This is a genomic window from Salegentibacter maritimus, from assembly GCF_016236915.1.
In the GTDB taxonomy this organism is placed as follows: Bacteria; Bacteroidota; Bacteroidia; order Flavobacteriales; family Flavobacteriaceae; genus Salegentibacter; species Salegentibacter maritimus.
In genome coordinates, this window is the sequence record NZ_JAEHOK010000017.1 from 31457 (window position 1) to 75415 (window position 43959).

General features: G+C 36.8%; 38 protein-coding genes and 1 tRNA gene. 19 read left to right on the forward strand and 20 right to left on the reverse strand.

Going from position 1 to position 43959, the window contains the following annotated elements:
• Window positions 1-154: 154 nt before the first annotated feature.
• The 4 genes from I6U49_RS12755 (at window position 155) to I6U49_RS12770 (ending at window position 3258) form a co-directional block, all read left to right on the forward strand.
• A complete protein-coding gene (locus I6U49_RS12755) occupies window positions 155-391 on the forward strand; it encodes a BfmA/BtgA family mobilization protein (RefSeq protein ID WP_198629101.1) in 237 nt (78 codons plus the stop codon).
• A 627-nt stretch (window positions 392-1018) separates the two neighbouring features.
• Window positions 1019-1297, forward strand: coding sequence for a helix-turn-helix domain-containing protein (locus tag I6U49_RS12760; protein ID WP_198629102.1), 279 nt, complete (start codon window positions 1019-1021; stop codon window positions 1295-1297).
• Between the two features lie 19 nt (window positions 1298-1316).
• A complete protein-coding gene (locus tag I6U49_RS12765) occupies window positions 1317-2066 on the forward strand; it encodes a hypothetical protein (RefSeq protein WP_198629103.1) in 750 nt (249 codons plus the stop codon).
• A 430-nt stretch (window positions 2067-2496) separates the two neighbouring features.
• Window positions 2497-3258 carry a VIT1/CCC1 transporter family protein gene (locus I6U49_RS12770; RefSeq protein WP_198629104.1) on the forward strand — a complete coding sequence of 254 codons (762 nt, stop codon included), beginning with the start codon at window positions 2497-2499 and terminating at the stop codon, window positions 3256-3258.
• 62 nt (window positions 3259-3320) lie between these two features.
• On the opposite strand, the gene I6U49_RS12775 is transcribed toward I6U49_RS12770, so the two are convergent.
• From I6U49_RS12775 to I6U49_RS12800, 6 genes are all read right to left on the reverse strand, one after another.
• Window positions 3321-4571 (reverse strand): site-specific integrase, encoded by a 1251-nt coding sequence (locus I6U49_RS12775; RefSeq protein WP_198629105.1) that lies wholly within the window; start codon window positions 4569-4571, stop codon window positions 3321-3323.
• 241 nt (window positions 4572-4812) lie between these two features.
• Window positions 4813-4886 (reverse strand) — tRNA-Asp (locus I6U49_RS12780).
• 87 nt (window positions 4887-4973) lie between these two features.
• Entirely contained in the window at window positions 4974-5906 is a 933-nt protein-coding gene (locus tag I6U49_RS12785; protein ID WP_193710223.1) for a DUF58 domain-containing protein, read from the reverse strand.
• Between the two features lie 192 nt (window positions 5907-6098).
• Window positions 6099-6416: a thioredoxin gene (trxA, locus tag I6U49_RS12790; RefSeq protein ID WP_057482647.1), complete on the reverse strand. Its 318-nt coding sequence runs from the start codon at window positions 6414-6416 to the stop codon at window positions 6099-6101.
• A 362-nt stretch (window positions 6417-6778) separates the two neighbouring features.
• Window positions 6779-11170, reverse strand: coding sequence for a DNA polymerase III subunit alpha (gene dnaE, locus I6U49_RS12795; RefSeq protein WP_198629106.1), 4392 nt, complete (start codon window positions 11168-11170; stop codon window positions 6779-6781).
• Window positions 11171-11449: 279 nt separating this feature from the next.
• Complete coding sequence (locus I6U49_RS12800; protein WP_198629107.1) at window positions 11450-11896, reverse strand: ferritin-like domain-containing protein; 447 nt, start codon at window positions 11894-11896, stop codon at window positions 11450-11452.
• A gap of 265 nt (window positions 11897-12161) precedes the next feature.
• On the opposite strand from I6U49_RS12800, the gene I6U49_RS12805 reads away from it, so the two are divergent.
• The 6 genes from I6U49_RS12805 (at window position 12162) to I6U49_RS12830 (ending at window position 17823) form a co-directional block, all read left to right on the forward strand.
• Window positions 12162-12728, forward strand: coding sequence for a 30S ribosomal protein S16 (locus I6U49_RS12805; RefSeq protein ID WP_193710218.1), 567 nt, complete (start codon window positions 12162-12164; stop codon window positions 12726-12728).
• Window positions 12729-12742: 14 nt separating this feature from the next.
• The gene (gene rimM / locus I6U49_RS12810) at window positions 12743-13270 is read left to right on the forward strand and encodes a ribosome maturation factor RimM (protein ID WP_198629108.1); all 528 of its coding nucleotides are present in this window, start codon (window positions 12743-12745) and stop codon (window positions 13268-13270) included.
• 600 nt (window positions 13271-13870) lie between these two features.
• Entirely contained in the window at window positions 13871-15103 is a 1233-nt protein-coding gene (locus I6U49_RS12815) for a PAS domain-containing sensor histidine kinase (RefSeq protein ID WP_198629109.1), read from the forward strand.
• 34 nt (window positions 15104-15137) lie between these two features.
• Window positions 15138-16169 (forward strand): response regulator, encoded by a 1032-nt coding sequence (locus tag I6U49_RS12820; protein WP_193710215.1) that lies wholly within the window; start codon window positions 15138-15140, stop codon window positions 16167-16169.
• Window positions 16170-16254: 85 nt separating this feature from the next.
• The gene (locus I6U49_RS12825; RefSeq protein WP_198629110.1) at window positions 16255-16998 is read left to right on the forward strand and encodes a universal stress protein; all 744 of its coding nucleotides are present in this window, start codon (window positions 16255-16257) and stop codon (window positions 16996-16998) included.
• A 195-nt stretch (window positions 16999-17193) separates the two neighbouring features.
• Complete coding sequence (locus I6U49_RS12830; RefSeq protein ID WP_198629111.1) at window positions 17194-17823, forward strand: carbonic anhydrase; 630 nt, start codon at window positions 17194-17196, stop codon at window positions 17821-17823.
• A gap of 115 nt (window positions 17824-17938) precedes the next feature.
• Here I6U49_RS12830 and I6U49_RS12835 read toward each other — a convergent pair whose 3' ends face one another.
• From I6U49_RS12835 to I6U49_RS12865, 7 genes are all read right to left on the reverse strand, one after another.
• Complete coding sequence (locus tag I6U49_RS12835; protein WP_198629112.1) at window positions 17939-18331, reverse strand: group III truncated hemoglobin; 393 nt, start codon at window positions 18329-18331, stop codon at window positions 17939-17941.
• 9 nt (window positions 18332-18340) lie between these two features.
• Window positions 18341-18622 (reverse strand): hypothetical protein, encoded by a 282-nt coding sequence (locus I6U49_RS12840; protein ID WP_193710211.1) that lies wholly within the window; start codon window positions 18620-18622, stop codon window positions 18341-18343.
• Window positions 18623-18748: 126 nt separating this feature from the next.
• Complete coding sequence (locus tag I6U49_RS12845; protein ID WP_193710210.1) at window positions 18749-20023, reverse strand: acetyl-CoA hydrolase/transferase family protein; 1275 nt, start codon at window positions 20021-20023, stop codon at window positions 18749-18751.
• Window positions 20024-20027: 4 nt separating this feature from the next.
• A complete protein-coding gene (locus I6U49_RS12850) occupies window positions 20028-20606 on the reverse strand; it encodes a YceI family protein (RefSeq protein WP_193710209.1) in 579 nt (192 codons plus the stop codon).
• A 126-nt stretch (window positions 20607-20732) separates the two neighbouring features.
• The gene (locus tag I6U49_RS12855; protein ID WP_198629113.1) at window positions 20733-22019 is read right to left on the reverse strand and encodes a hypothetical protein; all 1287 of its coding nucleotides are present in this window, start codon (window positions 22017-22019) and stop codon (window positions 20733-20735) included.
• A gap of 24 nt (window positions 22020-22043) precedes the next feature.
• Window positions 22044-22631: a YceI family protein gene (locus tag I6U49_RS12860; RefSeq protein ID WP_198629114.1), complete on the reverse strand. Its 588-nt coding sequence runs from the start codon at window positions 22629-22631 to the stop codon at window positions 22044-22046.
• Window positions 22632-22886: 255 nt separating this feature from the next.
• Window positions 22887-23765: a cell division protein FtsX gene (locus I6U49_RS12865; protein ID WP_198629115.1), complete on the reverse strand. Its 879-nt coding sequence runs from the start codon at window positions 23763-23765 to the stop codon at window positions 22887-22889.
• A gap of 279 nt (window positions 23766-24044) precedes the next feature.
• Between I6U49_RS12865 and I6U49_RS12870 the strand changes: the two genes are divergently transcribed.
• From I6U49_RS12870 to I6U49_RS12880, 3 genes are all read left to right on the forward strand, one after another.
• A complete protein-coding gene (locus I6U49_RS12870; RefSeq protein ID WP_198629116.1) occupies window positions 24045-24971 on the forward strand; it encodes a ketopantoate reductase family protein in 927 nt (308 codons plus the stop codon).
• Window positions 24972-25155: 184 nt separating this feature from the next.
• Complete coding sequence (gene leuS, locus I6U49_RS12875; protein WP_198629117.1) at window positions 25156-27972, forward strand: leucine--tRNA ligase; 2817 nt, start codon at window positions 25156-25158, stop codon at window positions 27970-27972.
• Between the two features lie 279 nt (window positions 27973-28251).
• On the forward strand, window positions 28252-29472 hold the full coding sequence (locus tag I6U49_RS12880) for a M24 family metallopeptidase (protein ID WP_198629118.1): 1221 nt from the start codon (window positions 28252-28254) through the stop codon (window positions 29470-29472).
• A 190-nt stretch (window positions 29473-29662) separates the two neighbouring features.
• Here I6U49_RS12880 and I6U49_RS12885 read toward each other — a convergent pair whose 3' ends face one another.
• The 3 genes from I6U49_RS12885 to I6U49_RS12895 form a co-directional block, all read right to left on the reverse strand.
• Window positions 29663-31669, reverse strand: coding sequence for a TonB-dependent receptor plug domain-containing protein (locus tag I6U49_RS12885; RefSeq protein WP_198629119.1), 2007 nt, complete (start codon window positions 31667-31669; stop codon window positions 29663-29665).
• 188 nt (window positions 31670-31857) lie between these two features.
• Complete coding sequence (locus I6U49_RS12890) at window positions 31858-32694, reverse strand: hypothetical protein (RefSeq protein ID WP_198629120.1); 837 nt, start codon at window positions 32692-32694, stop codon at window positions 31858-31860.
• 83 nt (window positions 32695-32777) lie between these two features.
• A complete protein-coding gene (locus tag I6U49_RS12895) occupies window positions 32778-33077 on the reverse strand; it encodes a hypothetical protein (RefSeq protein ID WP_198629121.1) in 300 nt (99 codons plus the stop codon).
• 605 nt (window positions 33078-33682) lie between these two features.
• Here I6U49_RS12895 and I6U49_RS12900 point away from each other — a divergent pair.
• Window positions 33683-33859 (forward strand): histone H1, encoded by a 177-nt coding sequence (locus I6U49_RS12900; RefSeq protein WP_193710199.1) that lies wholly within the window; start codon window positions 33683-33685, stop codon window positions 33857-33859.
• Window positions 33860-34054: 195 nt separating this feature from the next.
• On the opposite strand, the gene I6U49_RS12905 is transcribed toward I6U49_RS12900, so the two are convergent.
• Window positions 34055-34432 carry a PH domain-containing protein gene (locus I6U49_RS12905; RefSeq protein WP_193710198.1) on the reverse strand — a complete coding sequence of 126 codons (378 nt, stop codon included), beginning with the start codon at window positions 34430-34432 and terminating at the stop codon, window positions 34055-34057.
• Window positions 34433-34610: 178 nt separating this feature from the next.
• On the opposite strand from I6U49_RS12905, the gene I6U49_RS12910 reads away from it, so the two are divergent.
• From I6U49_RS12910 to I6U49_RS12925, 4 genes are all read left to right on the forward strand, one after another.
• Window positions 34611-35189 carry a Crp/Fnr family transcriptional regulator gene (locus I6U49_RS12910; RefSeq protein WP_198629122.1) on the forward strand — a complete coding sequence of 193 codons (579 nt, stop codon included), beginning with the start codon at window positions 34611-34613 and terminating at the stop codon, window positions 35187-35189.
• Window positions 35190-35270: 81 nt separating this feature from the next.
• Window positions 35271-36635 carry a TolC family protein gene (locus I6U49_RS12915; RefSeq protein WP_232804717.1) on the forward strand — a complete coding sequence of 455 codons (1365 nt, stop codon included), beginning with the start codon at window positions 35271-35273 and terminating at the stop codon, window positions 36633-36635.
• Window positions 36636-36654: 19 nt separating this feature from the next.
• Window positions 36655-37617, forward strand: a complete 963-nt coding sequence (locus I6U49_RS12920; RefSeq protein ID WP_198629124.1) for an HlyD family secretion protein — start codon at window positions 36655-36657, stop codon at window positions 37615-37617.
• A 1-nt stretch (window position 37618) separates the two neighbouring features.
• Window positions 37619-38782 (forward strand): ABC transporter permease, encoded by a 1164-nt coding sequence (locus I6U49_RS12925; RefSeq protein WP_198629125.1) that lies wholly within the window; start codon window positions 37619-37621, stop codon window positions 38780-38782.
• 1302 nt (window positions 38783-40084) lie between these two features.
• Here I6U49_RS12925 and I6U49_RS12930 read toward each other — a convergent pair.
• Together I6U49_RS12930 and I6U49_RS12935 are read right to left on the reverse strand one after the other, a co-directional pair.
• Window positions 40085-40423, reverse strand: a complete 339-nt coding sequence (locus I6U49_RS12930) for a hypothetical protein (protein ID WP_198629126.1) — start codon at window positions 40421-40423, stop codon at window positions 40085-40087.
• 2 nt (window positions 40424-40425) lie between these two features.
• Window positions 40426-42027, reverse strand: a complete 1602-nt coding sequence (locus I6U49_RS12935; RefSeq protein ID WP_198629127.1) for a DUF6973 domain-containing protein — start codon at window positions 42025-42027, stop codon at window positions 40426-40428.
• Between the two features lie 669 nt (window positions 42028-42696).
• Between I6U49_RS12935 and I6U49_RS12940 the strand changes: the two genes are divergently transcribed.
• Window positions 42697-43113: a hypothetical protein gene (locus I6U49_RS12940; protein ID WP_198629128.1), complete on the forward strand. Its 417-nt coding sequence runs from the start codon at window positions 42697-42699 to the stop codon at window positions 43111-43113.
• A 333-nt stretch (window positions 43114-43446) separates the two neighbouring features.
• Here the strand turns inward: I6U49_RS12940 and tnpA are convergent, their stop codons facing one another.
• Window positions 43447-43878, reverse strand: a complete 432-nt coding sequence (gene tnpA, locus I6U49_RS12945; RefSeq protein ID WP_150314237.1) for an IS200/IS605 family transposase — start codon at window positions 43876-43878, stop codon at window positions 43447-43449.
• Window positions 43879-43959: the final 81 nt, after the last annotated feature.

The following is a 43959-nucleotide window of genomic DNA, read 5'->3' on the forward strand; positions in this document are numbered from 1 at the left end:
TATAAAACTCCTTATGAAGTAGAACAAAAATTTTATCAATTTAAAAATGTAGCATAGGTCTTAGAAAAAATGTCCGACTTTTTCTTGCAAGTCCACACAAAACGAACCGAAACAACTGGCACAAAACGATCCGAGATATCCAGATTTTTTTGAAATGAATAATATCTCTCCCAATGAATTAATGGGGCCAAAAATGCAAACTCTGGAAAACCTTATTAAAAAAAGAATAAATGCAGTGATCGCAATCTTGAAGGATATGGAGAAAAACAAAGTAAACCCAACTTTAGGAATCCTGGAGTCTTTGATGGAAGCTGCAGATCCTAAAAATAATTACGAGAATCGAAAAAGGGATTATGAGGAAGATGACAGCGATCCCGACTTTTATAAATAATTCTCCGATCTTACCCCTCGAATTTCTTAATAAAAACCTCCTTCCCTACGCCTTCCCTTTTGATGTTAAAGGAACAAGCTTTAAAATTCCCCGGAGCGCATAAACCGGCGGGCTATTTATAGCTCCTTTATAATTTTAAAGCCTAATAATAAATCACATCAAAAGGGAATGCGATGGCGCTGAAAGAAGTAAATGAAATGAAGGGTAGAAAATGATCTTTCTTCGCTACTTTTTGCTTGTTTTCGACATCAAAAAGGAAAATGCTCCAGATGAAAAAAGTAAATGGTTTTAAAGTCAGCATTTTAATTAGTGCGTTTTGGGATATTTTGTGATCCTAAAAGCTAATTTCTAAGTTTTGTATTATCAAAATACATCAAATAGTATCAAATTTATTTTCCTAAAAAAAATAGCTCTTAACTTACTTAATATCAGAATATTATTTAATTTTAAAGAGCAAAGTACTTACTTGCCCACCTTTTGATTTGACTTCGCCGGTAAGAGTACCTATCTAAAACATCATTTTTAGAATTTATTGACTCTAAATCAGTATTGGTTTGAGGCAAACTACTATGATTTTTTAATCCGTGAAGGCTTTGAAAGATTAATAACCATTAAACTGAAAAAACTATGAAAGAAAACACGCATCCATTTTTAGTAAGTATGCATTCCCTGGAAACTAAAATAGAACAGCTCACCAGGGAATTCAGGATACGGCAAATCAAAGACCCAACACTTATTCTTCTGGATAATGCCGATTTTATACAATTATTTAAAATTAGCGCTAAGACCGCACAAAATTGGCGGGAAGAGAGCCTTATTGAATTCGCCCAGGTAAAAGGTAAGATCTATTACAGTCTAAAGGATATTAAAGATTTTATCAATCGGCATAGAAAAAAACAGACTTAGCCTTATAATTCTTAACAAAATGATTTCGGAAATCTCTGTTCCCATTCAGCTATTTATAGATGCACAGCAACAAGGCTATGCGAAAAAGCTCCAATTCTTTTTAGCTTTAAAATTGCTTTATAAATGCGGAAAAACAGAACTGGATGATGGCGAGCTTTTATTTTTAGAACTCACTGAAGAGATCGGCTCCCGGAAGACCACGCTCAAATACATTGAATTCCTTTTGAGAAAAGGATGGTTAACTTATAATACAAAAACCGGGTATTATATCATAAAATCTTTTGACAGAATACGAAGTGAGAATAACTGGAGGGTTCGGCTTTCCTATCCGGTAGATTTTAATTCTTACCGAAACATTAAAGCAATTACCGGGGCAATTATTTATGGATATCTTCATAAAGACTTCTGGAGAGAAGTAAGGAGAAAGAAAAGCGTACAGATAAAAGGCAGTACCTATCATTTTCTATCTCCTCACTTTAATTATAAAGAAGCTCCTGCGCCCCTTTCTGTTTTGGGTATTGGTAGTATTTTCAAAATTTCAGCAACCACAGCTTCCCGACTTAAAAATTACGCCTTAAAGCAAAAGCTTTTGGAGGTCAAAAAGAACTATGGGGCAATAATTCCAAACAAAAAAGCGATGGAACTATGTTTAGACTACAATGATAAGCCAAACAATATTGTGTTTGTAGAAGGAAACTACCGTTTTCAGCTAATTGATACTATTTTACCTCTTTTTCTTTTTAAAAAACGGAAAAAGCTGAAAACATAAAGAAAAGGTTTATGGAGAAAATTAAAATTAAACAAACTTGTTGGCCAAAGTTTGATTTGTTTAAGCGCGATAGCGCCTTTGTTCCTCTTTGGGGCAAAACCGTAACAAAGCTAGTTTACAACTAGTTTGTGGCTTGTATACTACTTGTTTCTTACTTGTCCATTTTTTGGACTAGTTGAATTTATTCGTACTATATTATTTAGAAGAGTACCAAATGGAAGCGTAACAATAGATCTTGACAGCAAAAAACAATAATCACAATTTATCAGCTGTTGCCTATGAGAAGAAGATAAACAAAACGGAAAAAAAGCTTTGCTAATCTGTTTTAACCTTTCAATAGCCAGATTTTTTTAATTTTTTTCTGTTAACTTTAATAATCAGTAAACTACCTCGGGGTATTACACCATTTGGCGGTGCCAATAAAGTCATTATGCTAAAAAACAAACAACCAGAACAATCTCCAAAAAATGAAGCGGTACTTCATTCGGGTGGGAAAACATTATTTTTCAATAAGGAGTATATAAGTGAATTTGTTTACGGAGGTATAGATGGAGCCATAACAACCTTCGCTGTCGTAGCCGGTGCCGAAGGTGCCAGCCTCGGGATCTCTGTGGTGATTATTTTGGGATTAGCTAATTTAATAGCAGATGGATTTTCGATGTCGGTAGGTAATTTTTTTTCTACTAAAGCCGAAAAAGACAATTTTGATAAACACAGGCAGGTAGAATATTGGGAAATTGAAAATTTAAGGGAAAAGGAAGTTCAGGAAATAAGAGAAATTTATAGCGCGAAAGGTTTTAGTGGAGAATTACTGGAGCAGGTAGTAGAAGTAATAACAGCCAATAAAGATGTTTGGGTAGATACTATGATGAAAGAGGAACTCGAAATGGTTAGGGGTGAAAAAACGCCCTATAAAACAGCCGGAGTCACCTTTATAAGTTTTATAGCAGTTGGCGCCGTTCCCTTGCTTTCCTATGTATTTATGAGTAATGATACCACCAACCTAAATTCTCAACTTTTTCTTTACTCCTGTATTCTTACCGCAGTGGCACTTTCAATTGTGGGAGCACTAAAAAGTTTGGTAACTGAAAAAAATGTAATAATAGGAATTCTAGAAACGCTATTATTAGGTGGAATTGCAGCTTTTCTTGCTTATTTTGTAGGAGATGTACTGGAAAAAATGTTTTTATAAGTGTTTTAATGAATACGGTTTGATTAGCAGAGTATTACTTAATTTGAATATTTAAATTCATTTTAGGCCAGGCCATCCTCTTTTTTCTGGCTTTTTTGTTCCATCCAAAGTTGTTCCTGCAACTTTTCCATATCCCTTTCTACCTTCTCATCTAAAACCTTAGCATAAATTTGAGTTGTTTTAAGTGACCTATGTCCTAACATCTTGCTTACAGACTCAATAGGAACCCCTTTAGATAGCGTTACAGTGGTTGCAAAGGTGTGCCGGGCTAAGTGAGTTGTAAGATTCTTTTTAATGCCACAGGCATTTGCTATTTCTTTTAAATATGAGTTATACTTCTGGTTTGATAAAATAGGTATTACCCCCTTACCTGTCTTTACCCGAGGGTGATCTTTATACTTATCCAGGATCGCTTGTGCAACATCCAAAACAGGTATACTACTAAGCGATTTTGTTTTTTGTCGTTTTGTTTTAATCCAATTTTTACCATTTATATCAGGTATAATTTCATCTTCCGATAGTTTTTCTACATCGGCAAAGGCCAGCCCGGTATAGCAACAAAACACAAAGGCATCCCGAACCATATCCAGGCGCGGTAAGTCAAATTCCTTTTCCACCACGCACTGAAGTTCTGCATCTGTTAAATATTCGCGTTCTGAAGATTTCCATTTTCCTTTCCAATGGAAAAAAGGATCTTTTTCTATCCATTGGTTCGCGTAGGCAATTCGGATAATCTTTTTAAAATTTACAATATACTTTTGCGCTGTATTATGAGCACAGTCCTTTTCTGATTTTAAAAAATGATCAAAACCGGTAATGAATTGATGATCTACATCTTCTACTGGAATATCTTTAGACCTATACCTAAATGCCAGATAATCTTCAATGTGCTTCTTGCAGGCATTATATCGTTGCAAGGTTCCTTTGGTATAGCCTTTTCCAATTAGTTTTTCCATTTCATCATTATGATCCTGGAAAATTTCAACCAACATATATTGTTTTTCCTCCTTGCCCAAATAGATATCTTTAATAATCCTGGCAGAAATCTTTTTACCTTCTCTTACCAAACGATCGTGAATCTCATATAAGGAAGCTCGCATATCATCAAGGTATCTTTTTAATGCTCTTGCTTGCACGGAATTCCCCCGGGCGCTATTGGTTTGACTATTCCATTTACTCGCATCAATTTTTCTGGATGTTGTAAAATCTGTACGCTTACTATTGTAGGTAAGACGAGCGTAAATAACAGCTTCTGTACTTTGTTTAGAAGTCGTTTTCTTTGGATAAAAAGTAATAAATAGTGCATTGATCATCGGTGCTTGTTTTAAATATGCACCTCAAGGTATAAAATTAAAGTGTTAAGAAAACGACGCAACTAATTTATTAACAGGTCATTAGGAGTTTCGAGGTGCATATAAATTTGTAAAAAAATATGCACCGAATTCAGCACCAATAACTTAGGTGTTTTTGTGTTATTTTGACATTTCTGGGAATAAAAAAAGCCTCTAAATGACTGATTTAGAGGCTTTTGAGTGATTTTTGGTGCTTTAAAAGCGGTCTGGACGAGACTCGAACTCGCGACCCCCTGCGTGACAGGCAGGTATTCTAACCAACTGAACTACCAGACCGTTGCGTTATTGCGAGTGCAAATATACACCTGTTTTATAATTACACAAACCTTTTTTAAAAGTTTTTTTAAGTTTTTTTTCGGCGAATTAGGCAAACTTTTGTCTTTCAACAAAATAAGCCATCAAAATTTTATCGAAGTTTTTATTGATGTCGGCTTCTACATAAGTAATTTTATATTTAGCACATTCCAATTTAAGGTCTTCAACATATTCTTTCACCGCTTTTTGATAACTTTTCTTAATATTATCCGAATAGAGATCTATTTCTGCTCCGGTTTCCACATCGGTAAATCGTTTCGGTATATTTTCAAAATCAAATTCCAATTCACGCTTTTTATCCATAACATGAAACAACACCACTTCGTGCCTATTATACTTTAGGTGTCTTAACGCTTCAAAAAGGGCCGCTTCTTCGGTATCGGCCTGGAACATATCGGTAAATAAAAAAACCAGGGAACGTCGTTTTAATTTTTCAGCAATCTGGTGAAGAAACGTATAAGTTTTGGTCTCTTTGTGCCCGGTTTTCACCTCCAGGCTTTTGTTTAAGGCATCTAGCAGCCTATATTGTTGCCGGTCACTGCCTTTTTCAGGGGAATAAAACTCAAATTCATCGCTATAAATACTAAGGCCCATAGCGTCTCGCTGGCGCTTTAGCATTTGCATAATACTGGCAATAGATAGCACAGAAAACCCAATCTTATTAAGTGAATTTATAGAGAATTTATTCACCTGGGGATAGTGCATGGAAGCCGAATTGTCCAAAATAAAATGGCAACGTAAATTGGTTTCCTCTTCGTAGCGTTTTGTATAAAGCTTATCGGTTTTGGCAAAAAGCTTCCAGTCTATATGCTTGGTGCTTTCACCATTATTGTAAATCTTATGTTCAGCAAATTCAGCCGAAAACCCGTGAAACGGACTTTTATGAATTCCCGAGATATAACCTTCTACAATTTGTCTTGCCAAAAGCTCTAACTGCATAAAACCCCCAGCCGAACTATATATTTCTTCCTTTAAATTCATAAGCCTCTAATATAAGAAAAGCCCGGGTTAAAGCACTGCAGTTAAAACCAAATAAACTACCTCGAGGCAAGCCCACAACACATTCGCTGAAAAAAAATTAATTTTTAGGCAAGCTTCGGGGTATTACACCCTTTGGCGGCACCAATAAAAAACCCGGCACAAGACCGGGTTTATCATTATAAATGCTAAAACTTATAGCAATTCATCTAAAGCTTCAGCATACGTGTTTTTTGGCGCAACGCCTACCTGGCGGCCTACTACTTCACCATTTTGAAAAATAAGTACGGTAGGAATATTTCTTACTCCATATTTCGCAGCAAATTCCTGGTTGGCATCAACATCTAGTTTTCCTACAACAGCTTTCCCGTCATATTCAGTACTAATCTCGTCAATGATTGGGCCTACCATTCTACAAGGTCCACACCAGGCAGCCCAAAAATCTACCATAACAGGTTTTTCGCTCTTTAGCACCTGTTCTTCAAAATTCGCATCAGTTATTTCAATAGCCATAATTGTTTATTTTTTTCTGTTATACTTAAATCACAAAATTAGTCAATTATTTTTGCTTTCCTTACACAAGTGATATTGTATTTGGTTATATACTTATTCAAGGGATTTATTTGGCGGTTACCCCAGGCTTGTAGCCCGGGGTCGGGCTTTCAGCGCTACATGGTAGCCGGCTTCAATCCCTAACCGGAAAAATCAGTGAGCAGTTGGCTGGTTGGCAGTAAGCAGTTACAGTAAAAATAATTATTATTGAATACGTGACCTATATAGACGACTGCAAGTTCCCAAAGAAATTAAAATAACAGAGAACAAAAGATTGCCACACCCACAACTCACAACTCACAATTCACAACTGAGAACTGAAATCAATTCAACTTATACATAACCTGTTCTTCTTCCAGCGTATGTAATAGCTCTTGCGATATTTTCACCTTTTGCTTTTTACTGGGCATATGCAGTTTCACCTGTTCTTTCATCTCATACACCACAAAATTCAATTTATGATCTCCCCTATGGGTTCTAAAAACATCTTTAAACCAATCGATTTTTTCTTCCTGAAGATCGGCAATATCCAGCTGTATAGTAAGCTTTTTAGCAAACTGGTCCATCACATCATGTAACAAGTAAATATTGTTAAATTGAATACGTGGCTCTCCTTTTTTGCCTGTTTCCTTATTAGTCCAGCCTTCTTTCACAAAAATCTTGATATGCACAAAAGAATTTGGAACCAAGAAATGCCTAAATTTGAGATATTCTTCTCCAAACATCCTAAATTCATATGTATCGGTATAATCTTCTACCGTAAACATAGCCCAACCTTTCCCCATTTTTGAAACACGGTGCTGCACATCGCTTATCACGCCTCCAAAAGTAAGGTCTCGATTTACGCATTTTTCAAGATCCTGGAATTCTCCCAGCTTAGAATTGCAAAAATAATTCATCTCATACTTGAAATCGTCCAACGGATGGCCCGAAATATAAATCCCTACCACTTCGCGTTCTTTTCTAAGCTTCTCCATAGTACCCCATTCTTCACAAGGCGGCACTACCGGTTCTGGGATTTGCACCTCACTGGCTTCCCCAAACAAACTTACCTGGGAAGAATTTTCATTCTCCTGAAATTTGGCCGCATATTTTATCGCCTTTTCAAGAAAGGTGATTCCATCGCCATCGTCGTGAAAATATTGTGCACGATGGGTATCTCCAAATCCGTCAAAACCACCCGCGAGCGCCAGGTTTTCAAAAGCTTTCTTGTTGGCCGCCCGTAAATCTATACGTTTTGCCATATCAAAAATAGATTTGTACGGTCCGGCTGCGGTTTTTCTGTTTTCTACAATAGTTGCCACAGCGCCAGAGCCTACTCCTTTAATAGCTCCCATCCCAAACCTAACCGCGTTATCTTTATTCACCGAAAACTTATAAAAAGACTCGTTAACATCGGGGCCAAGTACCTCTAGTTTCATGCGTTTGCATTCTTCCATAAAAAAGGTCACCTGCTTAATGTCATTCATATTGTTTGAAAGCACCGCAGCCATATATTCTGCCGGATAATGTGCTTTTAAATAAGCTGTCTGATAGGCTATCCAGGCATAACAGGTAGAGTGCGATTTGTTAAATGCATAGGCAGCAAATGCTTCCCAGTCTTTCCAAATCTTTTCCAAGACCTCTCTTGGGTGGCCCTTAGATTCTCCACCGTCCAAAAATTTTGGTTTTAGTTGCTCGAGTAAGGCAAAGATTTTCTTACCCATGGCTTTACGTAAAACATCGGCTTCACCTTTACTAAATCCCGCCAGTTTTTGCGAGAGCAACATCACCTGCTCCTGGTAAACGGTAATCCCGTAAGTTTCTTGCAGGTATTCTTCCATTTCGGGTAAATCGTAGGAAATCTCTTCGTCTCCATGCTTACGTGCAATAAAACTCGGAATATATTCCATAGGTCCCGGACGGTAAAGAGCATTCATGGCAATAAGGTCATCAAAAACCGTAGGCTTAAGATCCTTCATGTGTTTCTGCATTCCCGGCGATTCATATTGAAAAATCCCTACCGTTTCCCCACGTTGGAAGAGCTTATAGGTTTCTTCATCATCTAACGGGAATTCATCGGGTACCAAATCAATATTATGCCTGCCTTTTACTATTTGAACGGTATCTTTAATTAGGGTTAATGTTTTTAAACCCAGGAAATCCATTTTTAGCAGTCCGGCATTTTCCACCACCGAGTTGTCAAACTGGGTTACATAAAGATCAGAGTCTTTAGCGACCGAAACAGGTACATAATTGGTGATATCACCCGGGGTAATAATCACCCCACAGGCGTGAATACCGGTGTTCCTAACCGAACCTTCCAGGATTCGGGCCTGATTTACCGTTTGCGCTTCCAGGTCGTCTCCTTCCGCAATATTTAAAAGTTCATTTACTTTTTCTAAATCCTCGCTCCTAAATTTCTTTTTAAGGTCTTTGTCGTCCAATCCAAAGATCTTTCCCAGCTTGGACATAGTAGGGATCAATTTAGAAATCCTGTCGGCATCACCTAACGGAAGGTCAAGTACCCTGGCAGTATCCCTAATGGAAGATTTTGCGGCCATGGTACCGTAGGTGATAATCTGTGCAACCTGGTTAGCACCGTATTTCTCAATTACATAGTCCATAACCCTGCTTCGACCTTCATCATCAAAGTCAATATCAATATCGGGCATACTCACACGATCTGGGTTCAGGAACCGCTCAAAAAGCAAATCGTACTTAATAGGATCTATATTAGTAATTCCCAAACAATAGGCCACTGCACTTCCCGCAGCCGACCCACGACCGGGACCTACCGAAACATCCAGGTTTCGGGCCTCCCTAATAAAATCTTCCACAATAAGGAAGTAACCGGGATACCCGGTATTTTCAATTACCGAAAGCTCAAAATTTAGTCGTTCTTCAATATCTGGTGTGATTTCCCCGTAACGCTCTTTGGCACCAACAAAGGTAATGTGCTTTAAATAAGCATTCTCTCCACGTTTACCACCGTCTATTTTATCTTCTTCTACTAAAAACTCCTCAGGAATGGTAAAAGCAGGTAAGAGAACATCTCGTGCCAACTCAAAAGGCTCAATTTTATCTACAACTTCCTGCACATTACTAATAGCCTGGGGCAGATCTTTAAAGAGATTTTTCATCTCTTCGTCACTCTTAAAATAGTATTCCTGGTTGGGTAAACCATACCTATAACCACGTCCGCGGCCAATTGGCGTTGCCTGTTTTTCACCGTCTTTTATACAGAGCAAAATATCGTGGGCATTGGCATCTTCTTTTGCGCAATAATAGGTGTTATTAGTAGCTACCAGTTTTACGTTATGCTTTTTGGCAAAATCTACCAGCACTGTATTTACGCGATTTTCATCTTCCTGGTCGTGGCGCATAATTTCAATATAGAGATCGTCGCCAAACTCTTCTTTCCACCATAACAAAGCTTCCTCTGCTTGTTTTTCACCTACATTCAATACCTTGCTGGGAACTTCCCCGTAAAGGTTTCCGGTAAGCACAATAACATCTTCTTTGTATTGCTTTACAATCTCTTTATCTATTCGGGGCACATAATAAAACCCGTCGGTATAGGCTTTAGAAGACATTTTGGCCAGGTTGTGGTAGCCTTTTTTATTTTTGGCCAGCATCACCACCTGGTAACCATTATCTTTTCTGGATTTATCGGCGTGATTCTCACAAATAAAGAATTCACAACCTATAATAGCTTTTAATTCCCGGGCGTCTGCAGGTTCGTTATTGGCCAGGGCAGCTTCGTTTTTTGCTTTTACGGCTTTGTTATAATCTCCTACTTCTTTTACAAAGTGAAAAGCCCCCATCATATTCCCATGGTCGGTAAGGGCTACAGCAGGCATGTTTTCTTTTCCTGCAACGCTTACCAAATCTTTTATACTTATGGTTGACTGTAATACGGAAAACTGGGAATGGTTATGTAAATGTGAAAAAAGGACCTCATCAAGTTTTTCGAGGTTTTCTTCAATTTCTTCGGTAGTAATTTCCTCGGAAGGCTCCTGTTTCTGAAGCTTTTTCCTTATTTTATCGGAAGCTTTTTTAAGATTGATATGCTTTAAGCCAATAAGCTTTATAGGCTGCGGATTGGCCTCTGAAAAATTTTCAAAATAATCATCAGCAACATCAAGCTGCTCGCTGGTATAGGCTCTTTGGCGCACCAACTCTAAAAAACATCGGGTAGTAGCCTCTACATCGGCAGTAGCGTTATGCGCTTCTCCAAAAGGCTCTCCAAACAAATATTCGTGTAATTCGGTTAGGGTGGGTAATTTAAACTTACCGCCACGTCCGCCGGGAATTTTACACATTTGGGCGGTCACCTCGGTACAGGTGTCTAAAACCGGTAATTCCTGCAGGTTATTTTCCATGGTTTCCCTATAGAATTCGGCACCCATTATATTAATATCGAACCCCACATTTTGACCAACAACAAACTTTGTTTTACTCAAAGCTTCCTGAAACTTCTCCAACATTTCGCTAAGCGGAATACCTTCTTCGGCGGCAAGCTCGGTTGAAATCCCGTGTACCTTTTCGGCATCATAAGGAATATTAAATCCCTCGGGCTTCACCAGGTAATCCTGACTTTCTATAAGCCTACCCATATCATCGTGCAATTGCCAGGCAATTTGAATACATCTTGGCCAGTTGTCAGAATCGGTTAAAGGGGCGTCCCAACGTTTGGGAAGACCGGTAGTTTCAGTATCAAATATGAGGTACATGTATGGTAAATATTAGGAATTAATCTGAATATCAGTCGATTGACCCAGGAATTCAAACCAATTGATTTGAGGCTAAAATTACATATAATTTAGCGCAGCTTCAAGCTTATCTTTCAGGATTTATTAACGACTTCCATAACATTAGTTTTTAGTTGCTTTTAGAATTTAGCACAAAAAAACCTCACAGAAACCGTTGAACGATATACTGTGAGGCTCATACGAACACTAAAAACTACTACTTCAATCAAACATCTGTTCGCATAATTTTTATTTTTCTTATCAGGTCTGTAATTTTATTCCTTTTAATTTATTGAGGGCTGCAACAATTCCGTTTTTTTGCTTCAGCAATAAATTTGCTGTAGTTGGTGGTATCTCCGGGTTTTTTAAAACTTCTTCATATTCATTTGCCGCCACCTGCTCGCCCCTAACCGCCTCTTCCAGGGCAGCTTCATCTTTATTAGAAGATAGGCTGCTCTTAAGGTTCATCCAGGTACGATGGGCGTCTCCGGCCAAACTGCTGCCCCTTTCAGGGTTTTCACCAAAATCGCGAATCTCAGTTTCAAGTTCGTGCCCAAAATCGTAACGTTCCTGGGCCCGTTCAGAGAAAAATGCTTTCAGTTGCGAATCTTGTGCGTTTTCAGCGGCATATTGATAACCTTTTTCGGCGTCCTTGTTCTTTTTCAATAATGTATTTAGCTCGCCGGCAACTTTTTCAGAATAGTTCATAGGCAATCTTTTTAACGTAAAATTGAACCCTAAAGATAAAACGCAATTCTTACAGCAAAAAGCTGTTTAACAGGCTTTAGCACTAATTAACTGCTTTTAACAACTATGTTACTTTTGTAGAAAAAGTATTTCTTGATTTTTCTGGTTCTATGCCAATTTCAAGACTATAAATTTATTTACGGCCAACCTCTTGTGTGTTAGAAAAATATAGTATCTTTGCGGCCTTATTAATAACCGGGGTCGGGAACCCCACAATTTAATTTTTATGCCAGTAAAATTAAGATTACAAAGACACGGTAAAAAAGGAAAACCTTTTTATTGGATCGTAGCCGCAGATGCGCGTGCTAAAAGAGATGGTAAATTTTTAGATAAAATAGGAATTTACAATCCAAATACCAATCCTGCAACTATTGAGTTAGATGTAGACAGTGCGGTAAAGTGGTTAGAAAATGGTGCACAACCAACCGATACGGCTCGTGCTATCCTTTCTTACAAAGGAGCTTTACTTAAAAAGCACCTTGCTGGTGGCGTTAAAAAAGGCGCTTTAACTGAAGAAGAAGCTGAGAAGAAATTCGAAGCCTGGTTGGAAGAAAAAGAAGCTAAAATCGCCGCTAAAAAAGATAACCTAACTAAAGAAGAGCAAGAAGCTAGAAAGAAAGCTCTTGCAGCTGAAAAAGAGGTTAGCGACAAGCGTGAAGCTGAGGCTAAAGAAGCGGCAGCTGAAGCTGAAGCAGCAGCAGTAACCGAAGAAGGTGAACCAGAGGCAAATGCTGATAAGGAAGTTGATCAAGAGACTGCCGAAGAAGCAAAAACCGAAGAGAAAAAAGGCTAAAACCTTAACTGGCGATGACTAAAGACGAGTGTTTCTTTTTAGGTAAAATCGTTGGTAAATTTAGCTTTAAGGGCGAGGTGCTTATTAAATTAGACACCGATGTTCCCGAAATGTATTTAGAAATGGAATCAGTACTCATTGAATATAATGAGAACCTGGTTCCATTTTTTATTGAACGTAGTAACCTGCAGAAAAGTAGCTTACTGCGTGTTAAATTTGAAGATATTGAAACTGAGGAGGATGCCGAAGACCTGGTAGGCGCCCTCACGTATCTTCCGCTTACTATGCTTCCGGAACTGGAAGACGATCAATTTTACTTTCACGAAATTATAGGCTTTGACGTAATAGATGCCACTCACGGCAATATTGGAAAAGTCACTTCTGTAAACGACAGTACAGCACAAGCTCTCTTTGAAATAGAAAAGGATGGCAAGCAAATCCTTATTCCTATAAACGATGAGTTTATAGACAAAATAGACAAAGAAAATAAAGCTATTTATGTAAGTACCCCTGAGGGTCTCGTGGAATTGTATTTGAATTAATTTTTTGCTTGCTACAAACTAATAATTATTTAGCTGGTTAGTAAGTATTCGAGGTATCCTGCTTTTACTATAATAGGTATGCATAATTCTAAAATGCATTATAAAGCCATTTTAACTTTAATACTAAACCCTATTTTAATTGAGAACTCCTGAACCGCAGGATCTCCTTGTCCGGTTTTCTTATTGCCCCACCTGGAAAACAAGAGGCCTTTTTATTCGCACCACCACAGGGTATAATACCCCGGGGCCTGCCTCGAAATTAAAATTTGTTTCCAACGAATACCTCGAGAGGCTCACCCCGTGATAATTTGCTTTTAGAAAGTTTACTACACAAATCTGCTATATTAAAGCACTTATCCATCTGTTAAAGAATAAGCAAAAAGAACCACAAAACCAGCTTAAACTATAAACTTTAATTGTGTTTAAGGGTGAAAATCAGCAGTTGTATAAAAAATCAGGTTATTTGAAGGAATAATTTATAGTTAGAACCCATTGCCACTGATTTTTTTGCTTGCTTTTCTTTGAAATTAAAGCCCCGTTTTCTTAATAATTTGTTCAACACTTTGTAATTTAGTTTCCTTAAATCTAAAGTAATAAAATGTGCCTCTAGAATTTTTCAAAGAAAACGAGCAAGTATTTAATACCTTATTTGAAGCGGCCTCTGAAGGTGTTGTGGTTGTAAATGCAAAGCAAATAATAGTCACGGTAAATACAGCGGCCTTAGAAATGTTTGGCTACAGTAAAGATGAACTTTTAGGAGCGCACCTCAACATTCTTATTCCAGAAAAGTATAAGGCTAATCACTACGAACATTTTGATAGTTTCATGGAACATAGCGAAAAGCGAAGAATGGGCCATGGCAGGGAATTGTTCGGAGTGAAAAAAGGTGGAGAACAATTTCCGGTAGAAGCAGGATTAAATCCGTTTAAAGTTGATGGAGAATGTTTTGTAATGTCTTTAATAGTAGATATTACAATTAGAAAAGAGAATCAGCGTCAGATTAGAGAATTAAACACTGAACTGGAAGGCAAGATAAAAATTAGAACCCAGGAGCTTAGCAACACAGTTGATAACCTTGAAAAAGAAATCGCCAAAAGAAAAGAGGCAGAAAAGCGTATTAAACTAGCTTTAAAACAGGAAAAGGAACTCAACGAGTTGAAAACAAAGTTTCTCTCCCTGGTTTCGCATGAATTTAAGACTCCGCTTAGCGGGATACTTACGTCTGCTCTTTTAGCTGAAAAATACACCCAAACCGAGCAACAGACAAAACGAACCAAGCACCTTACCACAATAAAAAACAAGGTGCATTATCTAAATAATATTCTTAATGATTTTCTTTCACTGGAACGCCTGGAATCAGGAAATGTAAATTATAAATACACAGCCTTTAGTCTCAACAAATTAGTGAATGAGGTAATTTACAATGCCAATGTTACGCTCAAGTATGGGCAGGAAATAGATTATAACATTGATATGGAGGATATAACCCTGTATCAGGATGAAAAAATATTAGAGCTTATCTTATCAAATTTAATTGGAAATTCTATAAAATACTCACCAGAGGATTCTACTATCTATTTTAGGATCTATTCAAAGGATAAAAAAATTATTTTTGAGGTAGAAGATGAAGGCATGGGAATTCCCCAAAAAGATCAAAAACATATTTTTGAGCGTTATTTTAGAGCCGAAAATGCCTTATTAAATCAGGGTACGGGTATTGGGCTTAATATCGTTAAAGTACATGTTGAAAATATGGGGGGAACCATATTTTTTGAAAGTGAAGAAAATAAAGGTTCTAAATTTACCGTAATACTACCCAACCAAAACAGATAAATATCGTCTGGGTGTTAATTGAAAATAGCTTAAAATGAAAAAAATACTTTTAATTGAAGATGATGTAACTGTAAGAGAGAACACTGCAGAATTATTGGAGTTGTCAAATTATGAAGTAGTAACTGCCCCCGATGGAAAAAAAGGGGTAGAAAAGGCTAAAAAAGAGATCCCCGATATTATTGTTTGCGATATTATGATGCCAGAACTTGATGGCTACGGAGTACTCAACAAACTGTCTGAAGATCCGGAGACGAAAGGCATTCCCTTTATTTTTCTTTCGGCAAAAACAGAGCATAAAGATGTAAGGAAAGGGATGGACCTTGGCGCAGACGATTATCTCACCAAACCTTTTGAAGAGGAAGACCTGGTAAGCGCTATTGAGAGCCGGTTGGCTAAAATAGCAATTATAAAAGCACAGAAGAATACTAATGAGAAGGAAGCTATCCAGAATTTATCGGCATTTCGAAGCATGATGAAAACCAGGGAGCAGGTACATTTCAAAGCCGGAGAAAATATTTATGAAGAAGGAAAATCTTCACTTCATTTTTATATGGTGGGCCGCGGAGTGGTAAAAGCTCATAAGTTTGATAGTCGTGGAAAAGAAATGATTACCGAATTATATAAAGAAGATGATTTCTTTGGAAACCTAAGCTTTAATAAGAATTCGGCTTATGGAGAATATGCTACCGCGATGGAAGATAGTTTGCTATATGTGGTTTCTAAAGATGATTTACGCGATATATTAAAAAACAACAGTACTATTAGCATAGAATTGCTACAGGAAATGGGAGACCATCTAATGGGGGTAAAAGAACAATTAATGGAAGTTGCTTATGCTTCGGTAAGAAGAAAAACAGCACGCACCATTTTATTATTTGCACATAAAATAAAGAAAAACCCGTTGCATAGTATTAGGATTTCCCGGGCCGATCTGGCGGGGGTAGCGGGTATTGCTTCAGAAACTTTAATAAGAACACTTTCCGATTTTAAAAAAGAAGGACTTATAGAAATTGAAGGAAGAAATGTAAAACTACTGGACGCTGAAAAACTGGAGCATATTAGTTAATTTCATAAAGACCTGACGGCAATCATATTTGGGATTGATCTTTCACGCTATTTTTGGCCAAAATTTAGTGCTGAATTTCAAGCTCATGAACGTTTTAATACTTACAGATTTTTCTACTCAGGCATTTCATGCTGCCAATTATGCCCTGAACTTAAGTTCTGGGAACTCCCATTTTTACGTGCTTCATGCATCTAATGGGGAAGGTACACAGGTAGAGGAATCACTTTTAGCATTAGTAGATAAACTTAAAGAGCAACCTGAATCTGAAAAGCATCGTTTTTCGGCACTTCCTTTTTCAGACAACCTTATTTATGCAACCCGTAAGGCTGTTATAGAAAATCACATAGACCTTATTGTTATGGGGGCCTCAGGGAAAAATACGTCTAATTTTCAAGGGCTTGGCGGTAATACCTGTAGTGTGGCCAAAAAAGTGAAATGCCCGGTTTTGGTAGTCCCTAATTGCGATTTTAAAGAATGGGAAAAACTATACCTTCCATTAGACTTACGCTTCCCGGTGAATATCGAAGCTTTGCAATTACTTGAAAAACTGCCGGTGGTAAAAGATGCTGCACTAAACGTATGGGGCTTTGATTTAAAAGATTCTGGTATAGAGATAGATGATTTTAATTTGATTGACTACAAAATAAACCAGCAAATTTTAAAACATGAATCAGATTTTCTGGAAAGTTTTTGGCCCGAAGCCACTTCAAAAGCCAATTTAATCTTATTTTTTGCCCGTCAACTCCATATAACAGAGAAGCTTTTAAATAGGCTTTCTACGGTAGAAACAAGAAAACAAGACCTTCCCGTGCTTATACTTCATGAGTAGACTTTTAAAGTTTGGTTAAAGTTTCTCACTAGCTTATTAAAATATAGCTTTTAGATAATTGTGCTTTTGCAATTTATCAGAGAAAAACCTAAGTTTATGCGCGTTTCCTAAAAAGAAATATTGCTTTTATTTGGAAGAAAAAAATGAAAGCTGATACTTTTGGGTACAGGATGTTAACTTTATATAACCAAAACAATGAAGATTAAACAAATTTTTGAAAACAATAAGGAATGGATTCAGGAAAAACTAAAGAAAGATTCAGATTACTTTAGCAACCTTTCTAAAGGTCAGGATCCAGATATTCTCTATATAGGATGTTCAGATAGCAGGGTTACGGCTGAAGAATTAATGGGTGTAGCACCAGGCGATGTTTTTGTACATAGAAATATTGCCAATATGGTACCGAATACCGACTTAAGTGCTATGTCTGTAATAGATTATGCTGTTGCACACCTTAAGGTGAAACACGTTGTAGTATGTGGTCATTATTATTGCGGAGGCGTAAAAGCCGCTATGCAATCTCAGGATTTAGGTATTTTAAATCCCTGGTTAAGAAATATTAGGGATGTATACCGTATTCACCAGGCCGAGCTGGACGCTATTAAAGACGAAGAAGCAAGATATAAAAGACTTGTAGAATTAAATGTACAGGAGCAGTGTATTAATGTTATAAAAACTGCAGAAGTACAGAAAGCGGTTTTAGATAGAGGTATAGCCGTACACGGTTGGGTTTTTGACATTCATTCTGGTAAGCTGATTGACTTGAAAATTGACTTTTCAGAAATCCTGAAAGATGTAATGAAAATCTATCATTTAGATAGTTAGATATTTTAATTATCCGCTTTTCTTTAGAAAATAATTATTTAGATTAAATTCTAGGGGAAACAAACATTTCTAAAAAGCTGTCTGGGAAAAGTTTAAAATTTTTCCAGACTGTCTTTTATGCTTTACTTTCCCTTGCCTGAAATATCTTTAAATATAAATGTGAAGACATTTTTCGGGCATTATTTTTAGCCCGGTTTGCCAGTTCTCCACTAAATAATTGGTCTATAGTTTCAAACCACAGGTTTAACCATATTCCAAAGTGATAAGAAGCAATTTCCTGATTGTTTTCCTTATCTACCTTTACATGGACTTTTTGCGGATTTCCCTTGTACAGGGCCTTAAAAAAAAGGTTGCTTTCCCAGAAATCGGTTAATTTTTCAATATGTGCATCCCAATCTCGTATAACTTCATTAAAGAAGTGACCAATCTCAGGGTCTTTTCTTACTTTTTTATAGAAATTGCAAACAAGTAAATAAACATCTTCCCGGGTTTTGATATCGGCTGGCATAAAAAGCTTTTAAAAAATATTAATAATGATAAAGATAGCAGATGTTGCCAGACTTATTAATAAGGAATTGAATATGATTTTTGGTTTAAATTGAGCTAAAACCAAAGCGTTATAGCCCATACAAACACTTACAACAATAAATAGTTGAAACATATCAAAAAGCGTATGTCCCTTCATTAAAATTAACATAGCAGCTACAGATCCCAGGCAACTGGAGGCAATAATCCCCAAGGCATAATGGGCTAAGCTCAATTCTTTAAAATCTCTCAGTAAATTATTGTAAAGTTTCATAATTTTTTGATTTGAGATCAAATTTACGGCATGAGCAAAACCCGGCTTATGAGTGAAATCATAAGCCAAAAAAAGGCCTGAAAGAATATATATTCTTTCAGGCTTTAAATTCATTAAAAAAATGCTTTAGTTAAATTGAGTAAACGACTCCCTTTCTAGTTGCTCCCTATGATCGGGATGCGCTATAGAGATTAGCTCTTTAGCCCTTTGCTTTAGGTTTTTTCCATAGAGGTTAACAACACCATATTCGGTTGCTATATAATGCACATGAGCTCTTGTGGTGGTTACACCGGCACCCTCTTTTAGCACAGGTACTATTTTAGAGATTCCATTTTTGGTAGTTGAGGGCATCGCAATAATAGGTTTTCCACCTTCAGAAAGAGCAGCACCTCTTATAAAATCCATTTGCCCTCCAACTCCAGAATATTGATATTTACCAATGGTATCGGCACAAACCTGCCCGGTTAGATCTATCTCTATAGCCGAATTAATAGCGGTCATTTTTGGGTTTCGCCTAATAATAGCAGTATCGTTGGTATACGCTGCTTCTTTAAAATGAACTATGGGATTATCATCTATAAAATCATATAAATTAGGCGATCCCAACGCAAAGCAAGTCACCAGTTTTCCGGTTTTTATTTCTTTATTGGCACCTGTGATTACACCCGATTCAACAAGAGGTAAAATTCCGTCAGAAAACATTTCAGTATGTATACCCAGGTTTTTATGATTTTGGAGATTACTTAAAACCACATTGGGAATACCTCCTATTCCCATTTGTAGGGTAGCACCATCTTCAATTAATTCAGCTACGTGTTTACCAATTTGCCTTTCAATTTCGGTGGGCTCTGTAATGCTTTTAGCAAGAATAGGTTTATTAACTTCAATGGCAGCATCAATTTTGCTACAGTGAATAATGCCGTCGCCGTGCGTTCTTGGAACTTTTGGGTTAATTTGGGCAATAACTTTTTTTGCTGTTTGAATGGCCGGAAGCGTAATGTCTAGAGAAGCGCCAAGTGAGCAATAACCATGTTTATCGGGTGGGGAAACCTGTATAAATGCAACATCCAGCGGAAGTAGATTTCTTCTGAAGAGATTATGAATTTCACTTAAGAAAATAGGAATGTAGGCACCTTTATTAGAATTAACAGCATTTCTAACATTTCCGGCAACAAAACAGCTGTTAATATTAAAAGCCTGTGAATACGGAGCTTCAGTGTATTTCGCCTTTCCTTCAGTATGAATATGAAAAATTTCTACTTCTGTTAACTCCTTATAACGTTCGCACAAGGCATCAATTAGCGTTACAGGGGTCATTGCAGCACCCTGAAAAAATATACGATTGCCAGACTCTACCATGGCAACCGCTTGCTGAGCTGACAATATCTTAAGGTTCTTCACGAATTTAGATTTGAATATTCAGGTTAAAATTGATCTCAATTTCTTCGTGTATTACAATTAAGCCAAAAATTTTACTGGGGGCTTCCAAATTAAAATCTTCTATATTTAACTGCAATTTCCCGTCAAAACAAAGTTGTTTATCCCGGGTAATCTCAACCGGAAATTCATAATCCCTATCTATTCCTGCTATATTGAAAGTTAATGTAACCATGGCATCTTTCCCACGGCTCATGTCTATTTCTTTCAGCTTTAATAAAATTTTCGGATGTTTTTCAGTCTTAAGCAGGTCATGAAAATCTTTGTTTATTTTTCTATTTCCACAATCAAAATTGATGTTCTCTAAAGGTAGAACGCTATTTTTAAAGTAGAGAATATTGTCGTTTTCTGAATAATGCACTTTAAAACTGTCATTTTTAAAGCAAAGTGTATTAAAAGCACATTCAAAATCGGTGATATTTGTAGTTCCGGTAATGCTTAAATTACTATTAGGAAGAATTGATATTTCTTTGGTTTCAAAATTGGCCTGTGCTATACCAGGGATAGCAAAAATTAGAGTGAAGAAAAGTATGAAGTAAGTTTTCATCCTGATTAAATTAAGGCATTTGTATAAAGATACGCAATAGATTCTGTATTGAAAACTTGCTAAAAACAGAAAATAAAAAGCCCCGGGGAATCTCTTAGAGATAACACCCGGGGCTCAACATTCAACTTAAAAACTAATCGCTGCTTCTAGCGTAATTCCGTTGAATTGACCTCCATTGTTTAAGTTACCTGCAGGGTAGTCGTTGTACTCCTGGTTAACATACTCCAATTTTGCAAGGATGTTTTTGGTTAAGAACCAACCAGCACCTAATTGGAAGCGGTTTACGCTAATATCAGTACTGTTGTCAAGTTCACCATCTACAGTGCTGTAACGACCTCCTAGGTAGAAATCTTCGTTTGAACCAAATCTGTAGATAAGCTCTCCTGCATAGTGATTGTATGTTCTTGTATCAGTATCACCTTTGTCCTGTCCGCTTATGGTTTCAATAACTCCAAAGAACTCAAGTCCGCCATACTTAATAAATGGGTTGATCATTACAGAAGTCATCTCGTTTTTGAAAGATGGGTTAATACGTCCGGCTCTAAATCCAGGGCCATTTCCGTCAACATCAGTCATTACGTTGTAGTAACGAGTACCTGCACGGTCTCCTGTGTATAGGTAGTTACCACGCCCGTAGTTATGCCCACTGTGTAAAAGAGATCCTGTTAATCTAAATCTAAAATCTTCATTAAATTGTTTGTCATATCCTAATTTAGCAAGGAAAGAAGGATCTGTTTCACCATCACCGGCAGTAGATTGGTTTAATTTACCGTTTGTAAATCCTACCATCCCTAACCATGGGCCACTAAAATAGTATACTTCGGCACCTACTTCGGTAGTAAAGCTATCCATTAAATAGTTTCCTACAAATGGGTTGTGAAGTGAGTGAGCGTTGTCTGTTCTTCTAAAGTGAGCATCACCATAGTTGTTTTCCATGTGACCTATTTTAATTCTTAGGTTATCCATAAGTCCCTGGGCAAAACCTTCGCTTATAAAGTCTAATTTATCAATCTGGATATAACCTCCCTTTACATAAGCTTCAGTATGGTGCTGTGAAGAAAGATAAGTTCTTAAGTGCATTCTCACACCATCATAAAGCAATACATCAAGATCCAGGTTGGCAGTAGCCAAGTTAAAGTTTGCTTCCAGGTTTTGAAGTTCAGCAGCATCAGATTCATGATCTAAAGACTGGAACTGGATAGTAGATGCTCCACCTAATCTTACCTGTACCCCATCAAACTCAGTGTCGGTATCTTTTTTAGCTTCAAAATCATTGATGCCTCGTTGATCGTTCTCTCTAAAATTAGGAAGGTCTCTGTCCCATATAGTTTTTCCTTCTACTTCTTGTGCTTGTGCCTGAAAGCCTGCGGCCATCATTAAAGCAATTCCAAAATATTTGATTGAATTTCTCATTGTAGTAATTTTTAAATTGAATAGTTATTTAGTAAATGTTGATTTGAATTTAATAGTTAGTTCTTCTCCTGTTGTAATTGTTCCAAACATAGCCGTAGGGGGATCTACTTTGAAATGCGTCATATTAATTTGTTGTTTACCATTAATTTGTAATTTATTTCCACTTAATTTTACCGTAAATTCTACCGGAACCTGCTTGGTTACTCCTGAAATTTTTAAGGAAGCAAGCCCTTTTACCTGATAGGAATCGGCAGCTTTATCTTCAATATTTTTAACTTCGTCTAACTGGAACTCTATATTTTTATACTTGTTAGTATTAAGTGCCTTGTAAGCATTTTTGTCCATCCCACCTTTTCCGCTATCTAAACTTTCTGCAGGAACTGTAACTTTTAAGCTAGGCATGCCGGTAAGTTTGCCTTCCTCGGTAGTAATTGTGGCACTACCATTTTTAGAATTAGCTTTCATTTCCCAGTCATGGATATTTGAAGTTCCTTCAACGATAATTTCTGATGAACTATCCATTTTAAAACTTTGGCCAACCATACTTCCTGCGGTTAACAACATAAAAAACACTCCTGTGAGCAGCAACTGATATGATTTTAAAACTTTCATGATATTAGGTTTTTAAGTTGATACAAAGTTGGGGCAGAAATTCAGCAATAATTATGACGAGAGTCAGGTTTTTGCAGTTTTGATTTAAGACTTGTCTAAACCATAAGAAATTTTAAAAGACTTATAATCAAATTTTTACACAAGCTAAAACGTTTGCGATTAGCCTATTTTAACATTTGTTCACGCACAAAACTAATAAAAATGATGTAGGAATTATGTAGGAATTCTGTGAATTTTAGAGCTGGTTAAAACCGCTTAATAATAAAGCTCGTCAGTTTTTAGGTTTAAAAACCGTGAAGTGGCAAAAAATGTACTTATCCAGGTAATCAAGATCCCCATCGCAAACACCCCAATAAATAGGCCGGCAAGTATTTTAAGGTCTGAAGTTAATGCAAGCTGGGGAAAACTATTATTAAGATAGTATAAAGCACCTGCCATTCCTATCAAGGCAATTATAGCTCCAATAATGCCCAGTTTTATGCTCTGCCAAATAAACGGCCTGCGAATAAATCCTTTGGTGGCACCTACCATTTGCATTGTTTTTATAATAAACCGCTTAGAATATACCGAAAGCCTTATAGAGCTGTTAATAAGCAAAACTGCAATAAACGTAAAAACTCCACTGGCAATAAGTACCCAGAAACTAATTTTCTTAACGTTCTCATTTAAAAGTGCAATAAGTGGTTTGTCGTAAACCACCTCATCTACAAAATTTTTAGAAGTCAGTTCGGCTGCAATGGCATCTACCTGTTCGCCCGAGACAAAATCGGCATTCATATAAACATCTATAGAATTCTGTAAAGGATTATAACCTAAAAATCCCATAAAATCTTCCCCTATCTCTTTACTGTGGGCCTCGGCAGCTTCTTCCTTAGAAACATAAGTAGTAGATTTAGTGTAATCGGCCATAGCCAGGCTTTTTTTGAGTTGTTCTATCTCAACTTCCTTGGCATTATCTTTTAGGTATACGGTAAGTGCAATTTGTTCTTTAAAATGATCGGCTACTTTTTTAGTATTTAAAACCAGCAATCCCAGCATTCCCAATAAAAAAAGTACTAAAGCTATACTTATCACTACCGAAAAATAAGAAGATACCAGGCGACGTTTCTGGTATTTTTCAAAGGATGTGCTCATAGGTCGATTACAGTTTTTGTGTAAAAATAAAAAAGATAAACATTCAATGCCTTTAAAACGTTTAAAGTTTGAAAAAATTAGCAAAGACAAAAATTATTTTCATTCTAACCCTGGATAAACTGAACTTGAAAATTTCTAACTTCGTTAAGCTAAATTGGATTTTACAGCTAAAAAGTCTAGCGACTTAATTGCTTGTAATATCCCATATTTTATAAGCAAAACAAGTTAAAACATTTTTTAGCGATGCTTTTTAATTTTCTTTAAAATAAAACAGAACTTATGAATATTTTAATCTTTGGAATTGGAGGTGTAGGTGGTTATTTCGGCGGGAAACTCGCCAAAGCAGGTTACAATGTTAGTATGATTGCGCGCGGAAAACATCTTGAAGCCATTAAGAAAAACGGTCTCGAGGTAACGAGTATTCACGGTAGCTTTAAGGTTAAACCCCGGCTAATCACTAATGATTTAGCTGAAGTTCCCACGCCCAATCTCGTGATTTTAGGTGTTAAATCCTGGCAAATTCCTGAGGTATCTAAACAACTGAAGACTGTCATTACAGCTGAAACTATGATCTTGCCTTTGCAAAATGGTGCTAATAATGTTGAAAAATTACTGGAGAACTTTCCAAAACATAATGTATTGGGCGGACTATGCCATATTGTAAGTTTTGTAGAAAGTCCGGGGAAAATAAAGCACGTTTCCTTTGAGCCAAGAATTACTTTTGGTGAAATAGATAACTCAAACTCTAAAAGAATTCAAAACTTAAAAGTAATTTTTGATAAAGCCGGAATCACTAATTTTAACCCTGAAAATATTCAACTGGAAATCTGGAAGAAGTTCTTGTTTATCGCTACAATTAGCGGGCTTGGTGGCCTAACCCGGGTTTCTATAGATAAAATTAGGGAAAGCGACTATTTGTTCGATTTGTTATTAAAAACCGCACAGGAAATAAAATTGTTGGCAAATGCCAAAGGTGTTCCATTAGCCAAAGAACATCTGGAAAAGGCTTTTAAAATTATTCAAAATCAACCAGCAGGCACTACCGCTTCTACACAGCGAGACCTTATGGCCGGACGGCCTTCAGAATTAGAAAATTTCAACGGGTTTATTGTAAAAGAAGCTGAAAAGTTAGGGATTGAAACTCCGGTAAATAAAATGATATATGAGTGTTTACGGCCTATGGATAGATTGGCCAGAACTTCATAATTAGCCCCGGCCTCCTATCAATAAATTTTGTCGCAGCTATTCCTGGCACATTTAGATTTCGGTTAATAATAGGTCGCTTAATCCATTGGCTGTAAATTCCCATAAGTGGTTTAAAATTGTAAATTTGCAGGCATTACATAGAAAGTCGCATAGCGCGTAATTAGCAGGTAAGAAAAATAAAATAATGAGTTACAACTTCAACGAAATTGAAGCCAAATGGCAAAAATACTGGGCAGAAAATCAAACTTTTCGCGCCAGCAATTCATCCAATAAACCTAAATATTATGTACTGGATATGTTTCCCTACCCATCGGGGGCAGGGCTTCACGTAGGGCATCCATTGGGTTATATTGCCAGTGATATTTATGCACGCTATAAACGCCATACCGGGTACAATGTATTGCACCCACAAGGTTACGATAGTTTTGGCCTGCCTGCCGAACAATATGCGATTCAAACAGGACAACATCCGGCACTTACCACGGCAAAAAATATTAAAAGATATCGCGAACAGTTAGATAAAATTGGCTTTTCTTTTGATTGGAGCAGAGAGGTGCGTACTAGCGACCCCGAATATTATAAATGGACACAGTGGATTTTTATTCAACTTTTTGAAAGTTGGTATGATCTGGAAACTGAAAAGTCACGCGCTATTAATGAACTGGAAGATATTTTCGCTTCAGAAGGGAATTCTCGTATAAAAGCAGCTTGTGATGATGAGGTTGTGGAGTTTTCAGCAGATGCCTGGAATGCGTTTTCTTCAGAAGAAAAACAACAAATATTATTAAAATACCGACTAACCTATTTAGCGGAAACCGAAGTGAACTGGTGTCCGCAACTGGGAACCGTTTTAGCTAACGACGAGATTGTAAACGGCGTTTCCGAACGTGGCGGTTATCCCGTGGTTCGTAAAAAAATGACGCAATGGAGTATGCGAATTTCGGCATTTTCAGAACGTTTATTGCAAGGTTTAGATCAACTGGACTGGACCGAGAGTTTAAAGGAAAGTCAGCGCAACTGGATCGGAAAATCGGTTGGAGCGCACGTAGATTTCAATGTTCAGGATTCCGGTTATAAAATTGGTGTTTTCACCACGCGCCCCGATACTATTTTTGGTGTGAGTTTTATGACCCTGGCGCCTGAACATGATTTAGTACAGAAGATAACCACACCGCAGCAAAAAGAAGAAGTTGAGGCCTATATTGCCGCCAGTGCCAAACGCAGCGAACGCGAGCGTATGGCCGATGTAAAGAGTATAACAGGAGTTTTTACCGGAGCCTATGCCGAGCATCCTTTTACAAAAGAACCTATTCCAATTTGGATTGGGGATTATGTGCTTGCCGGGTATGGAACCGGTGCGGTAATGGCCGTGCCTTGTGGTGACCAGCGGGATTACGATTTTGCAAGACATTTTGAAATTCCCATTCCTAATATTTTTGATAATGTAGATATATCTGAACAGGCTTTTTCCGGAAAAGAGGGAACAGTAATCGCAAATTCTGATTTCCTTAGCGGACTCGAATATAAAGAGGCACTGCAAAAGGTGATCTTAGAATTGGAAAAAACAGGTCACGGCTACGGCAAAACCAATTATAGGCTGAGAGATGCGGTATTTAGCCGCCAGCGTTATTGGGGAGAACCGTTTCCGGTGTATTACGTAAACGGAATGCCGCAAATGATAGATGCACAACATTTGCCATTGCAGCTTCCAGAAGTTGAAAAATACCTTCCTACCGAAACCGGGGAGCCGCCTTTGGGAAATGCAAGTACCTGGGCCTGGGATACGCAAGCTAATAAGATAGTGAGCAATGAAAAAATTGATGACGAAACGGTATTTCCATTAGAATTAAACACCATGCCCGGTTGGGCAGGAAGTTCCTGGTATTTATTCCGCTATATGGATGCCGCAAATAAAGAAGAATTCGTTTCTAAAGAAGCCCAGGAATATTGGGAAAATGTAGATTTATATATTGGGGGTAGCGAACACGCCACCGGCCATTTATTGTATTCCCGTTTCTGGACCAAATTTTTACACGACCGCGGCTATCTTTCGGTTAAAGAGCCTTTTAAAAAGCTGATTAACCAGGGAATGATTTTAGGGCAAAGTGCTTTTGTTTACAGGCTGGAAGGAGAAAATGTATTTGTTTCTAAAAACCTTGTAGGAGAAAATAATGTACAGCCTATACATGCCGATGTTTCTTTGGTAAATCATTCGGATGAATTAGATATTGAAGGCTTTAAAAAATGGCGTCCCGAGTTTAAAGAGGCTAAGTTTTTGACTGAAAAAGATGGTGCCTATATCGTTGGTCGTGAAGTCGAAAAAATGTCGAAATCTAAATACAACGTGGTTAATCCCGATGATATTTGTGAAGACTACGGCGCCGATACTTTAAGGATGTACGAGATGTTCCTGGGGCCGTTAGAGCAAGCAAAACCCTGGAATACCGCGGGAATTACCGGTGTGCATAACTTCCTGAAAAAACTTTGGAAACTCTATCATAATGGCGAGCAGTTTGAAGTTTTAGAAGAAAAAGCTTCAGCCGATTCTTTAAAGACTTTACATAAAACCATTAAAAAGGTAACAGAAGATATTGAGGAATTCAGTTTTAACACCTCGGTTTCTACCTTTATGATTTGTGTAAATGAGCTTTCGGCGCAAAAGTGTAAAAGCAGGGAAGTATTAGACCCCCTTGCAGTGCTTATTGCTCCTTATGCCCCGCATATTGCCGAAGAATTATGGAGTAAATTAGGGCATTCAACATCTATAGTAACTGCCGAATATCCTGTTTTTGAGGAAAAATTTTTAGTGGAAAGCACCAAAAATTATCCGGTTTCCTTTAACGGAAAAATGCGTTTTACGATAGAGTTACCATTGGATATGCCAAAAGATGAGATTGAAAAAACAGTTATGGCAGATGAGCGCACCCAAAAACAATTGGATGGAAGAATCCCTAAAAAGGTAATTATAGTGCCCGGTAAAATTGTAAATATTGTAGGTTAGAAAGCAATTGAGATTATATAAAATGAAAAAATCCGTTCCCAAGTAGGAAACGGATTTTTTATTTATTCCTTTTTAAGTAGATGTAAAAGTTCTTTTTGGGAAAACCCTTATAATAACAAAAATTAAAGAAGACTCATTACAGTCATTCTGGTTAGGGCTATCTATTTGAACAAGGATTAAAAACTTCTTTAAATTCTGGAGAAATCTTAGTTTTATACAAGGAAGCTTTTTATATATGCTGAATTGTTATTAGTAGCAGTAATTCAAAAAACAAAACTTATGAATAATAATCGAATATATGGTATTGGCGGAAGCTCGGTTGGTGAAGAAATTTTAAAGTTAAAAGAACCAGGCCACAAACCTGAATCAATTAAGGATGAAGAATTTCAAAATAGGATAAATAAAGCATGCGAAGCCTTGAAATTAAACGGCCTGGATGCGCTTTATATAAATGCCGGCACCAATTTATATTATTTTACCAATACAAAATGGAACCCTTCAGAACGTTTGGTTGGGGCTTTGCTTTTTGCCGATGGAAGCCTTTATTATGTGCTTCCTGAATTTGAAATAGGCACTTTTAAAGATTTCATCGGAATTTCAGGAGAGCTTCTTCCGTGGCTAGAACACGAATCTCCTATTGAAAAGATAGCTGAAGTTGTAAAAAACAATACCCGTTTAGCTATTGATGATTCAACGCCTTTTAACCTGGTTTCAAAATTTCAGGAGCATCCAAAACTTGAAATTTCCAGCGGCGAAAAAATAATAAGGGATATTAGAATGCTGAAAAGTGAAGGGGAAATAGCCCAGCTTCAGTACGCGATGGATTTAACGATGCAGGTGCATAAAGCCACTGCCAAGATTCTAAAACCCGGAATAAGTACCGCTGAGGTAGAAAACTTTATTGATGCGGCCCATAAAAAACTGGGGATTGAAAGCGGTTCCTATTTTTGCATTGTATTGTTTGGTAAAGATTCTAGTTTTCCTCACGGAGTAAAATCTCCAAAAACCCTGGAAGAAAACGATATGGTATTGGTGGACACCGGCTGTCAATACAATGGTTATATCTCAGATATTACAAGAACCTATTGCTATGGGGAAGCCACTAAGGCTGAAAAAGATATTTGGCAATCTGAGAAATTGGCACAAATAGCCGCTTTTAATGCTGCACAAACCGGTAAACCTTGCGGATATATAGATGACCAGGTTAGGGTGCAATTAGAAAAAGACGGGCTGGGCCCCGATTATAAGTTGCCCGGCCTACCTCATAGAACGGGCCATGGTATAGGCCTGGAAATTCATGAGCACCCATTTATTCTTAAAGGCAATGAAATTAAGATACAAACGGGAATGACTTTTAGTATTGAACCCATGATTGTGGTGCCCGAAAAATTTGGGGTTCGTTTAGAAGACCATATTTATATGACAGAAAAAGGCCCAAAATGGTTTACAGAGCCTGCCCACAGTATCGAAAATCCGTTTGGCGTAGTGGCCACACAGTAGATTACTTCCTGGTAAGTTAAGGAGGCAGTAAACCTTAATTATCGAGTAAAGCTGAAATAGCTTTAAAAGAATTTTAATTAGTAGAAGACCTAAAAAATGCTGAAAACCATCATTTTTTAGGTCTTTCTTAAATAAATGGGGAACATTAAAGTTCTTTCTTGCTCTTCGGATTTTTAAAGAAAGGAACGTCCTAAAAACTATAGATTAGGTTGGCATATAAATTCCTGCCCGGCCTTGGTATATTATTCCAATCTGAATAGGTTGAATAATATTCATCAAATAGGTTTTCCCCGCCAACTTTTAAAACCATTTTTTGAGTGTTGACATACAATATTTTTGATAAGGCCAAATTCACCACCGAGTAAGCAGGCGTTTGATTTTCGCCAAATTCGGGGCTATAATCAAATTGTTTGGTAGCGCTTTCTACATTTGCTTCTGCATAAAAAGAATTCTTCCTGTAACGCAAGCCGGCTTCAAAAGTGAAGGGTTGTACCAGGGGTAAATTGGTATTTGAATCATCCCTCCCCAAACGATAAACCGCTTTCGCTTTTGCCGTAAAATCTTTTAAAAAGCTATATGTTATCTGTATATCGTTACTCCATAATTTTGCGTGTGCTAATTGCTCATACACTTTAACACCGTTTATCCCTATATTCATTGGGGATAGGCTAGGATCGGGTTTTCCTATTATATAATCTGAAATATGGTACAAAGAGGAATTAAAACTTAAAGAAAAAGACTTATGCTCATAATGGGTGGAAATATTTATTTCTGAAGATTTTTCATTACGCATATTAGGGTTTCCTATATAATCAAAGCCATCAAAACTGTTGAATAAGTAAAATCCATAAGCTTCAGAAACCGAAGGTGCTCTTTCGCCATAGCCCAAACCAATACTAAGCGTCCAGGGGTGAGTAGAGAGATTTAGTTGTGCCCCGGTATTCAATAAAAAACGGGTGTTTGAATCTTCCATTTCAGGATAAAATATACGTAAACTTTCCAGCCCAAACTTATTTTGTATGTTGTTGTTATGTACTCCCATGCCCAGGGAAATTTCTGTCGAAAATTCCTTATTTATTTGGTATAGATCTTTGCCAAAGAAACCTGTATAAATAGTATTTACGTCGGGCCAGGTTAACATAAACATATCTTTTTCATTTGGATCTTCGGGGAACATGGTCATTTCGGCCAAAGACTTATTAAAATGCCCATTTAAAGATAGATCCCAGGTATGCTTTTTAGTAGTTCCCTTTAACTTAGAATACATTCCTGCGGTTTTGCTCCAGCCGGGCATATCCATTCTTATAGGCACATCGGGACGCTGGGAGTCGTCCATTATATGGGTTACATCGTTATAATAAATCTTGGTTCTCCATTCTTTAAAAAAACCATATTCGGAATTGGTTATATATTCTAAAGAACCTATATATGCCCTTGCCAGGGAAACATCCATAGGTAGTGCGGGATAACCAACATCTCGGGCTTCGTCAAAAATAAATGAAGCTTCTATGCTTTTATTTTCTTTTAGCTTAAATCCGCTTGTTGCCGAAAAATTATATTTGGTAAATTGTGAGTAGTTGATTTCTTTATCCCCGCCGGCTTTGTAATTTTCGGCATCCCTATACATAAAATCAATATCGGTAAAAACTTTGTTCGAAGCATATTGCAGGGCAGCTCCTAAAATTTTTTGTTCGTTGATGCTCTCTATTCCAGATTGGGCATTTCCGCTCCAGCCGGTATTCTCAAACTCACTTTTTTGGCGCTCTAAGTCTATGGCCCCACCAATGGTAGCACCATTTTCAGCGCCGGCCTGTCCCTTTTTAATTTCCGCTTTTGCCAGGTTTGAAATCTCTACATAAGAAGTTATAGGATCCATCTTATCTGTACAGGCTGCATAGATGCGCATACCGTCTATGGTTACCACGCTTCTTTCTGATGCCATGCCCTGAATCATTGGCTCCCAGGCATAAGCGCCTCTTTTTATAAAATCTACAGCATTTGCTTCTTCTAAATAAGTTTCAATAGTGGCCAAAGACTTATTTTCAAGATGGTGTTTATTTGATTTCTTACCAATTAGAATAACTTCTGTTAATTCCTGCGGAATTATAAGGCTGTCTTGTTTTTTAGCATGTTTTTCCTGGGCTCTAATTCCAAAACTGAATGTAAACACGAGCCAAAATATAAGATACTTTTTCATGGCTTTTTTTAAAAAATTGGCTGTCTGAAAAGGCTTAAAATTTTTGTATTATTCTGATTCCCTGGTAACTTCTAGAGTTTACCCTCATTTCTTGTATTAACTGAAATATGTTTTTCGATCAATAAACATATTTGAGACTGAAACGAATTTGGTTTCCAAAAAATAGACTTCCCAGACAGCCCGGTTAATTAAAATTCAATTTCAAAGTAAATACTACTCGATTCATTGGTCTCAGTGACTTCCTCGCCTTTTAATACTTCTCCGGCTTCATTGAGTAATTGCAAGTTGATTTTCCAATAACCCGACATAGTGAGGCTTAATTTTCCGTGGTAAAAATCATCTAAACCGGCCTGAAAAAGGTCTTCGTTATTTGGCGAACTATGGTTCCCCATACTGGGCATACGCGGATCAGTCTTTAAAGTATAACTGTTCACCATAGGGAAGCTCATCATATTTTCCATTCTAAAAATAGCAGCAGAGATATCGTTTACGGCTACTTTTGGGGCTTGTGGTTCAATTAAAACCGCGATATAGCGAACACCATCACTTCCTGTAAATACACTTACCCGATTTCTTTCGGTTGGTATTACCTCAATAATATCTTTTGCGGAATATTCCTGGCCGGCAACACTATAATTGAAATCAAGCTCCCAATATTCGGTATTGTTTTGGGCCATTTGAAAAATGATATAGCCTTCGTAAAGAGTTTCTGTGCCAGCCTTTTTGTTAATTTCTGAATGAGGGCCACTATGAGACATGGCTTCCATATGCATTACCGGGGTCCAGCTAACTTCGGCATTAGAAATAAAATCCTCTTCATCTTTTATCTGAAAATAGATTTTGTTATAGCCTTGTTCGAGCTTACCGTCTTCGGTGAAGATTTTAATGCTGTGAGCTTCGTTTTGTATTTCCTGAACAAGAATTAAATCCTTGGCTTCATTAATTTGAATTGGGGTGTCGTCGTTAAACGAGCAAGAGAATAATATTGTTGCAGCAAAAAAGCTGATATATTTTAAGAGTTTCATCGTATAAAAATTTGTTGTAATTAAATATGTATCCCTGCCAGAGAGAAAACTTTCCGGTTAACAGGTGGTTTTAGAAAGAAAACTTATACGATGGGAGGATCTATAAAATCTGGAACAAAAAGAAAGTAGTAATTATTTAAGTAGGCATCATTCACAAGAGAATTTTGCACAATATTTTTAGGTATCGTGTTGTAAGCACTGGCATAGAATAAAATAATTTCTTTTTGAAGAATATCCAAATAGCCTGGTTTTTCTTTGGAAGTATCCCCTTCAGCAAGTTTTGAAAGTTCACACTTTCCGTTACATTGCAATTCTGGCTTTTCTTTATTCACACAAAACAATTCCACAAAGTTTTTAGTATCTACCATATAAAAACTTATCATAATCCCACTCTTAATGCTATTGAAGAAGATCAATAACACAAAAAGTGAAACAATTATGGATTGCCGGTTCTTCATTCAATTTACAAAGATAAACCTCTGGCTAGCATAATTGATATGATTTCACTCATAAATATGCAATGACCGATCAAAGCTAAGAATTAGTCCATTTACTCCCTCCCTTTATATACGAAGTGTTTCTGCATGCCAGGGAAACAATAGGCTGTGAAAAAGAATAGTGTTGAATTTGGTACGGTTTTGCTCTAAGTTGGCGTTAAGGAAATGTCTAAGTGCCGATTTAATAGTATTTAAGAGCTTTAAAATAAAACATACCTCAGAAAAACAGCCTTTTTAGAGAGCGATTTTGTTAAATAACTGTTTAATATTTTTAAAAGCTTTTTATGAAAAGAGTTGTGAATATGATTTTAAGGAAAGGCGTAACTAATTAATTTTTACTGTTATAATTATGTGAAAGAAAACAGCCTATCTTTAAATCAATCCCAATTAAGATGCCTCCGTTCGGGTTGTTTATAAGAAATATTCAAAAAACCGGGCGCACGCTGCATTATTCTACTATTTTAGCGTTTTAAATTTTTAAAACTATTATAATGAAAGAACTTGTTGAAAACATCCAGAACACTTTTGAAAATTTCCAAACGGAAGCTAATGCACAATTAGAAAGTGGAAATAAAAGTGCCGGAACCAGAGCTAGAAAATCTTCTTTAGAGTTAGAGAAGCTTTTAAAAGAATTCCGTAAAGTTTCTATTGCTGAATCTAAAAAGTAAGGCTTAAAAGATACTGTCTGAAAAGTTCCAGAAGAAGTCAAGCTGGCGAAAATAAACCTTTCAGACAGTATTCTTTCATTAATTGTTTACACTCTCTGTTTAGCACATCTATGCCAGGGGAGTTCTATAAAAATTTCCGAGACCTTAACCCGGAAATTAAGCTTTTTATTAATCTGAAGCTATAAAAAAGACCACCTAAATTACTTTTTCCGCTAAATAGCGTTGTACTGCATAAATATCAATGCTTTTATTAAACTTTTTACTTACGCTAGGAACATTTTCACTGGAGATCCAAATCTTAAGTTCGGCATCAAGGTCAAACGTACCGGCTGTTTCCAGGGAAAAACGGGATATATGGCGATAAGGAAGCGAGAGGTATTCTTGTTTCTTTCCTGTTAAACCCTGAACATCTATAAGGATAAGGCGTTTGTTGGTAAACATAAAGATATCACGTAGCAAGGAAAAACCCAATTCAATCTCTTCAGATGCAGTAAGTAATCGCCCATATCTTTCGTCTAATTGTTCTTTAGAAATACTGCCCGCATTTCCCATAATTTTATTTAGTAAACTCATATTATCTGATTTTTGGTTGTTAAAGATAAATCTATTTTAATTTATGATTGTACTTATTTCTGGTCTTCAGTGAGATCTTATCACCAAAATCAATTTCAATTTGATGATGTACCAGGGATATCTGGAAAAAATAGCCTTCAATTGTTTACATTTAAATCCTAAAGCGGAAAAACTTTATATGAGCCTCCAAGATTTTCTTAGAAATATTGTTCCTTTTACTTCTGAAGAGTTAACAGATATTACTGCTCATTTTGAGCGGGAAATTGTTTCAAAAAATCAAACCCTGGTAAAAGAAAACCAGGTATGTACCAAACTTTTTTTTGTTGAAAAGGGTGTGGGAAGAAGTTATTATTTAAAAGAAGATGGGAAAGAAGTGACGCAATGGTTTTTTATAGAAGGAAAATTTATGTCTAGTATAGAAAGTTTTTTCCAGCAAACGCCAAGTCTTTATTATTTGGAAATGCTGGAAGATTCTGTTCTTTATAGCATAACACGAGAAAACCTCGATTTGTTATTTGCACGTTATCACAATATGGAAAAATTAGGCCGATTATTATCTACCGAAATGCTAACCCGGGTAGTAAATAAATTAAATGCCGTTCAGTTCCAGACCGCAAAGCAACGCTATGATTATATGCTTACTGAATTTCCATCTATCTCAAGCAGGGTCCCTTTAGGTTCAATTGCTTCTTACCTGGGTATGACACAGGAAACCCTTAGCCGAATTCGGCGAGGTGGTACTTCAAGAAATTCTTGAATTTCACTATTTGATATAGGTCAAAGGAAAGCTTTCTTTTAGTAATGAAATTTGCACTAATAATAAATTGGTGTAATGAAAATGAGATTACTAAAAACAAAGTTGCTATGCGTTTTACTCACCGGCCTTATTCCGGCCATTGGTTTCTCCCAGGAGATAGATCCGGTCCTGGATATGCTTATCCAAAAAGCGCTTGAAAAGAACCACGGTTTGAATATTAATCGATTGGAAGGCGAGCAGGCCAGGATAGACCAAAAACAAGCCAAAGCGGTGTTTCTACCCGAGATTACTTTAAATGGAAGCTATACCAGGCTTAATGACGATATAACTTTTGATGAGGATACCCAAAAGCTATTGATGTCTACTCAGAAATTGCTAATCAAAGAAGCTGCCGGACTTCCTTTTAACGCTGCTTTTCCAGAGAATGTTCCACTGCAGCCGGCAAATAATCTTCAGAATAAAAATATTTTAAAGTCTTCGGTAGATTTAGACTGGGTACTTTTTAGCGGATTTGAAGCGACAAATGCCCGAAAAGCTGGAAAACATAAAGAAGCATCCCTAAATTATGCGGGTGAGGCCCAAAAGGATAAGCTAGTTCTAAATCTTATTGAAACCTATAACAAGCTAGCTCTGGTAAATGCCTCTCAAGAAGTACTGGCTGCTTCAGAAAATCAGCTTCGGGATCAGGAACGCTTTGTCAAGAAGGCAATAGAAAATGGTCTTGCTACTCCTATAAGTCGGAAAAAGATCGAATTGGCTCAACAGCAACTAGAAGGAAAACAGCTTGAATTTAAGCAGAACAAGCGCTTGCTTATTGAGGTGCTACATCAGATTACCGGTGAAAACAGGGAAGTTTTGCGTTCGCTTTCTCCCCAACTAAGTGCTATTTCCTCTACCGGAAGTGCAGCTGAAAAGAGGGCAGAAATACACGCATTGGAAGAGGCTGAAAAAGCTGCAAGCTTCAAATCTAAAATGGAGAAAAGCAATTTTATTCCGAAGCTGGCATTGAAGGGCCATTATGAATTTCTGGAAGATGACCTTTCGCTGCTTGACCCGCAATGGTATGTTGGGGTTGGCATTAAATGGAATGTTTTTGATGGTGGGAAAAATGCCTTAAAAAGCAAGAAATCTCAGCTAGAAGTGCAAAAATATCAGGAACAAATTAAAGAAGCTGAAGAGATGATCTCTTTAAGTATTGTGAAGGCACAAATGTCTTATGAGGCTGCACTTCAAAATACAAGAATTGCAAATAAAGAGATTGAACTGGCAGAGGCCACTTTTGAAATGCTAAAGAAACAGCATAGAAATAATCTTGCTTCTATAAGCGAAGTGTTGGATGGGTTAAGGGACCTGGAAAGTGCAAACTTTAAGCTTCAGGAATCTTATTTCGCTCAAAACAAAGCTGCCACTACACTTATGCATGCAAAAGGAATACTTAATTACTAAATACATCATAAAAAAAGATATGAAAAACATTAAAATTGGTTTTATACTGCTTGGTCTTTTTAGCCTGGCATCTTGCAATAATCAGAAAGAAATTTCTCCGGTAAGAGGAAAAGTGAAATTTGAAACTATTTCAGTAAGCAGTAAGCTTGCGGGGCGGGTTAAAAAGTTATTTGTTGCTGAAGGAGATGAAGTGCGCAAAGGAGATACCCTGGCATTTCTGGATATTCCGGAAATCAATGCAAAAATGTTACAGGCCGAAGGAGCTATGAAGGCTGCTAAAGGGCAGCTTACTATGGCTAATATGGGGGCAACAAAAGAACAATTAATTCAGATAGAAGGGAAATTGAACGCAGCAAAAGCAGAACAGGCATTTGCCCAGGAATCCTACAATAGGCTTTATAACATGTATAAAGATTCGCTGGTAAGTCTCCAGCAACTTGATGAGGTAAAAATGAAGTTACAGATGGCCAATGCCCAGGTAAGCGCTGTGGAAGCCAAACACCATGAGGCCGGGAAAAGAGCCAGGACAGAAAAGATAGATCAGGCGCAAGGACAACTAGATAGGGCACGGGGCGCAAAAGAAGAGGTATTGACAGCCTCAGATGAAATGTACCTTATTGCTCCTGCCAATATGAGCATTGAAACTATTAGCCTTTTGGAAGGAGAATTGTTAAGCCCCGGCTATACCCTGATTAACGGGTATGAAAAAAGCAAGCTTTATTTTAGGTTCACCATAAATGAATCTAATATCTACGATTTTAAGAAAGGAGATGAACTAAACCTGGTAAACCCATACACCGAGGAGGAGTTTAAAGGAAAAATAGTAAGCATAAAACAGTTACCTCAATATGCAGAGATTACAAGTACCGCTCCTTTATATGATCTTTCGGAATCTGTCTATGAACTTAAGGTGATCCCAACTTCAGATGTTTCGGGAAGTAATTTTTATACCAGTGCTACTATTCTATTAAAAGACTATTAGTATGAAAAAGTTTTTCGACTTATTAAAAATAGAATTCAAACGAATTTTCTCCAACTCTGTACTTTGTGCTATTTTTTTTGGTGCACCAATACTTTATGGGGTGTTGTTTGGGTATGTTTATCAGCAGGCAAAAGTGGTAAATTTACCCATTGTAATAGTAGACCAGGACAACAGCCCGCTATCCGCTAGTATAATTGATGCTTTTGAAGATAATGAAGCACTTCTGGTAAAAGACCGTAGGTATACTCCTGGCGATATACTGGAAGAGATGCCGGTTGAGCAGTATGTAGCTGTAGTGACTTTGCCTTCAGGATTTGAGGAGGATATACTTCAAAAAAGATATCCTGAAATAAGGGTAGATCTTAATATGGCCAATATTCTTAATGCAAATATTGCCAGTAAGAACATTCAGCAAGTGTTAATGACCTTAAATGCGGGCATTGAGATAGAAAGCCTCCAAAAGCAGGGTGCATCTCCAGATCAGGCGAGGGCAAGTTATGAGAGTTTTAAGGTGAATTTCAACAAACTCTATAATTCTACAGGTAATTACTTAAGCTTTATGCTTCCGGGATTATTAGGGGCCATTATGCAGCAGGTAATTTTTCTGGCAATGGCGTTAGTGTTCTCTCGTGATTTTGAAGATGGCTATTTTAAAAGCCTGGTCCAAAAGAATAAACCATCCTGGTATCTTATTGTTTTAAAAGCAACTCCTTTTCTGCTATTTCTTCCGGTGATGTGGTTTGTAGTAAGTAGACTTTTCATTTTCTTTAATGTAGAAGCAGCAATTTTTAATACACCTATGCTAATATTGATTATTCTATTGAGCTTAGCCTCTATGGGAATTGGTATGTTGTTCTCGGTGATAATTCCAAATCAATTAAAAGCTACCGAACTTTTAATGGTAATCTCTACCCCGGCATTTATTTTAAGTGGATTTACCTGGCCAAGTCTTGCAATTCCTGAATTTATAAATGGTATTGCCCAGTCTATTCCGGTTACCCATTTCTTAGCAGCTTTTAGAAAAGTAGCCTATTATGGAGGTGATATTAGCGATATATTTCCAGAAATTAAAATGTTGCTAATAATTATTATTATAAGCTTTGTGGCTATGTTACTGTTACTACAGCTTAAAATCAATAAAAACAAAAAGCAAATAAGCGAATAGGGGCTTATATATGCCCCTTACCAAAGCTATTTTGTCTCTATTCCCGGTTCCTAATGAAGGCCGGGATAGAGTTTCTGCCATTAGGAAGCAGGCTATGTTTTACAGAATTCTAAATTAATCTTAGGTCTTTCATGATGCCAATAAGATGCAGATTGGTGCTGGCATTAAACTCTTTGTGAAATCTTTAAAACATTGTTTCCTGGCACTTCTGCTACAAAACTTTTTCTATGTTTCATACCAGATCAAGCTCATTGAGAGATATTTTAAAATATTGATTTCAGAATGATGAAAATTAACAAGATTTTGACTCTAGAGCGCTTTTTAGTCTTAAGCCGGCTTTATTGCAGTCTTGTAAATGGGCTTTAGAAAAAATACATTTTTAGGCATCTTGCTATTTTAAAATTTAATTGCTCTATCCCAATGAAATAAATATAACGGTTTTACAAAACTCGCTTGTTTTTGGATTAGCTAAAAGTATAAAGCTACTGAAAATTATGTTATTGATAATTTTCTTTAGTGTTTTTACTAAAATAAACAATCTAAGTTTTGATAAAACCTAATTTTTTATTTGTTTAATAGAAATAAGATGTTGTATATTTGCCAGCCTTGTTTTAAAACAAGGAGCGATTAAAATTTAAAACGAAATTAGCATTTAAGTGGTAAAAATCACCGAATGTTGATATAAGAGTAAGATTAAGTTGTGTTGTTTGTCCCGCATTTGTCGGGATGTGTAGTTAGCCGGTTAATATCTTGTGTTGTGAAGATTTAGGCTAGCCAATGAGAAGCTTTTTTCCGTGTATTCGGGAAGAGGCTTTTTTCTTTTATAAGTGGTGGTTGCTAATCATGTTTTCTATGATTTTTAAACACAACTTTTGAGATTGATCCCATAACCATCCCAAAGAAAGCTGGACTGCCAAAGACATTGGAATGAGTGGTGTAAGTTTGAATCTTGTGTTTAATAATAATTAACCATCCCCCAGAAATTTCGTTGAGACTGGGCTCATGTGTTGATTTTACTGGTGTTTTCAGGTGTTTCAAAATAAGAGAGCCGTTTAAAAGGTGGTATATTGTTATTGCAAAAAAATTACCAACCTTAAAAACAGTTTGATGAGCAAGATACTAACAAAAAAGATTCAAATCCAATTGATCGACTATTTTTCTAATAGCACATCACTTACTAAACCCGAGACGCGGTGCTTCAAGGAAATGACCTTATCATTGCGCTTTTACTTATTTGTTCTAATCGAGCTTAGATTTTTCTTATTTTCGTTAAAAGAAATTCTTGGTATGCGACCAAGGTTATCATAGATTAAAATCTATTAAAATTTCTCCTTCTGTAGCTCTATATGGATCGAACAACAAAGTTACAGGACCTTCTCCATAATAATCGGTTTGTACTAATAAAGTGTCCACCTCTCCTGTAAGAAAGAAATCAGTATTCCCATATAAATTATAATTTATTTTAATAGTATCATTAATTTGCCCCTTAATATGGATTTTCAACATCGCATAGGGTTTCAATTTATATGGTGTCAACGTCACTTCTTGTTTTTTAGAAAAATCACTGATTTTTATTTTAACTTTATCTTTGCCACAGGAAATTAAAATAAGTGAAATTAAAACTAAAACTATTTTTCTCATCTTTATTGATTAGTTGGTATTAATACAGAATTACTTGTAGCTTTCCAAAATGAACCTGTGAACTCTAAATTACTTAAATACCCTAACTCTCCATTATTTTTTGCATTTTCAACTAATTGAAAAAATACGGCAAAAGTTCCTCCATATTGATTACCTAACTCTATTCCTTTAGCATTATTATATAAGTCCATCTGTTTTTCTTTGTAATGGTTTTGATAACCTGAGTCAAAAGTAATTTCTTCGTGCGCATCAGTAAGTTGTTTTGTCAAAGTAGCTCCAATATAAATTGTAGAGAGTGCATTCCAAAGGGTATGTTTAACTGCATCTCCTTTTCTATTTCTTACCGGACGCGGATAAAAAATCTCTGCATATGTATAAGCCTCTGCAGCGGCTTGCAAATACAATGCTTTCTGCATTGGGGTTAATGTATCAAATAATGCTAATTCACTTGATGACATTCTATCTTTTAGAAAATCATTCAAGTTAGGGTTATTAATTAAACGAGTTTCAAAATCCACCTCGCCATCGTTTATCCAGGCTCTAACTGCCTCCGACGCGAAGGCATTCTTCTCTACATTAGTACCGCTGCCCACGTAATTGCCAAGCTGGTTTACCCGCTCATTGGTAAGGCTGGAGATTTCTTGCTCCGTCACATTGAGTTTCTGGAATAGTTCATACCTGGCATTATCTTCCAGGGTACAATTGGCATATTCACAAATTTCCCAGCAATTATCACCCCCAAGGCTGTATTTGCATTGATTGTATAGCTGTTGGTCCTGGTAAGGATCTCCAGCACAATCATAACCTGCAATACAATCAAATCCGCCACCGGGCTGGGTGGGGTCGTTAGGGTTAGTGGTAGGATCTCCCGGTGAGCCCGAACCTCCTCCACTGCCGCCCCCAGGATTCCCTCCTGGATCGGGATCGTCATCAAGTGTGGATTCCTGGCAAACCTGTCCGTTTATACTCAAAGTATATGCAGGATCACAATTAAGGTCGGATTTCCCACATTTACAACTGGACTCACCAGGCCAGTGTCCAGCCCCTGTGCATTTCACCTCTACATAAAATGTAGTGGGTGTACAGGAGGACCGGGTAGTCAAAGGAGAACCATTGCCTGGTGCCTGTGAAAATATAAAGGGTACTATTTCTACTTGTAAGTCGTGGGGATTATCTGGATAATCTGGTCCTTTGTTATATTTTAATTTAAAAGGAATAAATGAGCTTTGTGTTTCCTGAACATACAAATTATAAAAGGCTGCTTCTGTATGGTATTTATAGGGAATGGTATAATACCTGGTGCCTTTCTTTTCATAAATCACCGTTTTCTCTAAAATAAGGGAATCAAGTAAGGAAGGAGTACCTTCCAAGATGGAACGCTGGTTTAGTGTATCATTCCTGCTCCTATTCCTATAAAACTGATAAAATTTTGTGGTGGCCAAGTCGGTCGAATCAGTAAAAAAATACTTTGGTATACCAGGCCCCATGCCTTCCCCTTCTAATTCATTACGCTCTATCCCCTCAATCGGTTCTAGGGTATCATCCTTTTCACACCCCATAACAAGCAATAAAACAATCCCTAACAGCAGGTAAATTTTTCTCATAAAATTAGATTAGGGTTAAATAAAATTTACTGTATTTTATAGTAGGGATTGAAAAATACTTTGGCAATATATTTAATTTTATTTTTAATAAAAAACAAAATTTTAATATTTATTCATTTATTTATCTAAAATTTATGAGAATAAAGTGATTTTAACTTTTTTGTCTTTCCTCGTAGTTTATGCGAGATCCAGTCCCTTGAAATGGTCTCTAGATACAGTTGAGACTTTAAGGGGTTACCAGGAAGGATGATAATCTTGCGGCGGACATACCCTTTGGTTGTCTAGGTGAGTTTCTTGCTCCTTCCCAGCCCTTTTTGATTATAATTTGTAAATTTAGCCTTAAACAAGCTGAGGCCAAACATACGAGGTGAGGGTTGAATTTTAACATAAAATCAAAGATTTTATTTTTTTTTACCAAAATTTAAAACTTTAACTTTAAAAAAGAATTCCTTTTACTTATTGTACACCTTTGTTGTTTTACTGCTATCTTCTTGTTCAAACGAAAACATAGATGAAAACCTTTCAATCCCACCGGAGAATCTTATTTCGGAAATATCTACTGATCCTCTTTTTAAAGAATTTATAATTCAGGAGAGCGGACATTTTAATAAGATCCAAGATCCCACGAGAGTATTAAAGATTACCCAGAACAACAATAAACTTTCCTTAATGGAATTATTAGATTTATCCAATGCTATGGGTTATGATAATCCAGAAGAATTGGTTGATTTCTATGAAGAGCAGGATGAAAGGATAAAAAATCTTAGTTCTAAGTATGGACTGACCAGTAAAAATATTGTAGATTTGGAAGCCCCGATAATGGAAGCTTTTGTTTCAGAGGGTTTAAATGTAACTACAAAATCAGCAGGGTCTACTTGTGGAGATCGTTATAATAATTGTCTGACAAATGCATTTGCAGTTGCAGGCCTGGAACATATCGCGTGTGGTATAGCAGATGTTACAGTGATTGTAGGCATAGCTTGTCATGCGTTAGTAACTACTTTACATATTACAGCAAACAACGAATGTGGTTATGCAAAGGAAAATTGCGAAAAGGATCAAACAGTAATAGATCATTTAGGATAATGGAAATATTAGATAGAATTAATAATAGGACACTCAGGTTAATTCCTCTTTTTTTAATAATTATTTATTTTGGAGTTATTGATCGCATAGGCCTTATAAATGAAGAGAGTAAGATATATTTGCTCTCAGGGTTTATAGCTTTAGCGGCAATTATTTTAATTAAGAGGAAAGAGTTAAAACAGAATAGAGTCATTATTATGGCTCTTGCACTAATAGTGAGCTATGTGATTTTCACCTTTTCTGTGTAGCATATAATTTAACCATCTAAACTAAACAACTCTGCACTAAAAGTGCAGAGGTTTATTAATACTGGGGACTGAAAGTCCCCTTTTACTATTCCAATATAAAATTGGAATTATCACTCGAATCTCGACGGTGATGTTCCAAATATTCATTGACCATTTTATCCGTAATATTCCCAGTACTCCAAACTCCATAACCGCTTGCCCAAAAATGTTGCCCCCAATAACGCTCTTTCAGTTTTGGAAACTCTTGTTGAAGTTTCCTTGAAGTTCGTCCTTTGAGTTTTTTCAATATGCTACTTACATTCAATTTTGGAGTATATTCAATGTGCATATGAACGTGATCCGAACTCACTACTCCTTTCAGTATCTCTATACCTTCAGCTTCACATATTTGGATTAAAAGTTCACGACAACGAGTTTGAACATCTCCTCGAAGTACCTTGTACCGATATTTTGTAACCCAAACAATATGGCACGTTAAATAACTTACCGTATGAGAGCCTTTTCTTTGATAACTCATAGTACCAAAATATAGATTTTTTCGCACTACTAAAGTACTGCAATAAAATTGCAGGGTTTAAATCCCTTTTTTGAGACCAAT

Coding starts and splice junctions, on each gene's coding strand:
- I6U49_RS12800 (WP_198629107.1), bottom strand. CDS start 11,896: ATGAACTATTCTGAAAAAGTTGCCGGCGAGCTAAATACATTATTGAAA.
- I6U49_RS12770 (WP_198629104.1), top strand. CDS start 2,497: ATGCTAAAAAACAAACAACCAGAACAATCTCCAAAAAATGAAGCGGTA.
- I6U49_RS12915 (WP_232804717.1), top strand. CDS start 35,271: ATGAGATTACTAAAAACAAAGTTGCTATGCGTTTTACTCACCGGCCTT.
- dnaE (WP_198629106.1), bottom strand. CDS start 11,170: ATGTACCTCATATTTGATACTGAAACTACCGGTCTTCCCAAACGTTGG.
- trxA (WP_057482647.1), bottom strand. CDS start 6,416: ATGGCTATTGAAATAACTGATGCGAATTTTGAAGAACAGGTGCTAAAG.
- tnpA (WP_150314237.1), bottom strand. CDS start 43,878: ATGAGTTATCAAAGAAAAGGCTCTCATACGGTAAGTTATTTAACGTGC.
- I6U49_RS12895 (WP_198629121.1), bottom strand. CDS start 33,077: ATGATAAGTTTTTATATGGTAGATACTAAAAACTTTGTGGAATTGTTT.
- I6U49_RS12760 (WP_198629102.1), top strand. CDS start 1,019: ATGAAAGAAAACACGCATCCATTTTTAGTAAGTATGCATTCCCTGGAA.
- I6U49_RS12930 (WP_198629126.1), bottom strand. CDS start 40,423: ATGAGAAAAATAGTTTTAGTTTTAATTTCACTTATTTTAATTTCCTGT.
- I6U49_RS12935 (WP_198629127.1), bottom strand. CDS start 42,027: ATGAGAAAAATTTACCTGCTGTTAGGGATTGTTTTATTGCTTGTTATG.
- I6U49_RS12855 (WP_198629113.1), bottom strand. CDS start 22,019: ATGAGAAATTCAATCAAATATTTTGGAATTGCTTTAATGATGGCCGCA.
- I6U49_RS12910 (WP_198629122.1), top strand. CDS start 34,611: ATGAGCCTCCAAGATTTTCTTAGAAATATTGTTCCTTTTACTTCTGAA.
- I6U49_RS12880 (WP_198629118.1), top strand. CDS start 28,252: ATGAATAATAATCGAATATATGGTATTGGCGGAAGCTCGGTTGGTGAA.
- I6U49_RS12900 (WP_193710199.1), top strand. CDS start 33,683: ATGAAAGAACTTGTTGAAAACATCCAGAACACTTTTGAAAATTTCCAA.
- I6U49_RS12775 (WP_198629105.1), bottom strand. CDS start 4,571: ATGATCAATGCACTATTTATTACTTTTTATCCAAAGAAAACGACTTCT.
- I6U49_RS12825 (WP_198629110.1), top strand. CDS start 16,255: ATGAACGTTTTAATACTTACAGATTTTTCTACTCAGGCATTTCATGCT.
- I6U49_RS12765 (WP_198629103.1), top strand. CDS start 1,317: ATGATTTCGGAAATCTCTGTTCCCATTCAGCTATTTATAGATGCACAG.
- I6U49_RS12885 (WP_198629119.1), bottom strand. CDS start 31,669: ATGAAAAAGTATCTTATATTTTGGCTCGTGTTTACATTCAGTTTTGGA.
- I6U49_RS12840 (WP_193710211.1), bottom strand. CDS start 18,622: ATGAAACTTTACAATAATTTACTGAGAGATTTTAAAGAATTGAGCTTA.
- I6U49_RS12755 (WP_198629101.1), top strand. CDS start 155: ATGAATAATATCTCTCCCAATGAATTAATGGGGCCAAAAATGCAAACT.
- I6U49_RS12835 (WP_198629112.1), bottom strand. CDS start 18,331: ATGCCAGCCGATATCAAAACCCGGGAAGATGTTTATTTACTTGTTTGC.
- I6U49_RS12920 (WP_198629124.1), top strand. CDS start 36,655: ATGAAAAACATTAAAATTGGTTTTATACTGCTTGGTCTTTTTAGCCTG.
- I6U49_RS12850 (WP_193710209.1), bottom strand. CDS start 20,606: ATGAAAACTTACTTCATACTTTTCTTCACTCTAATTTTTGCTATCCCT.
- I6U49_RS12820 (WP_193710215.1), top strand. CDS start 15,138: ATGAAAAAAATACTTTTAATTGAAGATGATGTAACTGTAAGAGAGAAC.
- I6U49_RS12860 (WP_198629114.1), bottom strand. CDS start 22,631: ATGAAAGTTTTAAAATCATATCAGTTGCTGCTCACAGGAGTGTTTTTT.
- I6U49_RS12805 (WP_193710218.1), top strand. CDS start 12,162: ATGCCAGTAAAATTAAGATTACAAAGACACGGTAAAAAAGGAAAACCT.
- I6U49_RS12785 (WP_193710223.1), bottom strand. CDS start 5,906: ATGAATTTAAAGGAAGAAATATATAGTTCGGCTGGGGGTTTTATGCAG.
- I6U49_RS12865 (WP_198629115.1), bottom strand. CDS start 23,765: ATGAGCACATCCTTTGAAAAATACCAGAAACGTCGCCTGGTATCTTCT.
- leuS (WP_198629117.1), top strand. CDS start 25,156: ATGAGTTACAACTTCAACGAAATTGAAGCCAAATGGCAAAAATACTGG.
- rimM (WP_198629108.1), top strand. CDS start 12,743: ATGACTAAAGACGAGTGTTTCTTTTTAGGTAAAATCGTTGGTAAATTT.
- I6U49_RS12940 (WP_198629128.1), top strand. CDS start 42,697: ATGGAATTATTAGATTTATCCAATGCTATGGGTTATGATAATCCAGAA.
- I6U49_RS12925 (WP_198629125.1), top strand. CDS start 37,619: ATGAAAAAGTTTTTCGACTTATTAAAAATAGAATTCAAACGAATTTTC.
- I6U49_RS12905 (WP_193710198.1), bottom strand. CDS start 34,432: ATGAGTTTACTAAATAAAATTATGGGAAATGCGGGCAGTATTTCTAAA.
- I6U49_RS12870 (WP_198629116.1), top strand. CDS start 24,045: ATGAATATTTTAATCTTTGGAATTGGAGGTGTAGGTGGTTATTTCGGC.
- I6U49_RS12830 (WP_198629111.1), top strand. CDS start 17,194: ATGAAGATTAAACAAATTTTTGAAAACAATAAGGAATGGATTCAGGAA.
- I6U49_RS12890 (WP_198629120.1), bottom strand. CDS start 32,694: ATGAAACTCTTAAAATATATCAGCTTTTTTGCTGCAACAATATTATTC.